General features: G+C 73.5%; 52 protein-coding genes and 3 tRNA genes (1 of these 55 only partly in view). 28 read left to right on the forward strand and 27 right to left on the reverse strand.

What is annotated here, in order from left to right; all coding sequences use genetic code 11:
* The 4 genes from ABD944_RS33615 to ABD944_RS33630 all read right to left on the reverse strand — a co-directional run.
* Positions 1 to 1,809, reverse strand: a 1,809-nt coding sequence (locus tag ABD944_RS33615; RefSeq protein WP_345183675.1) for a VWA domain-containing protein, incomplete at its 3' end; no start/stop codon positions are given.
* Complete coding sequence (locus ABD944_RS33620; protein WP_345183677.1) at positions 1,806 to 2,342, reverse strand: histidine phosphatase family protein; 537 nt, start codon at positions 2,340 to 2,342, stop codon at positions 1,806 to 1,808. The genes ABD944_RS33620 and ABD944_RS33615, both read right to left, overlap by 4 nt.
* A gap of 19 nt (positions 2,343 to 2,361) precedes the next feature.
* Positions 2,362 to 3,159 (reverse strand): CbtA family protein, encoded by a 798-nt coding sequence (locus ABD944_RS33625; protein WP_345183679.1) that lies wholly within the window; start codon positions 3,157 to 3,159, stop codon positions 2,362 to 2,364.
* Positions 3,160 to 3,167: 8 nt separating this feature from the next.
* Entirely contained in the window at positions 3,168 to 3,353 is a 186-nt protein-coding gene (locus ABD944_RS33630) for a CbtB domain-containing protein (protein ID WP_179835852.1), read from the reverse strand.
* Between the two features lie 352 nt (positions 3,354 to 3,705).
* Between ABD944_RS33630 and ABD944_RS33635 the strand changes: the two genes are divergently transcribed.
* Both ABD944_RS33635 and ABD944_RS33640 read left to right on the forward strand, forming a co-directional pair.
* Positions 3,706 to 4,617: a class I SAM-dependent methyltransferase gene (locus ABD944_RS33635; protein WP_345183682.1), complete on the forward strand. Its 912-nt coding sequence runs from the start codon at positions 3,706 to 3,708 to the stop codon at positions 4,615 to 4,617.
* Between the two features lie 45 nt (positions 4,618 to 4,662).
* Positions 4,663 to 5,508, forward strand: coding sequence for an LLM class F420-dependent oxidoreductase (locus tag ABD944_RS33640; protein WP_345183684.1), 846 nt, complete (start codon positions 4,663 to 4,665; stop codon positions 5,506 to 5,508).
* A gap of 93 nt (positions 5,509 to 5,601) precedes the next feature.
* Here the strand turns inward: ABD944_RS33640 and ABD944_RS33645 are convergent, their stop codons facing one another.
* Complete coding sequence (locus ABD944_RS33645) at positions 5,602 to 6,390, reverse strand: SAM-dependent methyltransferase (RefSeq protein ID WP_345183824.1); 789 nt, start codon at positions 6,388 to 6,390, stop codon at positions 5,602 to 5,604.
* 129 nt (positions 6,391 to 6,519) lie between these two features.
* Between ABD944_RS33645 and ABD944_RS33650 the strand changes: the two genes are divergently transcribed.
* Positions 6,520 to 7,851, forward strand: a complete 1,332-nt coding sequence (locus ABD944_RS33650; protein WP_345183686.1) for a cytochrome P450 — start codon at positions 6,520 to 6,522, stop codon at positions 7,849 to 7,851.
* 25 nt (positions 7,852 to 7,876) lie between these two features.
* Positions 7,877 to 8,416 (forward strand): YciI family protein, encoded by a 540-nt coding sequence (locus ABD944_RS33655; RefSeq protein WP_345183688.1) that lies wholly within the window; start codon positions 7,877 to 7,879, stop codon positions 8,414 to 8,416.
* A gap of 24 nt (positions 8,417 to 8,440) precedes the next feature.
* On the opposite strand, the gene lexA is transcribed toward ABD944_RS33655, so the two are convergent.
* The 3 genes from lexA to ABD944_RS33670 all read right to left on the reverse strand — a co-directional run bounded on the left by lexA (position 8,441) and on the right by ABD944_RS33670 (position 10,286).
* On the reverse strand, positions 8,441 to 9,103 hold the full coding sequence (lexA, locus tag ABD944_RS33660) for a transcriptional repressor LexA (RefSeq protein ID WP_345183690.1): 663 nt from the start codon (positions 9,101 to 9,103) through the stop codon (positions 8,441 to 8,443).
* Positions 9,104 to 9,185: 82 nt separating this feature from the next.
* Positions 9,186 to 9,851 (reverse strand): DJ-1/PfpI family protein, encoded by a 666-nt coding sequence (locus ABD944_RS33665; RefSeq protein WP_345183692.1) that lies wholly within the window; start codon positions 9,849 to 9,851, stop codon positions 9,186 to 9,188.
* Positions 9,852 to 9,860: 9 nt separating this feature from the next.
* Positions 9,861 to 10,286 carry an LPXTG cell wall anchor domain-containing protein gene (locus ABD944_RS33670; protein WP_345183694.1) on the reverse strand — a complete coding sequence of 142 codons (426 nt, stop codon included), beginning with the start codon at positions 10,284 to 10,286 and terminating at the stop codon, positions 9,861 to 9,863.
* Between the two features lie 123 nt (positions 10,287 to 10,409).
* Between ABD944_RS33670 and ABD944_RS33675 the strand changes: the two genes are divergently transcribed.
* Complete coding sequence (locus ABD944_RS33675; RefSeq protein WP_345183696.1) at positions 10,410 to 11,375, forward strand: GlxA family transcriptional regulator; 966 nt, start codon at positions 10,410 to 10,412, stop codon at positions 11,373 to 11,375.
* Positions 11,376 to 11,499: 124 nt separating this feature from the next.
* Complete coding sequence (locus ABD944_RS33680; RefSeq protein ID WP_345183698.1) at positions 11,500 to 11,673, forward strand: hypothetical protein; 174 nt, start codon at positions 11,500 to 11,502, stop codon at positions 11,671 to 11,673.
* A 47-nt stretch (positions 11,674 to 11,720) separates the two neighbouring features.
* Here ABD944_RS33680 and ABD944_RS33685 read toward each other — a convergent pair whose 3' ends face one another.
* Complete coding sequence (locus tag ABD944_RS33685; RefSeq protein ID WP_345183699.1) at positions 11,721 to 12,104, reverse strand: hypothetical protein; 384 nt, start codon at positions 12,102 to 12,104, stop codon at positions 11,721 to 11,723.
* A 215-nt stretch (positions 12,105 to 12,319) separates the two neighbouring features.
* On the opposite strand from ABD944_RS33685, the gene ABD944_RS33690 reads away from it, so the two are divergent.
* Together ABD944_RS33690 and ABD944_RS33695 are read left to right on the forward strand one after the other, a co-directional pair.
* On the forward strand, positions 12,320 to 12,949 hold the full coding sequence (locus ABD944_RS33690; protein WP_345183701.1) for a ClpP family protease: 630 nt from the start codon (positions 12,320 to 12,322) through the stop codon (positions 12,947 to 12,949).
* The gene (locus ABD944_RS33695; protein WP_345183703.1) at positions 12,946 to 13,548 is read left to right on the forward strand and encodes a ClpP family protease; all 603 of its coding nucleotides are present in this window, start codon (positions 12,946 to 12,948) and stop codon (positions 13,546 to 13,548) included. The genes ABD944_RS33690 and ABD944_RS33695 overlap by 4 nt, the downstream gene beginning before the upstream one ends.
* An 8-nt stretch (positions 13,549 to 13,556) precedes the next feature.
* On the opposite strand, the gene ABD944_RS33700 is transcribed toward ABD944_RS33695, so the two are convergent.
* Positions 13,557 to 13,964, reverse strand: coding sequence for a helix-turn-helix domain-containing protein (locus tag ABD944_RS33700; RefSeq protein WP_345183709.1), 408 nt, complete (start codon positions 13,962 to 13,964; stop codon positions 13,557 to 13,559).
* An 89-nt stretch (positions 13,965 to 14,053) separates the two neighbouring features.
* Between ABD944_RS33700 and ABD944_RS33705 the strand changes: the two genes are divergently transcribed.
* Complete coding sequence (locus ABD944_RS33705; RefSeq protein ID WP_345183711.1) at positions 14,054 to 15,178, forward strand: NAD(P)/FAD-dependent oxidoreductase; 1,125 nt, start codon at positions 14,054 to 14,056, stop codon at positions 15,176 to 15,178.
* Here the strand turns inward: ABD944_RS33705 and ABD944_RS33710 are convergent.
* From ABD944_RS33710 to ABD944_RS33725, 4 genes are read right to left on the reverse strand one after another with little or no spacing between them, the layout of a single operon-like run.
* Positions 15,175 to 18,741 (reverse strand): P-loop NTPase fold protein, encoded by a 3,567-nt coding sequence (locus tag ABD944_RS33710; protein WP_345183713.1) that lies wholly within the window; start codon positions 18,739 to 18,741, stop codon positions 15,175 to 15,177. The genes ABD944_RS33705 and ABD944_RS33710 overlap by 4 nt on opposite strands.
* Positions 18,738 to 21,536: an FxSxx-COOH system tetratricopeptide repeat protein gene (gene fxsT, locus ABD944_RS33715; RefSeq protein ID WP_345183715.1), complete on the reverse strand. Its 2,799-nt coding sequence runs from the start codon at positions 21,534 to 21,536 to the stop codon at positions 18,738 to 18,740. The genes ABD944_RS33710 and fxsT overlap by 4 nt, the downstream gene beginning before the upstream one ends.
* Positions 21,533 to 22,528, reverse strand: a complete 996-nt coding sequence (locus tag ABD944_RS33720) for an AAA family ATPase (protein WP_345183717.1) — start codon at positions 22,526 to 22,528, stop codon at positions 21,533 to 21,535. Before ABD944_RS33720 ends, fxsT begins: the two co-directional genes overlap by 4 nt.
* A complete protein-coding gene (locus ABD944_RS33725) occupies positions 22,528 to 24,516 on the reverse strand; it encodes a VMAP-C domain-containing protein (RefSeq protein ID WP_345183719.1) in 1,989 nt (662 codons plus the stop codon). Before ABD944_RS33725 ends, ABD944_RS33720 begins: the two co-directional genes overlap by 1 nt.
* A gap of 293 nt (positions 24,517 to 24,809) precedes the next feature.
* Here ABD944_RS33725 and ABD944_RS33730 point away from each other — a divergent pair, with 293 nt between their 5' ends.
* Both ABD944_RS33730 and ABD944_RS33735 read left to right on the forward strand, forming a co-directional pair.
* Entirely contained in the window at positions 24,810 to 25,520 is a 711-nt protein-coding gene (locus ABD944_RS33730; RefSeq protein ID WP_345183721.1) for a TetR/AcrR family transcriptional regulator C-terminal domain-containing protein, read from the forward strand.
* Between the two features lie 142 nt (positions 25,521 to 25,662).
* Entirely contained in the window at positions 25,663 to 26,643 is a 981-nt protein-coding gene (locus ABD944_RS33735) for an NAD(P)-dependent alcohol dehydrogenase (RefSeq protein ID WP_345183723.1), read from the forward strand.
* 15 nt (positions 26,644 to 26,658) lie between these two features.
* On the opposite strand, the gene ABD944_RS33740 is transcribed toward ABD944_RS33735, so the two are convergent.
* On the reverse strand, positions 26,659 to 27,531 hold the full coding sequence (locus ABD944_RS33740) for a DMT family transporter (protein ID WP_345183725.1): 873 nt from the start codon (positions 27,529 to 27,531) through the stop codon (positions 26,659 to 26,661).
* A gap of 193 nt (positions 27,532 to 27,724) precedes the next feature.
* On the opposite strand from ABD944_RS33740, the gene ABD944_RS33745 reads away from it, so the two are divergent.
* The gene (locus ABD944_RS33745; protein ID WP_345183727.1) at positions 27,725 to 29,770 is read left to right on the forward strand and encodes a right-handed parallel beta-helix repeat-containing protein; all 2,046 of its coding nucleotides are present in this window, start codon (positions 27,725 to 27,727) and stop codon (positions 29,768 to 29,770) included.
* Positions 29,771 to 29,912: 142 nt separating this feature from the next.
* Here ABD944_RS33745 and ABD944_RS33750 read toward each other — a convergent pair whose 3' ends face one another.
* Entirely contained in the window at positions 29,913 to 30,659 is a 747-nt protein-coding gene (locus ABD944_RS33750; protein WP_345183729.1) for a TetR/AcrR family transcriptional regulator, read from the reverse strand.
* 127 nt (positions 30,660 to 30,786) lie between these two features.
* Between ABD944_RS33750 and ABD944_RS33755 the strand changes: the two genes are divergently transcribed.
* Positions 30,787 to 31,350 carry a dihydrofolate reductase family protein gene (locus tag ABD944_RS33755; RefSeq protein ID WP_345183731.1) on the forward strand — a complete coding sequence of 188 codons (564 nt, stop codon included), beginning with the start codon at positions 30,787 to 30,789 and terminating at the stop codon, positions 31,348 to 31,350.
* A gap of 535 nt (positions 31,351 to 31,885) precedes the next feature.
* On the opposite strand, the gene ABD944_RS33760 is transcribed toward ABD944_RS33755, so the two are convergent.
* The 5 genes from ABD944_RS33760 to ABD944_RS33780 form a co-directional block, all read right to left on the reverse strand.
* A tRNA-Val gene (locus tag ABD944_RS33760) sits at positions 31,886 to 31,957 on the reverse strand.
* Positions 31,958 to 31,971: 14 nt separating this feature from the next.
* A tRNA-Cys gene (locus ABD944_RS33765) sits at positions 31,972 to 32,042 on the reverse strand.
* 32 nt (positions 32,043 to 32,074) lie between these two features.
* Positions 32,075 to 32,147 (reverse strand) — tRNA-Gly (locus tag ABD944_RS33770).
* A gap of 42 nt (positions 32,148 to 32,189) precedes the next feature.
* Complete coding sequence (locus ABD944_RS33775) at positions 32,190 to 33,161, reverse strand: CHAP domain-containing protein (protein WP_345183733.1); 972 nt, start codon at positions 33,159 to 33,161, stop codon at positions 32,190 to 32,192.
* 157 nt (positions 33,162 to 33,318) lie between these two features.
* Entirely contained in the window at positions 33,319 to 34,122 is an 804-nt protein-coding gene (locus ABD944_RS33780; RefSeq protein WP_345183735.1) for a universal stress protein, read from the reverse strand.
* Between the two features lie 86 nt (positions 34,123 to 34,208).
* Here ABD944_RS33780 and ABD944_RS33785 point away from each other — a divergent pair, with 86 nt between their 5' ends.
* A complete protein-coding gene (locus ABD944_RS33785; RefSeq protein ID WP_345183748.1) occupies positions 34,209 to 34,817 on the forward strand; it encodes a YceI family protein in 609 nt (202 codons plus the stop codon).
* Between the two features lie 78 nt (positions 34,818 to 34,895).
* On the opposite strand, the gene ABD944_RS33790 is transcribed toward ABD944_RS33785, so the two are convergent.
* Positions 34,896 to 35,810 carry a LysR family transcriptional regulator gene (locus ABD944_RS33790; protein ID WP_345183750.1) on the reverse strand — a complete coding sequence of 305 codons (915 nt, stop codon included), beginning with the start codon at positions 35,808 to 35,810 and terminating at the stop codon, positions 34,896 to 34,898.
* A 93-nt stretch (positions 35,811 to 35,903) separates the two neighbouring features.
* On the opposite strand from ABD944_RS33790, the gene ABD944_RS33795 reads away from it, so the two are divergent.
* The 7 genes from ABD944_RS33795 (at position 35,904) to ABD944_RS33825 (ending at position 43,438) form a co-directional block, all read left to right on the forward strand.
* Positions 35,904 to 37,049 (forward strand): TDT family transporter, encoded by a 1,146-nt coding sequence (locus ABD944_RS33795; protein WP_345183752.1) that lies wholly within the window; start codon positions 35,904 to 35,906, stop codon positions 37,047 to 37,049.
* Positions 37,050 to 37,149: 100 nt separating this feature from the next.
* A complete protein-coding gene (locus tag ABD944_RS33800; protein ID WP_345183754.1) occupies positions 37,150 to 38,229 on the forward strand; it encodes an LLM class flavin-dependent oxidoreductase in 1,080 nt (359 codons plus the stop codon).
* Positions 38,226 to 38,819, forward strand: coding sequence for an FMN reductase (locus ABD944_RS33805; RefSeq protein ID WP_345183756.1), 594 nt, complete (start codon positions 38,226 to 38,228; stop codon positions 38,817 to 38,819). The genes ABD944_RS33800 and ABD944_RS33805 overlap by 4 nt, the downstream gene beginning before the upstream one ends.
* Before the next feature lie 45 nt (positions 38,820 to 38,864).
* Positions 38,865 to 39,221: an ArsR/SmtB family transcription factor gene (locus ABD944_RS33810; RefSeq protein WP_345183758.1), complete on the forward strand. Its 357-nt coding sequence runs from the start codon at positions 38,865 to 38,867 to the stop codon at positions 39,219 to 39,221.
* A complete protein-coding gene (locus ABD944_RS33815; protein WP_345183760.1) occupies positions 39,218 to 39,847 on the forward strand; it encodes an SRPBCC family protein in 630 nt (209 codons plus the stop codon). The genes ABD944_RS33810 and ABD944_RS33815 overlap by 4 nt, the downstream gene beginning before the upstream one ends.
* Before the next feature lie 112 nt (positions 39,848 to 39,959).
* Positions 39,960 to 42,158 (forward strand): carbamoyltransferase HypF, encoded by a 2,199-nt coding sequence (hypF, locus tag ABD944_RS33820; protein WP_345183762.1) that lies wholly within the window; start codon positions 39,960 to 39,962, stop codon positions 42,156 to 42,158.
* Positions 42,159 to 42,337: 179 nt separating this feature from the next.
* Positions 42,338 to 43,438 carry a beta-propeller domain-containing protein gene (locus ABD944_RS33825; RefSeq protein ID WP_345183764.1) on the forward strand — a complete coding sequence of 367 codons (1,101 nt, stop codon included), beginning with the start codon at positions 42,338 to 42,340 and terminating at the stop codon, positions 43,436 to 43,438.
* Between the two features lie 34 nt (positions 43,439 to 43,472).
* Here ABD944_RS33825 and ABD944_RS33830 read toward each other — a convergent pair whose 3' ends face one another.
* Positions 43,473 to 43,874, reverse strand: coding sequence for a PPOX class F420-dependent oxidoreductase (locus ABD944_RS33830; protein WP_345183766.1), 402 nt, complete (start codon positions 43,872 to 43,874; stop codon positions 43,473 to 43,475).
* An 88-nt stretch (positions 43,875 to 43,962) separates the two neighbouring features.
* Between ABD944_RS33830 and ABD944_RS33835 the strand changes: the two genes are divergently transcribed.
* The gene (locus ABD944_RS33835; protein WP_345183768.1) at positions 43,963 to 45,675 is read left to right on the forward strand and encodes an MFS transporter; all 1,713 of its coding nucleotides are present in this window, start codon (positions 43,963 to 43,965) and stop codon (positions 45,673 to 45,675) included.
* Positions 45,676 to 45,760: 85 nt separating this feature from the next.
* Here the strand turns inward: ABD944_RS33835 and ABD944_RS33840 are convergent, their stop codons facing one another.
* Together ABD944_RS33840 and ABD944_RS33845 are read right to left on the reverse strand one after the other, a co-directional pair.
* Positions 45,761 to 46,879: a DUF2637 domain-containing protein gene (locus tag ABD944_RS33840; protein ID WP_345183770.1), complete on the reverse strand. Its 1,119-nt coding sequence runs from the start codon at positions 46,877 to 46,879 to the stop codon at positions 45,761 to 45,763.
* 333 nt (positions 46,880 to 47,212) lie between these two features.
* On the reverse strand, positions 47,213 to 47,899 hold the full coding sequence (locus tag ABD944_RS33845; RefSeq protein ID WP_345183772.1) for a dioxygenase family protein: 687 nt from the start codon (positions 47,897 to 47,899) through the stop codon (positions 47,213 to 47,215).
* A gap of 240 nt (positions 47,900 to 48,139) precedes the next feature.
* Here ABD944_RS33845 and ABD944_RS33850 point away from each other — a divergent pair, with 240 nt between their 5' ends.
* The 6 genes from ABD944_RS33850 to ABD944_RS33875 all read left to right on the forward strand — a co-directional run bounded on the left by ABD944_RS33850 (position 48,140) and on the right by ABD944_RS33875 (position 53,461).
* Complete coding sequence (locus tag ABD944_RS33850; protein WP_345183774.1) at positions 48,140 to 49,186, forward strand: AraC-like ligand-binding domain-containing protein; 1,047 nt, start codon at positions 48,140 to 48,142, stop codon at positions 49,184 to 49,186.
* 99 nt (positions 49,187 to 49,285) lie between these two features.
* Complete coding sequence (locus ABD944_RS33855; protein WP_345183776.1) at positions 49,286 to 50,590, forward strand: erythromycin esterase family protein; 1,305 nt, start codon at positions 49,286 to 49,288, stop codon at positions 50,588 to 50,590.
* A 27-nt stretch (positions 50,591 to 50,617) separates the two neighbouring features.
* Positions 50,618 to 51,406, forward strand: coding sequence for a DUF427 domain-containing protein (locus ABD944_RS33860; RefSeq protein WP_345183778.1), 789 nt, complete (start codon positions 50,618 to 50,620; stop codon positions 51,404 to 51,406).
* A gap of 69 nt (positions 51,407 to 51,475) precedes the next feature.
* On the forward strand, positions 51,476 to 52,105 hold the full coding sequence (locus ABD944_RS33865) for a LysE family translocator (protein ID WP_345183780.1): 630 nt from the start codon (positions 51,476 to 51,478) through the stop codon (positions 52,103 to 52,105).
* Positions 52,106 to 52,154: 49 nt separating this feature from the next.
* The gene (locus tag ABD944_RS33870; RefSeq protein ID WP_345183782.1) at positions 52,155 to 52,859 is read left to right on the forward strand and encodes a Crp/Fnr family transcriptional regulator; all 705 of its coding nucleotides are present in this window, start codon (positions 52,155 to 52,157) and stop codon (positions 52,857 to 52,859) included.
* 35 nt (positions 52,860 to 52,894) lie between these two features.
* Entirely contained in the window at positions 52,895 to 53,461 is a 567-nt protein-coding gene (locus ABD944_RS33875) for a TetR/AcrR family transcriptional regulator (protein ID WP_345183784.1), read from the forward strand.
* Here ABD944_RS33875 and qcrB read toward each other — a convergent pair.
* Together qcrB and ABD944_RS33885 are read right to left on the reverse strand one after the other, a co-directional pair.
* Positions 53,453 to 55,123, reverse strand: coding sequence for a cytochrome bc1 complex cytochrome b subunit (gene qcrB / locus ABD944_RS33880; RefSeq protein WP_345183786.1), 1,671 nt, complete (start codon positions 55,121 to 55,123; stop codon positions 53,453 to 53,455). The genes ABD944_RS33875 and qcrB overlap by 9 nt on opposite strands.
* 151 nt (positions 55,124 to 55,274) lie before the next feature.
* Positions 55,275 to 55,785 carry the 3' portion of a hypothetical protein gene (locus tag ABD944_RS33885; RefSeq protein WP_345183788.1) on the reverse strand. 131 nt of this gene lie beyond the right edge of the window, so 511 of the gene's 642 nt are visible here — the last part of the coding sequence; its start codon lies beyond the right edge, outside the window; its stop codon occupies positions 55,275 to 55,277.

A 55,785-nucleotide genomic window follows, 5' to 3' on the forward strand; every position in this document is an offset into this window, starting at 1 on the left:
GAGCCCGGCGGCCAGCGGCGTGCGGCCCCCGGTCGGCAGGGCCCGCAGCCGCGCCGCGCCCGCCTCGACCGACGACGTCGGCGGCAGCACGAGCTCGGCGGTGCGCCCCCGGAAGGTGACCAGGCCGACCTTGTCGCGGCGCTGGTAGGCGTCCAGCAGCAGGCTGAGGACGGCCGTCTTCACCGTCGTCATGCGGCGGCGGGCGGCCATCGAGCCGCTGGCGTCCACGACGAACAGCACCAGGTTCCCCTCGCGGCCCTCGCGGACCGCCTCCCGCAGATCGTCCGGGCGCAGCACGAGGCCGGCGCCGGACCGGCCGCGCGCCCGCTGCCGCGGCGCGGCGGCCAGCAGCGTCGCCACCACGTGGGGGTCGCGGACCTTCGCGGCCGGGCGCCGCGCCCCGGTGACCCGGCCCCGCACCGTCCGCGATCGCGACCGCCGTCCCGCGGTGCCCTCGCCGACGCCCGGAACCTCCAGCAGTGGCACGGCGTGCGGCGCGGCGACCGCCGCGACCCGCTCCCCGCCCCCGCCGGCGGACCGCTCGTCCTGGGACGAACCCGCGTCCTGCGCCGGGCCCGCGTTCTGCGACAGGCCCGCGTCCTCTGACGGGGCCGTGTTCTGCTCCGAACCCGTGTTCCGTTCGGGGGCCGCGTCCTGCGACGGACCCGCGTCGTGCGACGAGCCCGCGTTCCGCTCGGGGCTCGCGTCCTGGGACGTGGCAGGGTCCTGCGGCGCTCCGTCCTGCGGCGGGGACGGGGGCCGGCCGCCCCCTCCGCCGTCCGGGGGAGGATCGTCGGGGGACGTGCGGTCGAGCAGCTCGTCGAGCAGCGCCTCGTCCAGTCCGGGGGCGTCGAACGGGTCGCGGCGGCGCCGGTGCGGCAGCGACAGGCGGGCCGCCGCGCGCACGTCCTCGTCGGCCACCGCGCCTCGGCCGTGCCAGGCGGCGTGCGCGAGCGCGGCGTTGGCCGTGACCAGGTCGGCGCGCAGGCCGTCGACCTCGAAGCCCGCGCACACTGCCGCGATCTGCTCCAGCCGCTCGTCCGGCAGCCGGACCCCGGCGAGCCTGTCCCGCGCGGCCGAGATGCGCTCCGCCAGCTCCGCCTCGGCGTCCGCCCAGCGCGCGGCGAACGCGGCGGGGTCCGCCTCGAACGCCAGCCGCCGCCGCACGACCTCGGCCCGCTCCTTAGGATCCCGCGACGCCCGCACCTCGACCGTCAGCCCGAAGCGGTCGAGGAGCTGGGGACGCAGCTCGCCCTCCTCCGGGTTCATCGTCCCGACCAGCAGGAACCGGGCCGCGTGCCGCACCGACACCGACTCGCGCTCCACGTAGCAGGTGCCGAGCGCGGCGGCGTCCAGCAGGAGGTCGACCAGATGGTCGTGCAGGAGGTTCACCTCGTCCACGTACAGGACGCCGCGGTGCGCCGCCGCGAGCAGCCCCGGCTCGAAGGCCTTGACGCCCTCGGTCAGGGCCCGCTCGACGTCCAGCGACCCCGCGAGCCGGTCCTCCGAGGCGCCCACCGGCAGCTCCACCAGCGCGGACGGCCGCCGCTCGGACGGGCCGCCCGGCTCGTGGGGGCCGTCCGGGCAGGACGGGTCGGGCGCCGCCGGGTCGCAGGCGAACCGGCAGCCAGGCACCGTGTCCACGGCGGGGAGCTGCGCGGCCAGGGCCCGGACGATCGTCGACTTGGCGGTGCCCTTCTCACCGCGCACCAGCACGCCCCCGACCCGCGGCGAGACGGCGTTGAGCAGCAGCGCCAGCTTCAGATCGTCCAGCCCGACGACGGCGCTGAACGGGTAGGCGGTGTTCACACCTGGACCTTCCGGTTGACATGGGCGACCCGCCAGCCGCTCCCGGCGGCGGTGAGCCTCGTGGTGGACAGCGGCGCGAGGTCGATCCGGTCGGCCGCGAGGACGCCGGCGCCGAGCGCGTGGGCGAGGGCCGCCCGGATCACGCCCGCGTCGCAGACGGCGACGCCGGGCGGGCGGCCGCCGAGCCACGCCGCGACCCGCGCCGCGAGCGCGGACCGGCTCTCGCCGCCGTGGGGCGCGGCGTCCGGGCCGGTCAGCCAGGCGGGCAGCGCGTCCGGATCGGCGTCCGCGAGGCGGAGCCCCGCCCAGGAGCCGTGGTCGGCCTCGGCGAGCGCCGCGACGGGGCGGGCGTCGAGGCCGAGCGCGGCGCAGGTCTCCCGGGCGGCGCGGGCGGGCGACGTCCACACCGCCCCGTCCGGCAGCGCCCCGGCCAGGGCCCTCGCCCTCGCCAGGCCGGACGGGTCCGCGGCGGGGTCGGCGGGGAAGCGGGCCTGCCGCATCCCCGCCGACGTCGCGTGCCGGACGAACAGCACGCCGGTCAGGGCGGCCCGCTCACGCCGGCGCCGGGGCCCGGGCGGCCCGGTCGCAGAACCACCCGAACAGGGTCCCGAAGCACGCCCAGAACACCAGCTGCGTCCCGAGCGAGGTGATGCGGAACTGCCACAGCAGCGTGGCGGGGAACCCGTCCGGCACCTCGTCCACGGTCGGCAGCAGCACCGACGCCACCGCCACCGGGACGACGAACGCGAGGACGGCCGCCGGCCAGCGCGCCCACGGCCCGCCGCGCACGCCGCGCGCCGTGGTCACCGCGATGGCGGTGGAGAGCAGCCCGACCCCGATCATCGCCAGGTACAGCAGGGTGCGGGTGTTGATCGTCTCCGGGTCGCCCACCGCGGGCGGGTTCGCCGGATACTTCAGGAACGGCACGACGATGACGGCGGCGAAGGCCGTCCCGGCCGCGGCGAGCGCCAGCGCGGCGTCCGAGCGCGGCCCGACGCGCCCCCGCAGCCCCGCGAAGGCGAGCGCGAACACGCCGCCCACCGCGAGGCCGTAGAGACCCGTGGCGAGGAAGAGCCCGGCCTTCTGCGTGCCCCGGCCCACCTCCTCGCCGTGCTCGTGTGTTCCGGACTCCTGTTCGTGTGTTCCGGACTCGTGCCCGTGTGCTGCCACGTGCCCGCGTGGCGCGGACTCGGGCTCGGCGGCCGCGCCGTGCTCGTGCACGGCGGCGGCCTTCTCCAGGGCGATCGCTTCGTCGATGCGGGGTTCGCCGACCGCGAAGGCGAAGGCGCCCGCGACGAGACCGGCCAGCAGGCCCAGAAGAAGGCCCCTGACCAGCAGGGTGCGTACCACGCGGCGGTCTAGTGGCAGGGCACGCCGAGCAGGTGCCGCCCGTCGTGCATCAGCTCGTGGAGGTAGCCGCCGGTCTGCGACACGGCGCCGTTGTCCATCAGGACGAGGTAGCCGAGGAGCAGCAGCGCGGGCACCGCGAGCAGCCAGGGAACGAGGTGGGAAAGGGGGATGTGGCGAGCCGACAGCGTGCTCACGGAGCCTCCGTAGGGGATCTTGCGCGTCCCGGACAATGAGGTCGCGATCACCCGAGCGACCTGGCTCCCGGGATCGTCGTCCCGGATACAGTGGCGCGTCCGCACCGGCATCTCACCGGATTTCCCTCGGGCAACCGTGAATCAGCCGAACCGTACGGGCCCGCCGATCGCCCTGTCAACAGCGCGGCCCCGCCCCCGCCTCGCCCGTTGAACCGGATACACGGCCAGCAAGGGGCCGAAATCCGGCTTTGTTGCCATGAAGAGCGACTCACCTATCATGGCGATTTTCGTCCCCCGTCCCCCGTCCCCGTCCCCCGCCGCCCCGAGAACGACCGACGTTGGAGCTCCCCACGTGACCACCCAAGAGACCGGCCCGCCCTCCTCCCTCGACGACGTCAAGGGGTGGTTCCCGAAGATCGACCAGCTGCTCTTCACCTGGTTCCTGGAACGCCAGGAGAGGCTCGGCCAGCGCGGCGACCTGGTGGAGCTCGGCTCCTACCTCGGCAAGAGCGCCATCCTGATGGGCCGCCACCTGCGGGAGGGCGAGACCTTCACCGTGTGCGACCTGTTCGACACCGACGCCCCCGACGACTCCAACCAGGCGGAGATGCGGGGCTCCTACTCCACCCTGACCCGCCGGGCGTTCGAGTCGAACTACCGCGCCTTCCACGACCGGCTCCCGGAGATCGTCCAGGGCCCGACCTCGCTGATCCTGGACCACGTCCAGCCGGAGACCTGCCGCTTCGTGCACGTGGACGCGTCCCACCTGTACGAGCACGTGCAGGCCGACATCCGCGCCGCGCACGTGCTGCTCCCGGCCGGGGGCCTCATCGTCTGCGACGACTACCGGTCCGAGCACACTCCCGGGGTCTCCGCCGCGGTGTGGGAGTCGGTGGCCACCGACGGCCTGCGCCCGATCTGCGTCACCACGCAGAAGCTCTACGGCACCTGGGGCGACGCCGACGCGGTCCAGGATGACCTCCTGGACTGGCTGGCGGCGCGGGACGACGCCTGGCACGAGGTCCAGCAGGTCGCCGGGCGCCGGCTCGTCCGCGTCAAGGGCATGGGGGCGACGCGCCCGCCGAACGAGGCCGGCCGGCTGAAGGAGCGGCTCGCGCGGGCGGAGAAGCGGCTCGCCAAGGCGGAGGACAGGCTGGCCCGCGCGCGCGGCGAGCTGGAGGCCGTCCGCGGCTCGGTCAGCTTCAGGCTGGGGCGGGCGGCCACCGCCCTCCCGCGCGCCCTGCGCGGCGGCCGCCGGCCCTAGCCCCGCCCTCGGCACGTCGATAGAACGCGTTCTAGTATCGGCGCCATGCGACACGGCATCGTGCTCTTCACCAGTGACCGGGGCATCACGCCCGCCGCCGCCGCGCAGGCCGCCGAGGAGAACGGGTTCCACACCTTCTACGTGCCCGAGCACACCCACATCCCGGTCCGGCGCGACGCCGCGCACCCCGGGACGGGCGACGAGACACTGCCCGACGACCGCTACACGCGGACGCTCGACCCCTGGGTCGCGCTGGCGTCCGCGGTCACCGTCACCTCGCGGATCCGGCTCGCGACGGCCGTCGCGCTACCGGTGGAGTCGGACCCGATCACGCTCGCCAAGACCGTCGCCTCGCTCGACCACCTGTCGGGCGGCCGGGTCACCATCGGCGCGGGGTTCGGCTGGAACACCGACGAGCTCGCCGACCACAACGTGCCCGCCGACCGGCGGCGGACGGTGCTGCGCGAGTACGTGGAGGCGATGCGGGCGCTCTGGACGCAGGAGCAGGCCTCCTACGCGGGGGAGTTCGTCTCCTTCGGGCCGTCCTGGGCGTGGCCCAAGCCGGTCCAGCCGCACGTCCCGCTGCTGATCGGCGCGGGCGGCGGACCGAAGACGCTCGCGTGGATCGCCGCCCACGCCGACGGCTGGATGACCACCCCGACCGAGCGCGACATCCTCCCCAAGGTCGCCGCCCTGCACGCGGCCTGGGCGGACGCGGGGCGCGCGGGCCGGCCGGAGGTCTGCGTCCTGGCCGCGGCACGCCCCTCGCCCGAGGACGTCGCCGCCTGGGAGGAGGCCGGGGTCACCGAGATCATGTGGGGGCTGCCGGACCGGCCCGCCGACGAGGTGGTCGCCTTCCTGGCCCGCCACGCCGCCCGCCTCGGCCTGTGACGCGGCCGGGCCGCGCGGTGCATTCGCGAGGGCCTTTAATGTGTTTTGTCTGACTCGTCCGAAATGCCGGAGACAATGGCGCGACCGTGCCGTTCAGAGCTTTCGGCCGACTCCCGCATAGCACCATTGGCGGTCCGCGCGGGGCGGCACGACCGTGCCCGCGTCGGGGCGCCACATCGACAGGGTGGTGAGGCCGGGCTCCACGAGCTCGAAACCGTCGAACAGGCGCGTGACCTCCGCGTGGCTGCGCAGGGTGATCTGGTACGTGGCCCGCTCGTACACGGCGCCCGCGTGCCGGACCCTCCTGTCGGCGTCGAAGTCGCCGGTCACGTGCGACACCGCCAGGTGGCTGCCGGGTGCCATCGCCTCGCGGAGCCGCGCCACGATCCCGGGCGGGTCGTCGCCGTCGCCGATGAAGTGCAGTACGGCCAGCATCAGCACGGCGACCGGCTGGTCGAAGTCGATGAGCCCCTTCAGCGCGGGGTTCGCCAGGATCTCGTCCGGACGGCGGGCGTCGCCCTGGATGACGGTCACTCCGGGTGTACCCGCCAGCAGCGCCCGCCCGTGGACCAGCACGACCGGCTCGACGTCGACGTAGACGACGTGGGAGTCCGGCGCGACCTGGTGGGCGATCTCGTGCACGTTGCCCTGGGTGGGCAGACCCGAGCCGATGTCGATGAACTGCCGGATCCCGGACTCGGCGAGGAAGCGGACCGCGCGCCGCAGGAACGCGCGGTTCTGGCGCGCCATGAAGGGGGTGTCGGGAGCGTGCTTGACGACCTCCTCCACGGCCTCCCGGTCCGCGGCGTAGTTGTCCTTTCCGCCCAGAAGGTAGTCGTACATCCGCGGGACGTTCGGCGTGTGCGGATCGACGGTGTCCAGCGTCCTCTCCCCGGTTCGCGGCGACGCGACCTCCGGTCTGGGAAATGTCGCGAAGTTACCCGGGACATGTAAGCATTGCGATCAACTCGGAAACAACCGAAACGACGATGCCGACGCGGAGGACGCGAAATGCGAAGCGACGCCGGAACCCCATCGCCGATCCCCGGTCCCCCCGCGCGGGACGACGGCGCGGCGGCCATCGCGGAAGCCGGCGGGCTGCACGAGTACCAGCTGAGGCTGCACGCCGAGTACGGGCCGGTGGTGCGGTTCCCCCTGCCCGGCGCGGGGATGGCGGTGTCGGTGGCCGACCCGGTGCTGCTGGAGGCCACCGCGAAGATCAACAAGCGGCCGGAGAAGCTGTTCGAGTTCCTGGCGCCCCTCCAGGAGTCGGGCAACCTGCAGACGATCCCGGCCGACGAGCACGGCCCCTGGCGCCGGGTCATGCTGTCGGTGCTGGCCGGGCGCCCCTCCCACGAGGCGCACTTCGCCCGCTTCACCGCGCTCGCCGCCGAGCTGGCCGACCGGTGGGAGGCGCACGACGGCCCCGTCGCGCTCCAGCGGGACCTGAGCGAGCTGTCGCTGCGCATGATCTGCCAGTACGCGCTCGGCAGCGGCCTGGAGTCCCCGGACTCGGCCGCGCGGGTCGTCTCGGCGTTCGAGACCGTCCTCACCGAGTACATGGGGCAGGCCGGGGACGGGCCGGGGAGCCGCGCCCAGGAGGCCCTGGCCTACCTGCGCGCCACCGTCGACCAGGTGCTCACCGCGCACCGCGAGCAGGGCGGGACGGCGCCGGCCGGGCGCAGCGACCTGATCGCCGCGCTGGCGGAGGCGGGCGAGTCCCCGGCGCGCATCCGCGACACGGTCCTGATGACGATGCTCGCCGCCCACCACACCACCGGCGTCGCCATCTCCTGGACGCTGTACCTGCTGGCCCGGCACCCGGACGCCGCCGAGCGCGTCGCCGAGGAGCTGGACCGCGTGCTCGGCGACCGGTCCGTCCCCGAGTACGGCGACCTCAGGCGGCTGACCTACCTGGACATGGTGCTCAGGGAGACCATGCGCCTGTACCCGCCGGGACCCTACGGCGCGCGGGAGGCCACCGAGGACATCGTGCTCGGCGAGTACACCGTCCCGGCGGGGACGACCGTCTTCTACCCGTTCTGGGCCGTGCACACGAACCCCGACTACTGGCCCGACCCGCAGCGGTTCGACCCCGGCCGGTTCGCTCCGGAGGCGTCGGCGGGCCGCCCGCGCCTGGCCTACATCCCCTTCGGGATCGGCCCGCGCAGCTGCGAGGGCGCCGCGCTCGCGACGGTCGAGGCCCAGCTCGTCCTGGCCGTCCTGCTCAAGCGCTTCGCCTTCCGCCTGGCGCCCGGCCAGACGGTGGAGCCCATCGAACGCTTCGTCCTCTGGGCCGCCGAGGACATCCACATGACCGTCACCCCGCGCGAGACCGCCTGAGCTCGGCGGGTGGTAGAACAGCCGGATGGAGTTCTTCTGCTACCACCGTGACCGTGCAGGCTCGATCGGGCTCCGCGAGGAACTGGGGGAGCAGCACTGGTCCTACATGGACCGGTACGACAAGGAGCTGATCGCCCGGGGCCCCACCTTCGTCGGCGAGGTCCCCACCGGCAGCGTCCACATCGTGGACCTGCCCGACCCCGCCGCCGCCCGCGCGTTCGCCTTCGACGAGCCGAACTACCAGGCGGGCGCGTACCGGGACGTCATGGTGCGCCGGTGGCGCAACGCGCTGGGCCGCACGATGTGGGACTTCCCGGGCGGCCGGACCGGCGGCGACCGCTTCCTCGTCATCGGCCTGGGCGAGGGGGAGGGCGCCGACCTCGACGTCCCGGCGGACGACGACCTGATCGCCTACGGCCCCCTGCTGTCCGACGACGGCGAGGCCTGGCTCGGCACGGTCGCCCTGGTCCGCGCCGCGGACGCGGACGCGGCCCGCGCCGTCCTCACCCCGGACCGCTACGCCGCCGTCGAGGTCCACCAGTGGGAGTTCGGCGGACGCCGCTGACCTCGCCCGCCCGCGGCCGCGGGGTCAGACGTTGCGCAGGACCGACACGACGACGCCGAGGACGGCGGCCTCGTCGCCGTCGATGGCGTCGTAGGCGGGGTTGCGGGGTTCGAGCAGGACGTGCCCGTCGCGGCGCCGGTAGACCTTCACGGTGGCCTCGCCGTCGATCATGGCGGCGACGATCTGGCCCGAGTGGGCCTCGGGCTGCCGGCGGACCACGACGATGTCGCCGTCGCAGATCGCCGCGTCGACCATGGAGTCGCCGCGCACGCGCAGGCCGAAGACGGTGCCGCGCCCGGTGAGCTCGCGGGGCAGCAGCAGGGTGTCGTCGGCGTGCTCCTCGGCCGGGATCGGCGTGCCGGCGGCGATGTCCCCGACCACGGGCACGGGCACCTGGCCGCCGCCGGGCTCCCGCGCCGGGCCCTCCCGCAGGAACGCGCGCACGTCGATCGGCCGGGCCACCGCGTCGCCGCGCCGCAGGAAGCCCTTGTCCTCCAGGCTCGCCAGGTGCCGCGACACCGACGACGGCGACCGCAGGCCCACGGCGTCGCCGATCTGGCGGGTGCTCGGCGCGTACCCGTACCTGACCGCCCAGTCGCGGATCATGGCCAGGATCCGCTGCTGGCGCGGGGGCAGCGCGGAGGCGTCCAGGTCCCCGAACGGGTCGAGATCACTGTAGGCGGTCACCCACGGAATTGTAGGGGCGCGGCGGCCGGCGGAGCGGCCGGACGCGCGGCGGCGGAGCGGCCGGGACGCGCGGCGGCGGCTCTCAGGAGCGCATCGCGGCCTCCAGCGCCGCCGTCTCGAACTCGGCGGCCAGTTCCACGACGTCCGCGGGCGCGCGCGACGGGGAGCCGGCGTCGAACGGAGGCCGCGGGTCGTACTCCGTCCAGAGTTGGACGGCCTGGGCGGTGCGCGTGTCGGTGAGGAAGTCCACCAGCCGCAGCGCCATGTCGATCCCGCTGGAGACGCCGGCTGCGGTCACGATGCGGGCCTCGCGCTCGACCACCACGCGCTCCTGGGCCGGGACGGCGCCGAACAGGGGGAGCTTGTCCAGGTGCCGGTAGTGGGTGGTCGCGCGCAGCCCGTCGATGAGGCCCGCCGCTCCGAGGACGAGGGAACCGGAGCACACCGAGGTCGTCCAGCGGGTGGTCGGATGGACCTCGCGCAACCAGGCGGGGAGGGCCCCATCGAGCACGTGCACGGTGCCGGGCCCGCCGGGGACGACCACCACGTCCGGGCGCGGCGCCTCGTCGAGCCCCACGGCGGTCAGCAGGAGGGTGCGGCAGTCGTCGAGCACCGGCCCGGCCTTCTCGGCGGCGAACACCACCCGCACGCCGGGGGTGAGGGCCAGCATCTGGTAAGGGCCGACGACGTCCAGGGCGGTGAAGCGGTCGTACAGCGGGACGACGACCGTGATCTCGGGAGTGGTCATGGCGGCGGCTCAGTGGCAGTACTCGCGGCGGCGCCGGAGCAGAACGGCGAGCATCGCGACCATCATCAGCACGTGCGCGGCCGTCATGAACGCCATCCCGCTCATGACGTCGGCCCACACGAGCGGGACCAGCACCGCCGGAACGTACATCGCGGCGCACATCTCCAGCGTGCAGGCCCGGCCGTGGCGGCGCAGCAGCATCCAGGCGGCCATGCCGACCGCCATGTCGGTGGCCATGAGCAGGTAGTGGGCGCCCGGATGCGCGTCGAACGCGACCGTGAGCCCGAGAAGCGCCCGGAGGCCGCCGAAGACGAGCATTCCGGCGAACATCGCGAGCACCATCTCGACGTAGTGCAGGGTGAGCCGCAGCCAGGCGGTGCGCGGGTGCGCGGCCGCCCCGGAATCGGGGTCCAGGGCGCGGGACGTGGTAGCCATGCCACCACTGTCGGCGCGCCGGGGCCCCTCCGCCAGTCCCGGACGCGGGCAGGTCCGAAAACTTGGGGTGGCCGTCTATCGGACATAGGTGATAGGTGTCGTCCCGCGCAATACCGTGGCGGCATGCACGAAATGCGTCGCGTCCTCGTGGTGGGCTACCCGGCGGCCGAACTGCTGGACATCGCCTGCGTCGTCTCGGCGCTCCAGGTGGCCAACTTCCTGAACGGGCGCGGCGTCTACGAGGTCTCCCTGGCCTCGCCGGGCGGCAGGCCGATCCACACCGGGACGGGTCTGACGCTTCAGGCGCAGCGGTCGCTGGAGCGCGCCGCCGGGCCGCTCGACACGCTGGTGGTGTCGGGGGGCATCGGCTTCGTCGACGCGATGGAGGACAGCCGGCTGGTCGCCCACGTGCGCAGGCTCGGCCTGGAGTCCCGCCGCGTGGCGTCGGTGTGCACCGGCGCCGGGGTCCTCGCCGCGGCCGGGCTCCTGGACGGACGGCGCGCGTCGACCCACTGGGAGCACGCCGACTTCCTGGCGCGCCGGTTCCCGGCCGTCGACTTCGACAGCGGGCCGATCTTCGTCTCCGACGGGAAGGTCTGCACGTCCGCCGGTGTGACCGCGGCCCTGGACCTCACCCTGTCGTTCATCGAGGCCGACGTGAGCCCCGACCTGGCCCGGAGCGTGTCGCGGCAGCTGGTGACGTACCTGCAGCGGCCCGGCAACCAGGCGCAGATGAGCATGTTCACCGCGCCCTCGGCGCGCAACTCGCTGGTCCAGGACGCCGTCGCGCACATCGCCGGGAACCCGGCCGCGGACCTGTCGACGGCGGCGCTGGCGGCCCGCGCGGGGGTGAGCCAGCGCCACCTGGCCCGCCTGTTCCTGGCCGAGCTCGGCATGACCCCGGGACGGTTCGTGCGCCGGGCGCGCGGCGAGGCGGCGGCGCACCTGCTGACCGGCACGGCGCTGACCGTGGAGACCATCGCGGCCCGCTGCGGCTTCGGCAGCGAGGAGGCGCTGCGCCAGGCGTTCCGCGGCCTGTACGGGGTCTCCCCGTCCCACTACCGCGCCACGCAGAGCACCACCCGGTGAGCCGGACGGGTTCGCTTCCGCGGTTTCGCGCGATCGAGCACCTCGGGCACCAGGGGAATGTTTAGATCGAGGTCGGGGCGGTAGCGAGCGGACCGATTGCTTCGGTCGCCTCGGGAGACGAGACATGCCACTTTCAGACCAGCCGCACCGCGACCAGTCATGCGCATCCGAGGACCCGGCCGGCGACCAGGCGGGCGGGCTCCCGGCCTCCACCGCCGCCCGCTACGCCTCCTTCACCGCGGCGACCTCGCCCACCCCGGCCGCCCGCTCCCCGCTCACCGCGTCCGACTCCTCCTGACCCCGGCGCGGCTCGCCCCGGCCGGACGCCCGGCGGCGGCGCCACGCTCACCGCTCGCTTCGGGTCGCGTCCCCGGCGGTGCCGCTCGCGCCCGTCCCGAGGTGCCGGACGCGGCGCTCGACGTCCCTGCGGGCGCCGCCGGTGTCGGGCGCCGGATCCGACCCGAGCGTCCCGGCGGCCTGGCTCGCGCCCGTCCCCACACCCCGGACGCGCCGCTCGACATCGGCTCGGGCCCGCTCGCCCGCCGCCTCCGGCGCGCGGTCGCCTGCGGCGCCGTGCCCGCCAGTCCCGAGGTGCCGGACGCGCTCCCGCACGTCGCTCTCGGCCTCGTCTCCGCCCGGCCCGGCCTCGGTCTCCAGCATCCCGGGCCGGTCGCTCGCGCCGGTGCCGATGCGCTGGACGCGCCGCTCGACGTCCGTTTCGGCGTCCAAGCCCCTGGTCTCCTCGCGCACCGCTTCCCCCCGGCGTCCGTCCCGGCCTCATGTCCCGAGGACTGCTGATACCCGCTCTGAGCTGGCGACACGCCCTCGCGGGCGCAAAGACGCCGCCCGGCGCGCGGACCCGGGCGGGCCGCGCTGCTCTGGGCGGATCCGCCCAGAGCAGCACAGGCTTCGACCGGTGCGCGGGCGGGCGCAGAGTGAAGGGCATGAGCGAGGAACAGGCAATCCCGTTGTTCAACGAACGAGTGCGGCGCGAGCTCTACCAGCAGCGCGTCCTCGTCCTCGACGGCCCGCTGGACGACGACAACGGCACGCTGCTGGCGACGCAGCTGATGATCCTGGCGAGGGAGGACGCCTCGACCGACATCGCGCTGTGGATCCATTCCCCCGGCGGGTCGGTGCCGTCGATGCTGGCGATCCGCGACGTCATGCGGCTCATCCCGTGCGACGTGTCCACACTGGTGCTCGGCATCGCCTACAGCGCCGGGCAGTTCCTGCTGTCGTCCGGCACGCCCGGGAAGCGCCGCGCCATGCCGCACGCCCGCGTGCTGATGCACCAGGGCTCCGCCGGGATCGCGGGCGCCGCCGTCGACATCGAGCTGCAGGCGAACGACCTGCGCCACACCCGCGACACGGTGCTCGGGCTCATCGCCGAGGACACCGGCCAGCCCATCGAGCGGGTCTTCGAGGACTCGCTGCACGACCGCTGGTACACGGCGGGCGAAGCGCTCGAATACGGCTTCGTCGACGCGATCGTCAGCACGTTCGACGAGGTCATGCCGACCCGACACCGACCCGTGGGGCTCGGCGCCCCGTCCGGAGGAGCCGCACGATGAGCACCTACACGATCCCGAACGTCATCGCGCAGCACCCCCGCGGCGAGCGCATCATGGACGTCTACTCGCACCTGCTGACGGAGCGGATCATCTACCTCGGCACCGCCATCGACGCGGGCGTCGCGAACGCGCTCGTCGCGCAGCTGCTGTACCTGGAGTCCGACAGCCCCGAGCGCGACATCCAGCTGTACATCAACTGCGAGGGGGGAGACCCGAGCGCGATGCTCGCCGTGTACGACACGCTGCGCTACATCCGCCCGCAGGTGGCGACGACGTGCGTGGGGCAGGCGGTCGCCGTCGGCGCCGTCCTCCTCGCCGCGGGCACTCCCGGCAAGCGCGCGGCGCTGCCCCACACCCGCGTCGTCCTGCACCAGCCGATGGGCCAGGGCCGCGGAGCGATCCCGGACCTCATCCTCCAGGCGGACGAGGTCGTCCGGGTGCGCGCCGACATCGAGAGCATCCTGTCCCGGCACACCGGGCAGGACATCGCGACGCTGCGCGCCGACACCGACCGCGACCGCGTGTTCACCGCGCACACGGCGCTGGACTACGGCCTCATCGACCACGTGATCGAGGAGCGGCAGCCGATGCCCGCGTAGCGGACCGCCTACGCCGCCAGGGCGTACGCGGCCTGGCAGGTCGGGCCGGCCGGAGCCCTTCCGGCCGGCACGGCCAGCAGGGTCGTCGCGATCGCGAGCGTCAGGTCGCCGAGCGTCACGTCCAGCGCGCCGGCGACGGCGGCGATCATCTCGCTGGACGGCTCCTTGACGCCGCGCTCCATCTCCGAGAGGTACTGCGGCGACACCCCGGCGCGGCGGGCGGTCTCCACGAGGATCTCGCCGCGTTCGAGGCGCAGGCGCCTCAGGCACTGGCCGAGCGCGTCGCGCCACAGCGGCTCCTCCGGACGGGGCGCGCTCGGCTCGCGAGGCGCCTCGTCGGCGGGCATGTCGTCGGCGGGCATGTCGTCGGCAGGCATGTCGTCGGCAGGCATGAGCGGTCGCACGGTCTCGGCCATGCGCACATCGTAGATCGGCCGTGCCGCGGGCCCCAGAGATTCCGCGCACCGCAGAACCGCCGGGCGGGGACGGGTGTCATCCTGGGGGCATGCGCGTCCTGGTCGTGGGAGCAGGGATCATCGGCGCCGCGCTGGCGGACCGGCTCACCCGCCCCGCGCCCGGCGCCCCCGCTCGCGTCACCGTGGTGGAGGCGGAGGGGCCCGGCGCCGGGACGTCCGGCACGAGCTACGCCTGGATCAACGCCAACGACCCCGCGGACCCGGCCTACCACCGGTTCCGGACGGCGGCGATGTCCGCCTGGCGCGACCTGGCGGCCGGGTTCGGCGCCCCGGCCTGGTACCGGCCGTCGGGCAACGTCACCTGGGCGGCCGCCGACGGCGCGAAGGAGCGGCTGGCCGACCGGGTCGCCCGCCTCTCCGGCCTCGGCTACGCCGCCGAACTGATCACTTCCCACCGCCTCCGCGAGCTGGAACCGCACGTCGCCGCTCCACCGGACGCGCTCATCGCGCACTACCCCGGCGAGGCCCACCTGCACGGAGGCCCCGCCGCGCGGGCCCTGGTCCGGCGCGCCCGCGACTCCGGCGCCGACCTGGTGGCGGCCCGCCGGACGGTCCGCCTCAACACGGACGGCGACCGCGTGACCGGCGTGCGGCTCGACGACGGCCGCGACCTGGACGCAGACCTCACGGTCTGCGCGGCGGGCCGGCACAGCCCCGCGCTGCTGGCCACCGCCGGGGCCGCCCTCCCGCTGGTCGACCCGTCCGAGCCCGGTTCGGCCGCCCCGTGCCTCGTCGCCACCACCTCGGCGGCAGAGGGCGTCCTCAACGGACTCGTCCACGCCCCCGGCCTGTCCGCCCGCCCCGCCGCCACCGGGGGACTGGTCCTGGAAGCCGACGACCTGGACGCCGGAACCGACGAGACGGCCTCCCCGGCGCACGTCCGGGCGGTCGGCGACGAGCTGCTCGCCCGCGCGCGTGCCCTCGTCCCCGCCCTCACCGCGCAGGTCGCCGAAGTGCGGCGCTGCGTCCGCCCGCTGCCGGTGGACGGCTACCCCCTCGTCGGCTTCCAGCGCCCCGGCCTGTACACCGCCGTCACCCACAGCGGCATCACCCTCGCCCCCCACCTCGCCGCCCTGATCGCCGAGGAGATCGCCGGCCGGCCGTCCGGAGCGCTCGCCCCCTACCGCCCGAACCGCGCGGCCCCTCACCCCTAGAGGTACCGGGCCGCGACCTCGCCGATCTGCTCGCCGGTCGTGAGGAAGGCGCGCAGGTCGTCGCCCCAGCCCGGCGGCGGCTCGGACGGGGCGGCGGGCGCCGGGCTCGGCGACTCCGGCGACGGCTCCTGCGCCTTGAAGACCGGGAACGCCTCGGCGAGCGCGGTCCGCCAGGCGTCGTCGTCGTCGCGGGCGGCCTTCTCCAGCTCCACCAGGGGGTGGCCGGGGCCGGCCGCGCCGAGCAGGCTCACGACATGGGGCCAGCGGATCGCGAACGCGGCCAGCTTGGCGATCTGGCTCTGGGACGGCACCGCGACGCCCAGCAGCCGCTGCCGCTCGGCGATGAAGCTGTAGAAGCGGAACAGGTTGACGAAGCGCTTGATCTCCCGCGGGTTGCGGGACGGCAGGACCGCCATCACGCCCGACAGCGCGGAGTAGGCGTCGGTGTCGCTGTAGAGGTCGGAGACGACGCGGCTCGCCGCGGTCAGGGCGGCCGGGCGCAGCGGCGCGGGCAGCCCGAGCACCTCCGCCTGGACCGCGAGCGCCGTCTCCCGGAGGGTCTGCGGCGTCGGGCGCCGGGCCCGTATCCCGGCCTCGATCTCGGCGACGACCCGCGGGTCCGGCCGTTCCCCGGCGTTGTCCCCGCCGTCGGGCGGCGGCGCGCCCTCGGGCATCCGCCGGGGTGGACCGGCGGCGGGCGGAGCGGGGGCGGGCGGAGCAGGGGCGGAGGGCGAGCGCCTGAGCGGGCCGCGGCGCCGCCGGGACACCGGCCGCTCCGGCGGGGGCGCGGCGGTCCGCGCTCCGCCCCGGGGCGCGGGCGGCTCGGTCAGGGAGCGCAGGTAGCCGTCGAACGCCTCGCCGGGCCCCGGGACGCTCAGCGGCAACTGGACGATCTTCTCCAGGAAGCGCCAGCCGAGCGTGGACCAGTCGCCCGCGAGCCTCCCGTCGCGCTGGGCCCTGGCCAGATCCTGGTAGGCCGCCTCCACATGGGCCGCCACCACGCCGGGCTCCATGCCGAGGACGAAGACGCAGTGCCGGAACTCCCCGGCGAGGAACAGGTTGATGGCCTCGATGACCTGGGTGACCGTGCCGGGGGAGCACCGGTCCAGGTCGTCCACGAACACCACCAGCGGCCGCTCCTCCGTGGCGATGAGGTCCAGCACCCGCTTCATGTCGGTCTGTATCAGGTGCAGGAAGCCCAGCCTTCCCGCGTAGCCGGGGTCGGGCACCAGCTTGTCGAAACCGGCCTTCATCTCACCGGCCAGAAGGCGGTGGCCGCCACCGAGGAGATCCGGCTTGCGCACCAGCGCGCTGAACGGGCCGGCGGCGGTCCCGCCGAGGAACGCCAGCGTCCGCCACACGCCGGCCCCGAGCAGCGCGAGCGTCCCGCCGCCGATCAGCGGGGCGACGGCGTCGTCGAGCAGGCCGCGCACCGGCCCGGCGAGCCGGCCGACGGCAAGCCCGGCCAGGATCACCACCACCGCGACCGCCCAGACCGCGAGGAGCGGCAGCAGCCGCTCGGCCACCAGCCGGTACGCGCGCCGCCGGACGACGCCGCGGTCGACGCGCGCGAGGTTGAGCCGCAGCCAGAACCGCTCCCGGTCGGCGGCGGGGAGCCGCTCGGTGACCTGCGTGATGATCTCGTGGGCGAGCCCCGCCCAGACCTGCTCCCCGTTCTGGTACATCCAGGGGTTGAACCAGACCGTGGGGCGCCAGGCGTCCCGGTCCAGCGGCGCGTCCTCGGCGAGCGTCACGTTCAGCGGCGCGGGCGCGGCGGGGGCGTTCGCCTGCCGCAGGACCTCCCGGTTGGTGACGCCGTCGTCCTCGGCGGCGCCGCGTCCCCGCGGCCACCGGCGCGGGCGGAACCGTCGCAGCCTCGCGCGGGACGGGCCGTCCAGCCTGACGCGGCACGGGCGGCCGCCGTCCCGCGGGTCCAGTTCGTTCTGGAGCATGCGCATCAGCGACGTCTTGCCCGCGCCCCAGGGGGCCTTCAGGCCGATGGTCAACGGGGGACCGGTCTGGGGATGGCGCAGGAACGCCGCGATCGCCTCGACGAGATGGGAGTGGTCGAGGCGGTCGCGCAGCGTCCAGAGGTCCGTGGCGATCAGCGGCTCGGGCCGGGACTGGTAGCCGCGGTCCAGCAGGAAGAAGCGGCGCGCGCGCTCGCGGATCGCCGCGACCTCCACGGGCGGGTCCTCGGCCTCCGCCCGCTCACGGGCGTACGCGCGCACGAGGCGGTGGACGCGGACCTTCTCCCCGTCCGGGGAGGTCTCGGCCAGTGCGGACCGCGTGAGCCGCTGGACGGCCTGGGAGATCTCGCCGGGGTCCATTTCTGCGGCGAGAAAGGAGATCAACCGCAGCGGAACCTCCTCCGGCTCGTGGTCGTCCACGAGCCCCAGCGTGCGGAGCACCCGCGCGGCCGTTTCCCCCAGATCCTGGTAGGCGCCGTCGAAGGCGGCCCTGCCGGCCGTGCCCGCGTCGGCCCTGGCGGTGCGCAGCCGGACCGCGAGGTCTGCCACGGACCAGTCCGGGTGGGTGCTGAGACGGCCCGCCACGATCATGAGCGCCAGTGGCAGCGCGTCGCAGAGTCTCACGATCTCCGCCGCCGCCTCCGGCTCGGCCGCGATCCGCTCCGTCCCCGCGACCATCCTCAGCAGTTCCAGCGCCGCGGGTTCGTCCAGCGTCGAGAGATCCAGCGTCTCTGCCCAGGAGCGCGCACGAACGGACTTCCGCGTGGTCGCGATCACCAGTGACCGTGCCGGGCCCTCGCCGTCGGTGAGCCGCTTGACGATCTCGGGATCCGGGACGTCGTCGAGAACGAGCAGCAGGCGCCGGGACTCCAGCTGGTCGCGAAGCAGGCGGTACTGCTCCGGGAGCGTGGAGGGGATGTCGCCTGCGGGCGTGCCTATTCTCGCCAGGAGGTCGTCCAAAGTTTCTGCGATCGAGTTCTGCTCACCGTCCTCCGCATGGAACGCGACGAAGTGGCTTCCGTCCGGGAAATAGGAGGTCAGGTAATGCGCCGCCCTGATGGCCAGCGCCGTCTTGCCGACACCGCCCATCCCGCCGATGAGGATGGGCGTTTGAGCGGCACCGTCAAGGAAGGCGGCCTCCACTCTGGACACCAGACGGTGGAGCTCATCTTCTCGGCCCGCCAGGTTCACGGGTTCCGGCGGCAGCGAGGAAGGGGCGGCGGGCTCCTCGCCCGGCTCGGTCGAGGAGGGCTCCGGCTGACTCGGCTCTTGTGTCAGGTTCCGGCGGAGGTCCTCGTAGCGGGCGCGCCACCGTTCGAGGTCGAACAGGTCGTCATCGGTGACGCCGATGCGTTCGGCGTAGACCTGGCAGGCGTTCACGAAGTTCGCCACGAACTCCCAGGAGGGGACCGACTTGCTCGTGAGCGTGTCGGCGATGGCACGCTCCGGGATCTCCACACCGCCATGCGAGAAGATGACCTCGCTCAGGCCCTGCCAGGAAGGATCACCGGCGGCCCTGCGCACGCGTTCCAGCTCGGCGGTGAACTCGGCGATGACGGCGGGCCGGTCCGAAGGGGACCCCGCCGCGCTCAACGCGCACCTTCCCGCATGGCGAGGTACTCCCGGACGGCTCGCTGGCCGGGGTCGTCGTCCCCGTACAGGCCGGTCCACCGCTGCCGGGCCAGCTCGGCGAGTTCCCGCGCGCTGCGCCGGTCGCCGCCGGCCGCCAGGTAACGCATCTGCAGGACGACCAGATGCCGGACCTCCGGCAGATGGCAGTCGTAGACCTCCGACGGCAGCAGATGCGGCTGGATGTCCTTGAAACGGCCCCAGCCCGCCGGATCGGCCGGGTCCTCCGGCGCGTACCGGTGCAGGAGCAGGTGTGCGGCGTGGCCGACGTTGACCCGGCGCAGCTCCGGCAGCGCCTCCTTGCGGCGCACGATCGTCTGGATCAGCCGGTGGACCTCCACGGTCTCGCGGTCGGTGTCGATCCGGACGAGCGCGAAGCGGCCGAGCCTCCGGAGGGCGACGTTGAAGGCCGCCGCGTCCCCGAGGAGCGGCGCGTACGGGCCGGGGAGGCCGCGGGCGCCGCCGCCGGACAGCAGGGCCAGCGGGATCGGCTCCGGGGCGAACATCGAGCACAGCTCCAGCAACGCCACCGCGGACGGGTCCTCCTCGCGGAGCCGGTCGATGGCCATCTGCCAGGTCGCGTACAGCCGGACCGGGTAGCCCGCCGGGAGGTCGTCGGACAGCATGGACGGCAGCAGGTCGTCGAAGCGCCGCAGATGCTCCTCGATCGGCATTCCCGTCATGGCCCGCCACCGGGCCGCCTGCACGAGGGCGATCGGCAGCCACCCGGCGGCCTCGGCCATCCGCTCCGCGTCGGCGTCCGAGAGCCGCCGGCGGCCCCGCAGGAGGCGGTGGAGCAGGGTGACGCTCTCCTCGACGGTGAGCGTGCCCACGTCCACCGCTCCGCTCTGCAGCGCCCAGACCGGGTTGCGCGAGGTGACGATCAGGTGCCCGGAGCCCTGCGGCATCAGCTCTCCCAGCTCGCCCGGCTGCCCGGCGTTGTCGAAGACCAGCAGCCAGCGCGCGTGAGGCTCGCCCCGGCGCAGGGCGGCGAGCGCCCGGGACCAGGGTTCCCCGGCGTCGTCCGGCCCGGCCAGTCCGAGGCGGTGGGCGAGCTCGGTCAGGGAGGCGCGCACGGTGGCGGGCTGTTGGGCGGGCACCCACCAGACCAGGTCGTAGTCGTGGGCGTGCCGGTGCGCGTACTCGATGGCGAGCTGCGTCTTGCCCACCCCGCCCATCCCGAACAGGGTGAAGGGGAGCGGCGAACCGCCGCCGCCGACGTGGAGTGCGCCGCGCAGTTCCTCCAGCGTGCTCCGGCGTCCGGTGAAGTCGGGGTTCCTGCCGGGGACGGCGCCCCACACGGCCGGCGACCGGGGCGGGCGATGGGGCAGGGGAGGCGGTCGTCCGGTCGATGGCGGCTCCGCCACGCGCGCCGTGTCCGGCGTGCGGACGGGGAGGGGGCGCACGACGCTTCGCAGCACCGTCTGGCTGACGCGCGCCCGGGATCCCGGCCCGGCCTCCTCGCCCGTCGGGCGGGCGGGGGCGAGGCCGGGCCGCTGCGAACTGAGCGCGTCCGAGACGACGCCGAGGACGCGCATGGCCTCGGTGCGCGTCAGGCGGGCGAGCAGGAGGTCGCGGACGCCGGGCCGGAAGTCGTACTCGGCACAGTCCGGAGTGTCCGAGACGCGAAGGATGAGCCCGCTCAGCAGGAACTCGGCGAGGTGCCCGGTCTGGGTGTGCGGCGCCATCTCGCGCTGGACGAGCCGCATGGTCGGAAGGGACAGGGGCGCGGCCGCGAGGTAGCCGGCAAGGCTCAGCGCTTCGGGGGACGCGGAGGCGAGGAAGGCCAGCACGCGCTCGGAGGCGGACGGCGCGTCGCGGGCGGGATCCGCTGGACCGTCCTCCGCGCCGGGCTCCTCACGCGCTTCCGCCAGGTCGTCGGAGCCGATCACGTAGGCCACGCCGTGCGCCCATCCGGTGCCCTCCCCGGAGACGACGGTCGCCCAGGACCCGAACCAGCGGGGCTGGAACTCCAGAACGGGGACCGGCACGCCGCCCGGCTGCCGGGCGTCGGCCCGGTCCTGCCAGACCAGCCGGTCGTTGGGCGTGCCCGGCGGGGACCCGCACCGCCAGCGGACCCGCGTGAGCCGCAGGGCCGTCCGCCGCCACAGCCGCTGCGGCAGCATCTGCACGATCGCGGTCGGCTGGCTGCGCCCCCACCGCGCCAGCAGCCGCGCCATCGCGCCCGAGCGCCAGGCGGCCCCCACGCAGTCGCTCAGCACGAGGACCAGCTGCCGTCCCGAGGGCGTGACGACCTCGCCGGGCCGCCGCCCCCGCGCCCCGGCCCCGGTGCCCAGGACCGGCGGGTCCCCGCCCGCCCTCTGATCGGAGTCGACCGTCCAGACGCGGACGGCGCCGAACGCCCCGAGCTGCCCCAGCATCGTCCGCAGCGCGCGGGCGACCGGGCGCCAGACGTCCATGGACTCGCCGGTGTCGACGACGAGGACGAGCTCGGTCCGGTGGTCCCGGCGGGGCGCGTCCACGGGCGGGAGCAGGCCGCGCCCGCCCGGCGCGAGGACCTCCCCGTCCCGCGGCGTCGCGGCCGTGGCCCGGCCGTCGCGCAGCGGCCTGAGCGCCCTCGCGAGATCGGCGGGGCGCGGCATCGTCGCCAGATCCGGCTCGTACACCCCGTACCGGACGGCGGGAGCCGGAGCGGGACGGTGATCGACCCGCATGTGCGCGGCCAGCCACAGCGCGTCGGCCACCTCCCGGCCCGTCAGGCCGAGGGCGCCGAGTTCGCCGAACAGCCGCTCGATCATGGGAGCTCGCCGGCCTCCGCGCTCCGCAGCAGGGTCTCGGCGAGCCGCTCGGCGTCCGGGGCCGCCCATGACGCGGTCAGGAAGATCGCGTTCAGCAGCTGGTCGACCCCGAGGTCGGCCCGGTCGCGGCCGTTGAGGAACTCCTCGATCAGCTTGATGCCGCGCGCCGTGAACTCGGTCCCGAGATGGGCCGTGACGATCGAGAGCAGCCGCTCGGCTTCGGGCCGGGCGACGTCCAGGCGCAGGCACCGCCGCAGGAAGCGGGGAGGGAACTCGCGCTCGCCGCTGCTCGTCACGACGATCATCGGGAGGTGGCGGCACCGGACGCGGCCGCCGCGCACCACGGCGGGCCGGCCGTCCTCGGTCACGACCTCCGCCTCCAGCCGGTCCGCCCCGGCCCCCCGCATCAGTTCCGGGATCATGAACTCGCCCTCTTCCAGCACCGCCAGCAGTTCGCTGGGGAGGTCGAAGTCGCTGTTGTCGAACTCGTCGATCAGCAGCACCCGGGGGCGCCGGGTCGGCAGCAGGGCGGTGCCCAGCGGGCCGAGGCGGATGAAGTCCCCGATCCTCTGGGACGGCGGACCGAGGCCGGCGGGCGTGGAGGCCTCCTGGAGGCGGCCGATGGCGTCGTAGGAGTAGAGCGCGGAGCGCAGGGTCGATCCGCGCGTGACCGGCCAGCGGATGACGGGGCCGAGCTTCAGCTCGTAGGCGATGCTGTAGGCGAGGCTCGACTTGCCGCTGCCCGGACTTCCGGTGACGAGGAGCGGGCGCCGCAGCAGGAGGGCGGCGTTCACCATCTGCACGGTCATGTCGTCCGCCCGGTACGACTGCGCCCGCTGCGCCCGGCGCACGCCCTCCGGCACCTCGTAGGTGACCGGACCGTCGTCGAACACCGACCAGGGCGGCGGCGCCGGCAGTCTGTCGATCCCGTCATGGGGTTCGCCGGTGCCCTGGTAGACGTACCCCCCGCCGTAGGGGTCGGGCTGGGCCATCAGGATGTCTCCTCTGCACGGTCGGGGACGTGTAAGGGGTCCGGCCGATCGCTCGGGAACCGTGCGGGGTCGTCCCAGATCAGCACTAATCGGTGGGGGAGGTCGCCGGACGCCTCGTAACCGTCCCGCTGGAGATCGCGGATCGCCTCGGGCAGGTCGGCGAGCCGCCTGCCCTCCAGCGACCTCTGGAGCTCGTCCGCCTCGTCGGACGCGGGGTCGCCGCTCGACCAGAAGACGACCGGCAGCCCCGCCGCGAGTGCCAGACGGAGTTGCCGGCGGCCGCCCGTGAGGAGGACGACCGGGTGCCCCGCCGCCTTCGGAAGATCTCGCTGGGCGGCCTCCAGGAGCACCGCCGCCACGACCGGGTCCGGGTCCGGCCGGCGCGGGCGGGACCCGCCCGGCCGGCCTCCGTGGGCGCGCATGCGGTCGAGGCTGCGGACCACGATCGGGAACCGCGCGCCGATGGGCGGCTCCGACGGGGTGCCGGGATCCAGCCGCCACTGGTCGACCGGGGCGCCGAGCAGGGCCGCCGGCAGGATGAACTCGATCACCAGTTCGTCGGAGGGGGGCGAGAGCCGGGCCCTGGCCTCGGGGAGCAGGGCGCGGATCTGCGCTTCGGTCTGCTCCAGCGTCCTCGGCTCGTCCGAGACGAGGAGCGGCACCGGCGGCCCTTCCTCCGGATGGAGCGACACGGTGGTCAGGAACCGGTGGGCGTCCAGGCCGTCCTCTTCGAGCTGGATCGTCAGGTAGGAGTGGCTCCTGCCGGCGGTGAGCTCCCGGGGCGCCGGTGCGGCCCGCACCTGCTCCAGGGGGAGGCCGATGCGCCGCGCGACCCGGACGGTCCAGTCGCGCAGTGCCGGGCCGAGGGCGGACGTCTCGTCCGCGGCCAGCCGGGACACGAAGTCCAGCAGCGGCGGCACTCCGTCCGGCGGCGCGGTGGCGTCCTCCAGCCGGTGCACCAGGTCGGCGAGGCCTTCCCCCGGGCCGAGCCGGGACGCGAACCGTCCGGCGCCCGAGGGCTGGAGCTCCTCCGCCCCGCGGACCAGCGGCACCAGTTCGAGAAGCTCCCGCCGTTCCGCGCCGGTGAGCAGGGGCGGCGGCACCAGGCGCTCGATCTGGCGGGTGAGCAGGTCGGCCTCCGCGCTCGCCGGGTGGAAGGTCCTGATCACCTCCAGCAGCGCGTGCAGCCCCCCGCCGAGCCCGGCGCACCATCGCGCCAGGCCCCACAGCTCCCTGCGGGTGGCGTCCGCCAGGCCGATCCGGGGACGCGAGCCCAGGCGCTCTTCCAGCATGTCGGCGTACACCGACCGGATGCGGGGCTCGGAGAGGCCGGGCACGGCCGCGAGCGCGTCGACCAGGACGCCGAGGTCGGCCAGTGACAGGGCCCCGTCGTCGTGACGGGGTCTCGCCGCCCCGTCCGCCAGCGGCGGCCACAGGTCCGCGATGTCCCGCACCGGGAGCATCCGCACCTCCCGCTCCGCCGCCATCGAGGCCGACGTCACCATGCCGAGGACTTCGCCGGCCTCGGCCGACAGGACGGGCGCCCCGCTGAACCCCGGCGCCACGGGCAGGTCGACGCCGAGCGTCCGGGAGCCCGTGGCCCGCGCCGAGACCCACATCATCTCGTCACCATCGGAAGGAAAGCCGCAGATCCGCACCGTGGCCCCGAAGTCGTCGGCGGTCCGCACGGCCGGCAGCGGGTCGCAGTTCACCGGAGGACCGAGCAGGCTGAGGACCACCACGTCGCCCCGCCCGTCGCCCGCCGGCGGGAACCAGCCGCCGGGCAGCACCTCGGCCGCGCGCTTCTGGCCGAGCGCCGGCAGCTCCAGCGGGACCACCGCCGCCCGGCCCGGCGAGCCGATCAGATGAGCGCAGGTCAACGCCAGGCGGTCGCTGATCAGGAACGCCGTCCCGGTGACGTTGTCCCGCGGGTCCAGCACGCGCGCGAGCCACGGCGCCCTGCTCCCGCCGAGGGCCGGTCCGCCCACCGCTCACCGCCTTGAGCCGTCAGGAACGCCATTATTTCGGACGGCTCCGCTTTCTCGCCATGGAGTTGGGCGAATGCTCAGAGCCTTTTCGGGAAGCGTTCGGGCAGGCGGGCACTTCAGAACCCACGGCAGCGAATAAAACGTCAACCTCCGACATTTGTCGACCCTTTTTCGGGGTGGCAAAGAATAGCCGATGGGTGCGACCGGAACGGGGGTGTCGGATGCCGGCCGGCACGGGACGCGCCTGCGGGAGACTTACCGTGTACGGGTAGGGTGCGTCGGGAGGAAGATCCATGAGTTCACGGACCGGCGCCGACGAGGCGGCCGAGCGGCCGCGCGTCCCGCTGAGCCGCGGGCGGGTGCTGCGGGCGGCCGTGCGCCTCGCCGACCGCGACGGCCTCGAGGCGCTCACCATGCGCCGGCTCGCGCAGGAGGTCGGGGTCGAGGCGATGTCGCTGTACCACCACGTCGCCAACAAGGAGGCCGTCCTCGACGGCGTGGTCGAGGTGGTCCTCGACGAGATCATGGAGGCGGTGGAGAAGGCCGACGCCCCGCCCCCCGAGCGGGACTGGCGGGCGGCGCTGCGCGCGCGGATCCTGGCCGCCCGGGCCGTCCTGCTCCGCCACCGCTGGGCCCCGGGGCTGCTCGGCGCCCGCAGCACCGTGAACCCGTTCGTCATCGCGTACTACGACCAGGTCGTCGGGCTCCTCCGGGCGGGCGGTCTCTCGTACGACCTGTCCCACCGCGCGCTGCACGTCCTGGGCAGCCGGGCCCTCGGGTTCGCTCAGGAGCTGTTCCAGCCCGGCGAGGCCCAGGCAGCCGGCGACCCCGCGGTGATGGAGCAGATGGCCGGCCGGTTCCCCCACCTCGCCGGGATGCTCGCGGACGCCGTCCACGACGATCCGGACGGCACCCTGGGCTTCTGCGACGACCAGTTCGAGTTCGAGTTCGCCCTCGACCTGATCCTCGAAGGGCTGGAGCGGCGCCGAGCCGCCGGCGCCTGACCCCTTACCGGACGCTGCCCGCCGGAAGTCCGCCACGCCGCGCCCCTTGACTGCCTTACGCCGTACGATTACCTTACGGCGTATGAGAACCTTACGGCGTACGACGGACGCTTCCCCCGCCCCCGCGCACCCCAGGGCCGCCATGAAGGCCTGGACCTGGGACCGCTACGGCCCGCCCGACGTGCTGGCCCTGAAGGACGTCGGCGAACCCGCCATCGGCCCCGACGAGGTGCTCGTGCGGGTGCGGGCGGCGGCCGTCAACCCCTACGACTGGCGCCACCTGCGGGCCGACCCGAAGCTGGTCCGGCTCAGCTGCGGCCTGCGGCGGCCGAGGCCGGGCCTCGTCCTCGGCGCCGACCTCGCCGGAGTCGTGGAGCGGACGGGCCCCGCGGTGACGGGGCTGCGCCCCGGTGACGAGGTCTTTGGAGAGGTCCGCCTCGGCTCGTTCGCCGAGGCCGCCGCCGTTCCGCGGGACCGGCTGGCGGTCAAGCCGGCCCGCCTCACCTTCGAGCAGGCGGCGTCGGTGTCGATGGCCGCGCACACCGCGTTGCAGGGACTGCGGGACACGGGCAGGATCTCCGCCGGGCAGCGGGTCCTCGTCAACGGCGCCTCCGGCGGCGTCGGGACGTTCGCCGTCCAGCTCGCCAAGGCGTTCGGAGCCGAGGTCACCGGCGTGTGCAGCACCCGCAACCTCGAACTGGTCCGCTCCCTGGGCGCGGACCATGTCGTGGACTACACCCGTGAGGACTTCACGCAGCGGAAAGGACGGTACGACCTGCTCATGGACATCGTAGGCGACCGGCCGTTCGCCGAACTGCGGCGCTGCCTGACGTCCCGCGGCACGCTGGTGATCGTGGGCGGCATCGCCTCGCCGCGCGGCGGGTTGCTCGGCCCCGCGGGGCAGATCGTCCGGGGCGCCCTGGCCTCTCCCTTCGTCCGCCAGCGCATCGACCACGTCGGCTGGCGGCCCAACGCCGCGGACCTGCGGTTCCTGGCCGAACTGATGGAGGAGGAGCGGGTCACGCCCGTCATCGACCGGACCTACCCGTTCGCGGAACTCCCCGAGGCCCTCCGCTACATCGAGCGCGGCCGCGCCCGGGGCAAGGTCGCCATCGCCTTCTGACCGCCGCCGCGGAGGTCAGGCCATCGCGATGGCGGCGATCCCGGCCAGCACCACGGCCGAGCCCGCCAGGCGGCGGACGGCGTTCGCCTCGCCCAGGACCCGCCACGCGGCCAGTCCGCCGAGCACGATGCTCAGTTCGCGGGCGGGAGCGACCAGGCTGACCGGCGCGATCCGGAGCGCGAAGAGCACGAGCAGGTACGCCACCGGCGACAGCAGGCCGATGATGAGCACTTCGCGCCGGTGGTCGCGCCACAGGCGGCCGACCCGCGCCCTGTCCCGCAACGCGTACGGCGCGAGGATCAGGCTCTGGGCGAGCGCGCCGGAGCCGAAGTAGACCAGCGGCGGGACCGCCAGCCCCGTGACCGAATGCGCGTCCCACAGCGTGTAGCCGGCGATCACGACACCGGTCAGCACGCCGTAGAGGACGCCCGCGCGCCGGCGCGCCGGCGAGGCGCCTCCCTCCGCCGGTGCGCCGCCGCTGACGACCAGGATGCCGACGATCACCAGGAGCGCGCCGACCAGCCCGGGCAGGCCGGGCTTCTCGCCGAGGAAGAGGACCGCCACCAGCACCGACAGCAGCGGCCCGGTGCCCCTGGCCAGGGGATAGACCACCGACAGGTCGCCGACGGCGTACCCGCGCTGCAGCACGATCCCGTACGCCACGTGCAGGATCGCGGTCACCAGCGCCGCGAGCAGCCATGTCCACTGCGGACGCTGCGGGGTCACCGCCAGGAAGACCAGCGCCGCCGGGGCGAACACGATGGCCGAAACGGTGTAGTAGAGGAAGACGAACGGCGCCCCTCCGTCGCCGACCCGCTTCGCGGAGAAGTTCCAGAACGCGTGCACGACGGCGGCGACGAGGACGAGCGAGAGGGCCCAGCCGTTCACGAGGAGACCTTCCCCCATCCTTCGCGCCGGTGGACCCTGGGCAGTGCGGCGCCATCGTACTCGCGCCGCCCCAGAGGCCGCGGTGACCGGTTGTGGACCTTGAAGCGGCCCGCATCGTCGCTAGATTGAACGTGAATTTCGTTCAAATTTCGTGGTCCGCAGGCCGAGCAGGCGTTCGGGACGAGGTTGGCTGATGGGCAGACGGTTTCTCGGCAGGCTCTGGTTGGTCGTCGCCACGGCGTCCGCGCTGGTCCTCGGGCTGATGGTGAGCGCGGACGCGCACATCGAGCGGCCCTCGTACTGGCCGCTGCCCGGCCCGGACTGCTCGGTCAGCCCGTGCGCGGGCGGCGCGGTGCCCAAGGCCAGGAGCCTGGCCTCGTCGCTCGCGACGACCAAGGGCAGCACGACCCGCGTGGTGTGCCGCCCCGACTCGCTCAAGCGGCTGGAGGCCTCGATCAGGCGGGCGCGGAAGTCGGGCTACGACATCCGGCCGCACGACCACCGGCGGTTCGGCGCCGCGGAGGCGCGGGAGCTCACGCGGATCAACCGGGCGCTGGCCGCGCGGTGCCGGTACGGCGAGATCCAGCCCGCGGTGACCGCCTCGGGCAACAACGACCGTGTCGTGGTCCTGCCGGGCGTCTACACCGAGCCCACCTCCCGCGCGAAGCCCACCCACGACAAGGCGTGCGACCCGTACAAGCTGACCACGGGGGCCTATTCCTACCTCGGCGAGTACATGTGCCAGAACGACGCCAACCTCATCGCCGTCCTGGGTCGCTCGCCCGGCTCAGGCAAGGACCCGGACCCGCCGCTGGTCGACCGGCACGGCATCCCCAACCGGGGCGCGTGCGTGCGCTGCAACCTCCAGCTCGAAGGGTCCGGCGTCAGCGCGGACGACGTGGTGGTGGAGGCCGGCGACCCCTCGTCGGGCAACGGCGGCCCGCGCCGCTCGGCGAAGGACGTGGGGATCCGCGCCGACCGGGCCGACGGCTTCGTCCTGCGGAACGTGACCGTCCGGCACGCCGAGGAGCACGACATCTATGTGCTGGAGAGCAACGGGTACCTGCTCGACCGCTTCAAGACCTTCTACGCGGGCGAGTACGGCGTGCTCACCTTCGTCGAGGACCACGGCGTGATGCAGAACTGCGAGGCGGCGGGCAACGGCGACTCCGGCCTCTACCCGGGGTCGGGCGCCAAGACCTCGGCCGGCCGCGACCCGAAGTTCTATCCGACGGCGCGCTACAGCCAGGAGATCCGCTACTGCGACTCCCACCACAACACCAGCGGCTACTCCGGCACCGACGGCAGCGGCACCTGGCTGCACCACAACAACTTCTACGGCAACGCCCTCGGCTTCACGACCGACGTGTTCACCGCGGCGGGACACCCCGGCTTCCCGCAGCAGGGCGACCTGATCGAGAAGAACGACTTCTTCTCCAACAACTTCAACCCCTACCTGCCCGGCAGCGACGTCGTGCCGACGGTGCCGGTCCCCGTCGGCACCGGCATGTGGATCGCGGGCGGCGACGACAACGTCGTCCGCGACAACCGCTTCCGCGACAACAAGAGGCGCGGCGCGATGCTGTTCGCCGTCCCCGACGCCTTCGTCTGCGGGCCCGGAAACGGCCCCATCACCGGCTGCGACCCGCTGAAGCTGTCCACGTCCCACCGCAACTCGTTCCACGGCAACACGATGTCCGGCAACGGCGTCGACTTCTGGTGGGACGCGTTCCCCGGCAACGTGGGGAACTGCTGGTACTCCAACGGCAACGCGACCGGCTCCCCGAAGAACCTGCCCGACTGCCTGAACGGCAAGGTCCCCTGGCTGAGCATCGGCCTCGGCAATCTCGAGAACGAGGCCGAGCTGATCGTCTGCATGTCCGACCTGAAGCCCGGCGGCCCGTGCCCCTGGTTCAAGTCCCCGGCCGCCGGGAAGGCCGCGCCCGCCGACGGCCACGACCACGGCGCGACGGGGGAGCTCAACGACGCGCTGCTCGCGGCGGTGACGTGCCACTCCTGGCAAGGGATGAACACCGACCAGCGCGACCACATGCTGACCAGGATGCAGGTGTTCATGGGCGGCCAGATCGACCATCCCGGGGCGCGGGGCACCACCCTCAGCAACGAGAAGGCGACCCGCGTCCTCGACAACGCCTGCGGCCTCTCCTTCGCCGGCCAGTTCAAGCTGTACAAGCTCTACGCCCGCGCGGCGGCCTTCACCCCGCATCCGCAGCGCTGAGCCGCACGCCCATGCCCCGCGCCGTCACGCCATGGGCGCACCGGGTAATCGGGTTCGGCATCCCCGCTCATCTGCTCGACTCCGGTTCACAGGGTCGCGGGAGTGGCACCAGCCGGAATCCGGCCGTCGGTGGGCAGATCGCTTACGGAGGATCTGGGCGCGAAGCCGTTTGTTCGTCGCCGTTGCTGTGAGTGCGTTGAGAGATGGTGCGTTCGAGACCGTCGAGGAGGGCGAGGAGGCCGAACTCCCGGGTCGTGGTGGTCGAGGGGATGGCCACGGTGGTGGCAAGCAGCGGGAAGCGGTCGGCGTTGAGGAGGAGCAGTTCGCGCATGATGGGGGCGGCGCTGCCGTCCGTCCAGGTCTGAGTGCCTTGGGTGGCGGCCGGGTGGGTGGCGCGGATGTGATGGGACACCGTCATGACCGCGTCGAGCCGTTCGCGTTCGGTCAGGGGGGTGTCGCTGAGGGCGCTGAGGGCTCTTTCGGACCATGCGGCCTCACGTGGGCCCATGACACGGTCGCCCACGGTGACCGACGGCAGCCAGGGGTGGCGCTGCCAGGCGGCGGACAGCCCGCGGGCGTACTCCTCCAGCTTGGCCCGCCAGCCGGCCGCCCCGCTCAGGTCGGGAGGTGTGCCGACCGCCGCCTCGACCATGATGGCCATCAGCTCTGTCTTGCCCTTGACGTAGCGGTACAGGGCCATCTTGGTGAGGCCGAGCTCGGCGGCGACGCGGTGCATGGAGACCGCCTCCAGGCCCTCGGCATCGGCGACCTTGACGGCGGTGTCGGCCAGCCGGGCGAGGTCGAAGGCGGGCCTGGGGCCTCTGGCGCGCGGCTTCCGCAGGCCCCACAACAGCTCCGCCAGGGTCCTCGGATCCTCGTTGACCGCCACGTCGCCTCCCGCTTGCCAACCGCCAAAACTGTCTCTACCGTACACAGTGTTCGGGGGACACAGTTTATCTCCGGACCCGGGAGCAGGCGGTGGCCGAGGGGCCACGCCGTGAAACGAGGAGTGGGCCGTGTCCACATCGGTGCTCGACATGTCGATGTCCCTCGACGGGTACATCGCCGATCCCAACGACTTCCTCGGCGGCGACGATGGCGAGCGGCTGCACAAGTGGGCTGACTCGGACCGGCATCCCGAGCCGGTCAAGCAGTTCCAGGACGAATGGAACGGGGCCGGCGCGATCCTCGCGGGACGGCGGACCGCTGAGCTCATGGACCACTGGGGCGGCTCCCACGGCGGTCTCCCGATCTTCGTCCCCAGCCACCGGCCGCCCGGCCCGGCCGCCAGGTGGGGCTATCCGCTGGTGACCTACGTGAACGACGGGATCGAAAGCGCGATGGCGCAGGCGAAGGCCGCCGCCGGGGAACGGGACGTCCAGATTCGTGGCGGCGCCTACACGGTGCAGCAGGCCCTCGAGGCCGGAGTGCTGGACGAAGTGCAGATCCACCACATTCCAGTGCTCCTGGGCGCGGGGCGCCGGTTGTTCGACGTCCTGCCGTCGGAGATCGAGTTGGAGATCATTCAGGTGATCGACACGCCCGAGGCCACCCACATCCGCTACCGCGTCCGCCGCTGACCCGATAGGCCACGCCCCGGGCTGGGCGTTACTGCTCAGGGGACGTTGAGGTCGGTTTCGGTCATGATGGAAGAGCGATTGCTTTGCCCGGTGATCGATTCCGTGATCCGAAGGTGTGAATCACGACATTCGCGGACGAAGTCTTCAAAGTAAGCGCGCAAGGAAAGCGGCTGGCAGTGAGGCTGAGGTGGTCACAAGGACTCGGGCCTAGCCAACATGGCCGACGCCACGAGATCTGCCAGGTGATCCCAGCGCTCTACAGCCAGCGGAGGAGAGGGAAAGATCAGGAAGCCCAGCTGAGTGACCCCCGAGGACGCGCCAGAAAGCTCAGCCCGCACGCAGGGGGCGTGGGGGACGGAGTCCCCCACATCGGGGGTCTGGGGGTCGCCCCCCAGAAAAGCATTGCGGGCCACCGGGAAGGCGCAAAGCGCCGACCAAGGTAGCCCGACTCGGGGGTCTGGGGGTCGCCCCCCAGAATAGCATTGCGGGCCACCGGGGAAGGCGCCAAAGGCGCCGACCACGATGACCCGACTCGTGGGCGATACTGGGATTGAACCAGTGGCCTCTACCGTGTCAAGGTAGCGCTCTCCCACTGAGCTAATCGCCCTTGCGTGTGCTGCGAGGTGGAGACGGGATTTGAACCCGTGTACACGGCTTTGCAGGCCGTTGCCTCGCCTCTCGGCCACTCCACCAGAGCGAGGCCTGCCTGACGGGGGCCTCTCAGAGCGGACGACGGGATTCGAACCCGCGACCCTCACCTTGGCAAGGTGATGCTCTACCAACTGAGCCACGTCCGCGTGCCGGTCCGGGGGTCGCCCCCCGGGCTCGCACGAACAACTCTAGCGGAATCCTGGAGTGCTTGCGTACCGGTCGGATGCGGAGTCGGTGAGCTCGGCGTGCAGGGTGTTCCAGAAGTCGAGCTCGCTGTCCTCTTCGAGGTGGGCGATGCGGCCCCAGAACTCGCGGTCCTCGGCCGCGTGGGCGGCGGCGAGGGAGATGGCGGGCATCACGGTGGTGCCGGCGTCCGCGGCGTCGAGGTCGGCGGGGGTGACGTCGGCGGGGAGGGCGACCGGGGTGGCGGGGCGGTGGTGCTTGCCGCGCTTGCGGACGCGGATGGGCGGCGACGTGGGGGCCTTCGCGGCGGCGGCGCGTCCGGCCGCGAGGGCCACGGTGCCGCAGAGGACGAAGGCGAGGATGCCGCCGAGGACGACCTCCTGGGCGGGGACGTGCTCGGGGGCGGGGGAGTGCTGCTGCTGCTCGTGGGTGCGCGTCGTGGCGGCGGGGGCGCCGACCTGGTCGACGGCGGGGGCGGGCGCGGCGTGCTTCGGGGTGTACTTGGCCTCGACCTTGATCTTGGACGGGTAGCCGAAGCCGACGACGGAGTCCATGTCGCGGGTCTTGCGCATGAGCTTGTAGCCGTCGGCGTTGCCCTCGATGGTGTGGAGGGTGTGGCCGTCGACCTTCTCGACGATGCCGACGTGGTCGATCTGGTCGATGTCGCCGGAGCCGTTCCAGTCGTAGAAGACGATGGCGCCGGGTTCGGGGTCGTGGCCCCAGGCGTCGTTCTTCTTGAACCACTTGGCGTGGTCGATGGTGGAGGCGAACTGCCCGGCCTGGCCGGCGACGTCTGCCTTGTCGGCGGCCCAGGCGAGGAACATGTCGCACCAGGGCGCCGTCGAGAAGTACTCGTCGTGGTCGCCGTCGAGGTTCTTGCGGTACCACTCGCCGAACTTGGTGTAGCCGTCGCCCTTCTCGGTGTACCCGAGCTCCTTCGTGGCGATGTCGAGCAGCTTCTTGCCGATCGGGTCCATCTCGCTCCTGACGCGCCTCGCTCGTTCGGGCGAGGTGGCGCCCGACCGGGGGACGGAACGCGCCCCGGTCCAAGGTCACGTTCCGATCTCGACGGAATGTAGCCGAGGTAAACGGTGGGCGGCAACCGCTTCCAGGGAAACGGTCATAAGGGACTACTCAGTAGTAGCCTCGCGGGAGGACGGCGACCGGACAGGGCGCCGCGCGCAGGACCTTGAGCGCCACCTCGCCCAGGAAGACGCGGTGGGCGGCGGCGTCCTCGCTGGACGCGCAGACCAGCAGCTCGCCCTCGGGCCAGTCCACGTCCTCGAGCGCGTCCGCGACGTCGTCGCCCTCGGCGACCTCGGCGGTGACGTCCTCGGGGACCAGTTCCGCGGAGTCCAGGGCGAGCCGGATGGCGAGGGCGAGGTCGTCGCGGAGGGGCTCGGGGTTGACGTCGCCGATGGCCAGGGTGACCAGCCGGAGCGGCACCTCCAGCCGCTCGGCGGCCTGGGCAGCGCGGATGACCGCCTCGTCGCACTGGGGCCGCCGCACGTACATGACCGTGATCCGGGCCAGCTCGTCGGGCGGCCGGTGGCCGGACGGGGCGAGCATCACGGCCTCGGTCGCCGAGTGGAGCAGGTGGTCGGCGGCTGCGCCGACGCCGATGCGGCCGCGGGCGCCGCCCTCGGGGGAGCCGACGACGATCAGGTCGGCGCCGATGCGGCTGGCGAGGACGGTCAGGCCGCGCCCGACACTGCGGCCCTCCTGGACGAGCAGGTCCGCGGGCTCGCCGTCCAGGAGGTCGGCCACCTGGTCCAGGAGCGCGCGGGCCTCGCCGGCCGCGGCGGGCAGGTCCGGCGGATGGACGGTCGCCACGCTCAGGCGGCCGCCGGTCAGCGCGACGATCCCGCGGGCGAGGTCGAGTGCCTCCCGGCCGCCCGCGTCGGGGACGTATCCGGCCAGCACGTGTTCACCGATCATGTACGAAGCATTCCCCCTCGGAGCCCGGACAGACCAGAGTGAGTTTTGGGGTACTTTTGCCGAGTTATCTGACTTTTGGGGGATTTATGGGTGGCGAGGTACCCGACCTCGAAGCCGGCCGCTGGGCCATCGACCCGGTCCACTCCGAGATCACTTTCTCGGTGCGGCACCTGATGACGACGGTGCGCGGCTCGTTCCCGGACTTCGAGGGCGAGATCGTGATCGGGGAGGACCCGATGGAGTCCACCGCCCGGGCGGAGATCCGGATGGGATCGATCGACACCCGCAGCGCCGAGCGGGACGAGCACGTCCGCTCCGCCGACTTCCTCGACGTGCGCCGCCATCCGGTGATGAGCTTCGCCGGCACCGGCGTGGAACGTGCCAAGACCGGCCGCCGCGCCCGCACCCCCCGCTACCACCTGCTCGGCGACCTGACGATCAAGAACGTGACCCGTCCGGTCCGGCTGCTGACCGAGTTCCACGGCGTGGGCCCCGACCCGTGGGGCGGCGTCCGCGCGGGATTCACCGCGACCGCCTCCATCAGCCGCCGCGACTTCGGCATCGAGTTCAACATCCCGCTGCAGGGCGACAGGGTCATGCTCGGCGACGAGATCGCGATCGCGCTGGAGATCCAGACCGTGTTCACCGCCGCCGACGCGCCCCGCCCGGGGGCCGAGGTCCCGCTCGACCGCTGACCGCGGGCCCGAGCGCCCAGGCCCGGTCGCGTCGCGAGCCGCCAGGCGAGCGAAGTGGGCCGGGACTTCGGAATACGGCTAGCCGCCGGCGCGGGAGGCGCGGGTCAGGCCCAGGAGGTCGCGGGCGGGACCGGCGGGGCGCCGGCCCGCCGGCCAGACCGCGCGCAGCGGGCGCGCGAGATCCAGTTCGGGGACGGGGACGCAGACCAGCCGCCCGGCGGCCACCTCGTCGGCGACGGCCAGATCGCTCACCACGACCGGCCCGGCTCCGGAGACGGCCGCCGCCTTCAGCGCGGTGGTGGACGCGAGCTGCAGCATCGGCGGCGCCGTCCCGCCGTGCGCGGCCAGGGCCCGGTCCAGGACCTCGCGCGTCCCCGAGCCCTCCTCGCGCAGGACGAGCGGCGTCCGCGCCAGCTCGGCGGCCGGGACCCCGGAGCGCCGCCGCGCCCAGGGGTGCCGCGGGCCGACCACGACGACGAGCCGGTCGGTGGCGACGACGGTGCCGTGCAGCCCGGCCGGCGTGCGTGCCCCCTCGACGAACCCGAGGTCGGCGCCGCCGCCGCGCACCTGCTCGGCGACCACGGTCGAGTTGGCGGTGCGCAGGGTCACCGCGACGCCCGGGCGGACGGTCCGGAGGGTCACCAGCCAGCCGGGCATCAGGTACTCGGCGACCGTGAGGCTCGCCACGACGCGCAGCCGCCCGTCGCGCCGCTCCCGCAGCGCGTCGAGCCCCGCGTCGAGCGCCTCCGCCGCCGCGACCACCTGCCGGGCCCACTCGGCGACCAGCGCGCCCTCCTCGGTGGGACGGGAGCCGCGCGGCGACCGTTCGAGCAGTGCCACGCCGAGTTGCCGCTCCATCGAGCGGATCCGGGCGCTGGCGGCGGGCTGGGTGACGCCGACCTCGGCCGCCGCGCGCCCGACGCTGCCGAGCCGGACGACGGCGAGCAGCAGTTCGAGGGCGCCGAGGTCGGGGACGCGGTGCGAGACGGCCATGACCCCGATTCTACGGACCCATAGCTTTGCTTTATGACCCCATAGAGCCATGACCTCTACTGATGGCCGCGAATGCGGTGGAACCTGGACGTCATGAGCCTTCCCACCCCGAACCGCGCCCTGCTGGGCGCGCTCGACCGCCCGACCGAGGCGTTCCGGCATCTCGGTCCCAACTGGTACGCGGCCGTGATGGGCACGTCGATCGTTGCGAACGGGGCGAACGCGCTGCCGGTCGACGTCCCCGGCCTGCACGCCTTCGCCGTGGTCGTGTGGGCGGGCTCGCTGCTGATGCTCGTCGCGCTCATGGCGGCGCGCGCCGTCCACTTCGCCCGGCACACGGACGTGGCCCGGTCCCAGCTCCTGGACAACCCGGCCACGGCGGTGTTCTACGGCTGCCCGCCGATGGCGATGCTCGCCGTCGGCTACGGGACGCTCATGCTCGGCCCCGAGGTGATCGGCGCCCGGGCGGCGATCGCCCTGGACGCCGTCCTCTGGACGCTCGGGACCCTCTACGCCGTGCTGGCCGCCGCCGGCGTCCCCTACCTCATGATCACCAGGCACCGGCCGGGGCCCGCGAACCCGACCTGGCTGCTGCCCGTCGTCGCCCCGATGGTCGCCGCGGCGCTCGGGCCCGCGCTCGTCCCGCACCTGCCGGAGGGGCAGGCCCGCGCCACGATGATGTTCGGCTGCTACGGCCTGTTCGGCGCGAGCCTGCTGGCCACGCTGGTCCTGCTGCCCGGCATCTGGTCGCGGCTCGCCGGCGGGCCGCCGTCACCGGTGGCCCTCACGCCGACGCTGTTCCTCGTGCTCGGGCCGCTCGGGCAGTCCACCACGGCCGTCGTGCAGATCGCGAACGCGGCGGGGCAGGCCGCTCCCGGATACGCGGCGGCGGCGCGCGCGTTCGCCGTCCTCTACGGCGCGCCGGTGATGGGCTTCGCGCTGCTCTGGCTGGGCATCGCGGCGACCGCCAACCTGCGGGCACTGCGCGGCGGCATGCCGTTCGCGATGACGTGGTGGGCGTTCACCTTCCCGGTCGGGACGTGCGTGACCGGCGCGTCCGGCCTGTCGCGGATCACGGGCCTGGACGCGCTGACCGGCGTGGCCGTGCTCCTCTACCTGCTTCTCGTCACGGCCTGGGCCGTGGCCGGCGTCCGGACGGTCCGGGGCGCGCTCAGCGGGCGCCTCTTCCTGCCCGCCGTCCCGCGCCCGGCGCCGCTGCTGCCGGCTCCGGCCGCCTAGCGGGGCGGTCACCGCGTCCTCCCGGCCGGCGGGGCAGGAATACCCGCCCGGGGGTCGCGGTTCGGTAGAATAATTGAAAGTTCTACTATTGGAGGCCGGCATGCAGTTCGGGATATTCACGGTCGGCGACGTCACCCCCGACCCGACCGACGGGCGCGTCCCGACCGAGGCCGAGCGGATCAAGGCCATGGTCGCGATCGCGCTCAAGGCCGAGGAGGCCGGCCTGGACGTCTTCGCGACCGGCGAGCACCACAACCCCCCGTTCGTGCCGTCCTCCCCGACCACGATGCTCGGCTACATCGCGGCGCGCACCGAGCGGCTGATCCTGTCCACCGCGACCACGCTGATCACCACCAACGACCCGGTGAAGATCGCGGAGGACTTCGCGATGCTCCAGCACCTCGCCGACGGCCGGGTGGACCTGATGATGGGCCGCGGCAACACCGGCCCCGTCTACCCCTGGTTCGGCAAGGACATCCGCGACGGCATCCCGCTCGCCATCGAGAACTACCACCTCCTGCACCGGCTGTGGCGCGAGGACGTCGTCGACTGGGAGGGGAAGCACCGCACGCCGCTCCAGTCGTTCACCTCGACCCCGCGTCCGCTGGACGGGGTCCCGCCGTTCGTCTGGCACGGCTCGATCCGCAGCCCGGAGATCGCCGAGCAGGCCGCCTTCTACGGCGACGGCTTCTTCGCCAACCACATCTTCTGGCCGACGGACCACTTCCAGCGCCTGATCGGCCTGTACCGGCGCCGCTACGAGCACTACGGGCACGGCTCCGCCGACCAGGCGATCGTCGGCCTCGGCGGCCAGGTCTTCATGCGCAGGAACTCCCAGGACGCCGTCCGCGAGTTCCGCCCGTACTTCGACAACGCGCCCGTCTACGGGCACGGGCCCTCCCTGGAGGAGTTCACCTCGGAGACGCCCCTCACGGTCGGCAGCCCCCAGCAGGTCATCGACAAGACGCTGACGTTCCGCGACCACTTCGGCGACTACCAGCGCCAGCTGTTCCTGATGGACCACGCGGGCCTGCCGTTGAAGACCGTCCTGGAGCAGATCGACATGCTGGGGGAGGAGGTCGTGCCCGTGCTGCGCAAGGAGTTCGAGTCGCTGCGTCCCGCGCACGTCCCGGCGACCGCCCCGACCCACGCGTCCCGTCTCACCGAGGAGGTGCGATGACCACGCTCGCCGTCGTCTCCGCCGGGCTCGGGCAGCCCTCGTCCACCCGGCTCCTGGCCGACCGCCTCGCCGAGGCGGCGGCCGGGGCCCTCCGGGAGGACGCGACCGTCGAGACGGTCGAGCTGCGCGACCACGCGCACGCCATGGTCGACGCGACCCTGACCGGCTTCCCGTCCGGGGCGTTCCGCACCGCCGTCGAGACGGTGGCGAACGCCGACGGCCTCATCGCCGTGACGCCCGTCTTCAACGCGTCCTACAGCGGGCTGTTCAAGACGTTCTTCGACGTCCTGGAGCGCGGTTCCCTGGAGGGCACGCCGGTGCTGCTCGGCGCGACCGGCGGCACCGCCCGGCACTCCCTGGCGATCGATTACGCGATGCGCCCCCTGTTCGCGTACCTGCGCGCTAGCGTCGTCCCGACCGGTGTCTTCGCGGCGTCCGCGGACTGGGGGAGCGCCGAGACCGCCCTGCCCGAACGCGTCGCCCGGGCAGGAGCGGAACTGGCCGCCCTGGTGGAGGCCCGTCCGGCCCCGCCGAAGGACGATCCGTACGAGGCGCCCGTCCCGTTCGAGCGGCTTCTCGCCGGACACTGAACTTGAGATTTGGCTTATATAAGCCGAGCCTGTAACTTGGGTCACGTGCACGCATTCGATGTGGTGGGCGACCCCGTCCGGCGCCGGATCCTCGAACTGCTCGCCGACGGCGAGCGCTCGTCCGGCGACCTCACGGCGGTCGTCCGGAAGGAGTTCGGGATCTCCCAGCCCGCCGTGTCCCAGCACCTGAAGGTGCTGCGCGACAACGGATTCGCCGTCGTGCGGGCGGAACGGACGCGCCGGCTCTACGCTGTCGACTCAGCACCGCTGCAGGAGTTGGACGCGTGGCTCGAACGCTTCCGCCGGTCCTGGACGCCGCGTCTGGACGCCCTGGCGACCGAGATCGCCCGCGGGAAGCGCGCACACCGCACGCATCAGGACGACCCAGGGAGCGAGACATGATCGAAGTCACCGGCCAGATCAACACGGTCACCCGCACGGTGGGCGAGAAGGCGCTGGAGTCCGGCACCGCGAGGACCGCGACGATCAGCAGGGTCTACGACACCGGCGTCGACGACCTGTGGAACGCCGTCACCGACCCCGAGCGGATCTCCCGCTGGTTCCTGCCCGTCTCCGGCGACCTGCGGCTCGGCGGCCGCTTCCATCTGGAGGGCAACGCCAGCGGGACGATCGAGCGCTGCGACCCGCCGAAGGGGTTCGCGGCGACGTGGGAGTACGGCGGCCAGACCACCTGGATCGAGGTCCGGCTGACCCCCGAGGCGGACGGCCGGACCCGGTTCGAACTGGAGCACACCGCCCTCGTCGACCCTTCGCAGAACCAGTTCGGCCCGGGCGTCGTCGGCATCGGCTGGGACATGGGGCTCCTCGGCCTCACCATCCACGTGGAGTCCGGCGAGGACGCCCGGGCCAAGCTCGGCGACTCCTGGGCCATGTCCGAGGAGGGCCGCGAGTTCGCGCGGCAGGCCGGCGAGGGCTGGTACGCCGCCGACGTCGCGGCCGGCGCCGACGAGGCCACCGCCCGCACCGCGGCGGACTTCACCATCGCCATGTACACCGGGGAGCAGTGACCTCCGGCGCCGAACACGCCCGGCGTCCGCCCCTCCTGCCGCGGAGTCGTCCGTCAGGACACGCCCGGTAGCCTTCGGTTACCGATGGTGACCGGCAGGGCACAATGGCGGGGTGGACGTCAGGGTCGGTGTCCGCGTCGAGGGGGTCGTGCAGGGCGTCGGTTTCCGGCCCTTCGTGCACGGCCTCGCGACCGGCCTCGGGCTGTCGGGGCTGGTCGGCAACGACGCGGGCGGCGTGTTCATCGAGGTCGAGGGCGCTCCCGACAAGGTCGGGCGGTTCCTGGACGGGCTGCGCACGCGCCCGCCCCGGCTCGCCCTCGTCGAGCGCGTCACCACGCGGGAGCTGGACGCCGTGGGGCGCGGCGGCTTCGCCATCGTGGGCAGCGACGCGTCGGGCGAGCGCCGGGCCCTCGTGTCCTGGGACGCGGCGACCTGCGACGACTGCCTGCGCGAGATGCGCGACCCGGGCGACCGGCGCCACCGGTACCCGTTCATCAACTGCACGGGCTGCGGGCCGCGTTTCACGATCGTCACGGGCGTGCCCTACGACCGTCCGAACACCACCATGGCGGGCTTCGCGATGTGCGGGCCGTGCGCCGCCGAGTACGAGGACCCGGCCGACCGCAGGTTCCACGCCCAGCCGGTGTGCTGCCCGGCCTGCGGCCCGTCCCTCGCCCTGCGCCCCCACGCCGACGAGCCCCTGGAGGCCGCGCGGGCGGTGCTGGCGCGGGGCGGGGTCCTCGCGGTCAAGGGCCTCGGCGGCTACCACCTCGCGGCGCGGGCGGCGGACCCGGGGGCGGTGGCCGCGCTGCGTTCCCGCAAGCACCGCGAGGACAAGCCGTTCGCCGTGATGGTCCCCGACCTGGAGGCGGCCCGGGCCCTGTGCGACCTCTCGGCCGCCGAGGAAGAGTTGCTCACCGGGCCGCGGCGCCCGATCGTGCTCGCGCGGCGCCGGCCGGGCGCCGCCCTGGCGGACGCGGTCGCACCCGGAAACCGGTCCGTCGGCCTCCTGCTGCCCTACACCCCGCTGCACCACCTGCTCGTCACCGAATCGGTCGTCCTGACCAGCGGCAACGTCTCGGACGAGCCGATCGCCTACCGTGACGAGGACGCCCTGGGGCGGCTCGCCGGCATCGCCGACGCCTTCCTCCTGCACGACCGTCCCATCCACACCCGCACCGACGACTCGGTGGTGCGGACGTTCCGCGGCCGCCCGCTCCCCGTCCGCCGCTCCCGCGGCTACGCGCCGGAGCCGATCCCCGTCCCCGCCGGTCGCCCGGTGCTGGCCTGCGGCGCGGAGCTGAAGAACACGTTCTGCCTGACCCGCGACGGCCGGGCGTTCGTCTCCCACCACATCGGCGACCTGGAGAACCACGAGACGCTCCGCGCCTTCGAGGAGGGCATCGGCCACTTCCGGCGGCTGTTCGACATCGCGCCCGAACTGATCGCCTACGACCCGCACCCGGAGTACCTGTCCACGAAGTACGCGCTCGACCAGGACCTGCCCGGGGTCGCCGTCCAGCACCACCACGCGCACATCGCCTCCTGCCTCGCCGACAACGGCGCGGACGGCCCGGTGATCGGCGTCGCGTTCGACGGCACCGGGTACGGGACCGACGGCACCCTGTGGGGAGGCGAGTTCCTGGTCGCCGACCTGCGTGGCTTCGAGCGCGCCGGGCATCTGGAACCGGTTCCGCTGCCCGGCGGCGCCGCCGCGATCCGCGAGCCGTGGCGCATGGCGGCGGCCTACGGGGTCCCGGGCGACCTGCCGGTGGCCCGCCGCCCCGACTGGGCCGCGGTGACCGCCCTGGCCCGGCGCGGCGTCAACGCGCCGCCGACCTCCAGCATGGGCCGCCTCTTCGACGCGGTCGCCGCCGTCCTCGGCGTCCGCGACCGCGTCAACTACGAGGGGCAGGCCGCCGTCGAACTGGAGCAGTGCGCCGACCCCGCCGAGACCGGCGCCTACCCGGCGACGCTGAACGGCACGACCGGCTTCACGGTCGCGGGCGGCGAGTTCGTGGACGCGGTGGTGAGCGACCTCAGGGCCGGCGTCCCCGTCCCTGCGATCGCCGCGCGGTTCCACAACGGCGTCGCGGCGCTCGTCGTCGCCGCGGCCTCCCGCATCAGGTCGGAGACGGGCCTCGGCACGGTCGCGCTCTCCGGCGGGGTGTTCCAGAACATGCTCCTGCTCGGCCGCGCCGTCTCCGGCCTGGCCGACGCGGGCTTCGACGTGCTGACCCACCACCGCGTCCCTCCCAACGACGGCGGCATCAGCCTCGGTCAGGCGGCCGTCGCCACCGCCCGCGGCTGACCCGAGGACCGCCCTGGCCGGATCCGGACGCGCCGCCGTGGGCACTGGCGATCCCTCACCGATGGACCGTGCCCACCAGGCGCGCGGCACCGGAGGCGCACCCTGGCGCGCGCCCGCGGGACGCCGCGCTCGAAGCGAAACGGCGACGCGGCGCCCCGCCCGGAGGGCATGATCATCAGATGGCGGACGAAGGGGACGAGCGGCAAGAAGCCCGGCCGAAATCGTGGGCCGTCCGGCGATGGGCGGCCCCGCTGGCGCTGGCCGTGTCCGTCGCCACCTCCATCGGCGCCGTGAACCTGCTGGTGGACGGGTCGGCGGCCACCACCGCGCTTCCCGGTGAGCAGCGCAGGCCGCGCTTCATCGTCGCGGTGGGCAGGTTCGGAAGTGCCTCCCAGGGGCGCGGCCCGGAGCCGTGGTTCGAGGTCAGGGCGGTTCAGTCGGGCGGGGGGCGGCCCCTGGACTCGGTGCCCGCGCCCCGATCGGCCGGAGCGGCGCGGTCGCTCATCGAGGGGCCGGGGGGCGTGTTCGTGTTCTCCGCCTTCAAGGAGAAGACGTGCACGACCCGGTTCCATCGGTTCCGCCTCACCGGCGGCGGCCGGGTGAAGGATCTCGGGCCGCTCGTGGAAGACACCGTTCCGGCGCGCGTGGCCGGGCTGGCCATGAGCCCGGACGGTGAACGGCTCGCCTACGCGACGGCTCCTTGCGCGAATGGCGCGCAGCCCCAGGCGGCGGTGAGCGTCCTCGACCTCGGCTCGGGCCGGACGCGAGCCTGGAGCACGGCCGCCCCCTCACTCGTCGGTGAGATCGTTTGGGCGGGCGACAGCCGCACGCTCGGCTACGCCGTCAGCGACGTGCGGCTGGATGCCGCGCACAGTCCTTTCCTCGAGGGCAGGGTCGGGAACGTCACCGTGTACGCCCTCGACACGAACGGGCGGAGCGCCGATCTGCGGGACGGCCGCGTCCTGTTCCGGCAGCCCGACGACTCCGCCGCGGTCACCACGGCCGTGATGAACCCGGGCGGGCGTGCGGGCTACGGCGCGATGAGGAAGGCGCGCCCGCCGAGCTTCGTCCTGTTCTCGTTCGCCGCCGGCAAGCCGATGAAGGTCACCCGGACCATCAGGCTGGATCCCGGCGGCGGGATGGTTCTCGGCTTGGCCACCGACGACGGCCCCCGGTACGCCTGCCTCGGAGGAGTCGACTCCTTCGGCAAGGTGACCGAAGGCGACTTCAGGGACACCGTGGACGGTGGCCAGAGCTGCGCGGTCGCCTACGGCTACTGACCGCCGTCCCGGCGCCCGCCGCCGGAAGGCGGTGTCAGAGGTTGCCCAGCACCCGGGTCGGGGTGATCTCGATGACGACGCGGTTCGGGTTCGGGCGCGGGGGCTTGTAGCGGGCGGTGTAGAGATCCTCCGCGTGGGCCACCGAGTCCGGGTCGGTCCGCAGGACGGCGCGGCCCTCGACGGTCGACCAGCGGCGGCCGTCCACCTGCGTGACGGCCGCGGGCAGGCCGGCCGCGCCCGCGTCGCGGACATGGCGGGCCTTCGCCGAGGAGGCCGAAGTGATCACGCGGACGGTGCCGGCGTCCAGCGTCGCGCCGACGGGGACCGAGTGCGGGGTCCCGTCCGGGCGGAGGGTGACGAGCGTGCACAGGTGGCGCTCCCGCCAGAAGGCGAGGAGGTCCTCGTCGCTCAGGTCCAGCCGGTGTCGTCCGTCCACCGGAGTAAGCCTATCCGGACTGGCCGGTTTCGACGGGTTTATGATTAGTTAGCGTAAGAAAGTATCTCCGACCGGGGGAGGGCGCGGCGTGCCGTCCAAGCACTATCCGTGGATCGCGCTGAGCAACACGACGCTCGGCATGCTGCTGGCCACGGTCAACTCCTCGATCGTGATCATCTCGCTGCCGGCGATCTTCCGCGGCATCCATCTGAACCCCCTCGAACCCGGCAACGTCAGCTACCTGCTCTGGATGCTGATGGGCTACATGCTCGTCTCGGCGGTGCTGGTGGTGACGCTCGGGCGGCTCGGGGACATGTTCGGGCGCGTCCGGATGTACAACGCCGGGTTCGCGGTCTTCACGGTCGGGACGCTCGTACTGGCGCTCGACCCGCTGCACGGGGGCGCCGGGGCACTCTGGCTCATCGGCTGGCGGGTCTTCCAGGGGATCGGCGGCGCCATGCTGATGGCGAACTCGGCCGCGATCCTCACCGACGCGTTCCCCGCCCACCGGCGCGGCATGGCGATGGGCGTCAACCAGGTCGCGGGCATCGCCGGGACGTTCATCGGCCTGGTCGCCGGCGGGCTGCTGAGCGAGATCAACTGGCGGCTGGTGTTCTTCGCCTCGGCGCCCATCGGGATCGTCGGGACGCTCTGGGCGTACCGGAGCCTGGTCGAGACCGCCAAGCGGGCGGTCGGCGCGAGGATCGACTGGCTCGGCAACGTGACGTTCGCGGTCGGGCTGACCGCGCTGCTCGCCGCGATCACCTACGGGATCCAGCCCTACGGCGGGCACGACATGGGCTGGACGAACCCCTGGGTGCTCGCCGGGATGATCGGCGGCGTCGCCGTCCTGGCGCTGTTCTGCTGGATCGAGACCCGGGTCGAGCAGCCGATGTTCCACCTGAGCCTGTTCCGGATCCGGGCGTTCGCCGCCGGCAACCTGGCCGGGCTGCTCGCCGCGATCTCGCGCGGCGGGATGCAGTTCATGCTGATCATCTGGCTGCAGGGCATCTGGCTGCCGCTGCACGGCTACGACTACGAGGCCACCCCGCTGTGGGCCGGCATCTACCTGCTGCCGCTCACCGCCGGCTTCCTGGTCGCCGGGCCGATCTCGGGGCACCTGTCCGACCGGCACGGCGCCCGCGCGTTCGCCTCCGGCGGCCTCGTGCTGTCGGCGCTGGCGTTCGCCGGGCTGCTGGTGATCCCGACCGACTTCGGGTACGCCACCTTCGCGCTGCTGATCTTCCTCAACGGGATCGGCTCCGGGCTGTTCGCCGCCCCCAACACCACCGCGATCATGAACTCGGTCCCGGCGGACCAGCGCGGCGTGGCCTCCGGGATGCGCGCCACCTTCATGAACGCCGGCATGGTGCTGTCGATCGGCGTGTTCTTCTCCCTGATGATCGCGGGACTGTCCGACACGCTGCCGAGGACGCTGACGCGGGGCCTGACCGAGCACGGCGTCCCGCCAGGGCCCGCCGCCCAGGTGGGCGAACTGCCGCCGGTCGGCACGCTCTTCGCCGCGTTCCTCGGCTACAACCCCATCCAGAACCTGCTCGCGCAGTTCCACGTGCTCGGCGGCCTCGCGCCGGACGACGTGGCCACCCTCACCGGCCGCTCGTACTTCCCGCACCTGATCTCCGAGCCGTTCCACCACGGCCTGGTCATCGTGTTCGGCATGGCGATCGCGATGTCGCTGGTCGCGGCGCTGGTGTCGCTGCTGCGCGGGCGCCGCTACGTGCACGACGACGACGCCGCGGGCGAGCCCGCGCTGCAGAAGGCGGGCCGCGGCGCCCGCTGACCGGCGCGCGGCCGGTGGCGAGAACGCGGACCGGCCGCCCGCGGTGGCGGGCGGCCGGTCCGGAACGCGCGGAAAGAGCGCGGGGTCAGACGCGCCAGGACTGGACGAGCGCGTCCAGCGTCACCTGGTCGTAGACGATGCCCTGGGCCTTCAGCTCCTGGGCGACCAGCTCGCCGTCGCCGTGGTGCTTGGCCAGCAGCCGGTACACCGCGTACGGGAACCAGTGGTTGTCGCTGATCCGCTGGATCTCGGCCTCGTCGCAGCGGTAGCCCTCGGCCCTGACCTCGGCGAGCGTCGCGGCGACGTCGCCGTGGCGGCGTTCGAGGATGTCGATGACGAGGGACCGCAGGTTCTCCGGCGCGGGCCCGACGGGCGCCTCCTCCTCGGCGACGGTGCCGTAGGAGCTGCGGCCGTTGAGGCTGCCGCGCGACGCGGCGCTGACCACGGCCAGCTCCGGCTCCGGCTCCGGCTCCGGGACCGGCGCGGGCGCGGGCGCCTCGGTCGCGGCGGGTGCCGCGGCCGGAGCGGAGGCGGCCGGTGCGGCCGGGGCCGGAGCGGCCTCGCCCGCTGGCGCGCCCTTGGCCTCGGCCCTGCCCGCGGTCCCGGACTCGATCGCCTTGCCGGAGTACCCGGGCACCTGGATCTGCGCGAACGGGCCGGTGTTGCGCAGCGGCATCAGGGTGATCTGGTTCAGCGTGACCGGCCCGGCGATCGCGCGCGTCTGCGGCTCGGGCTGCTTGGCCTCCTCCTCCTCGGTCCTCTGCGACACGTACCGGTGCAGCGTCCGCAGCAGGACGAACAGGCCGAGCATCGACACGATCGGCGGGACCGCGGCCGTCGCCTGGAAGGAGAAGGTCTTGTGGCCGACATGGCCGACGTTGAAGATGAGGCTGGCCGTCCACCCGGCGAGGGCGATGGTCAGCGGCAGGCAGAAGTCGAGCCAGCTCATCAGGGCCCGGCGCTTGATGACGAAGGCGTCGATGGCCAGCAGGAACAGCCCGAGTTCACCGACGATGATGAACAGGTCGACCAGCAGGGGGAAGGACTCGGCCTTCCATCCCCGCAGGCCGTGCTCCAGGGCCCAGTGGTAGAGACCGGCATAGGACTGGGCGAAGCCACCGGCGGTGGCGGTCAGGACCGCGGCCGCCATGAAGGCGATGGCCCCCCACCGTGTGATGACCTGTGCCCGGTTGGCAGCGCTCATGTGGCGTGTGCTCCCAGATTCCTTACACAACCAAAAGTGATCGGTGGGAGACTATCCATTCCTTTGCCGTTTCGTGGCCGATTCGCATCACGTCTCGGTCCCGTTCCCCGCGAAACGGCGCGGCGCGCCGGGGGAACCTCGCGAAAAGCCGCAGGCGGGAGCCCCCGTAGCCACACAGCGGGAGCCCCCGCAGTCACACAGCGGGAGCCCCCGCAGTCACACAGCGGGAGCCCCCGCAGTCACACAGCGGGAGCCCCCGCCAAGGCGCGCCGGTGCCTTGGCGGGGGCGGGATTCCGCGGGAGCGGTGACGGAATCCGGCCGCGGAACCCCGGTCAGGGAACCTGCAGGACGAAGTCGAACTTCGCGGTGCGGCCCGTGGGAGTGGTCTGGACCTTCATGAGCAGCGCCGGGTCGTAGAGCGAGTCGGAGCTGTTGCGGGGCTCGTTCGGGAAGTACAGCTGCGTCGTCAGGATCTGCCGGTAGGGGGCCTGTGCCTTGACGTGGATGTGCCGGGTGCGGCCGGGGTAGAGGCCCGGCACGATCGTCGTGAGGGTGAATCGTCCCGAAGCGTCCGTGTATTGATGTCCACGAAGCTTGTAGCCGTAGTTGTCGTAATTGCCGTAATAGTCCGCCTGCCAGAAGTCGAGCAGGGCGTGGGCCACCGGCGTGCACGACATCGAGTAGACGATCCCGGAGACCGTGAGGGGGGTCCCCGGCATGCCGGGCGTCACGATCGACGCGCGCTCGGGGGACCCGGGCTTGAAGTAGGGGCCCTCCATCTGCGAGTGCGTCGGGGTGTCGTCCCCGTCGTCGCACTTGGGCGTCGGGGTGAGCGGCCGCTGCTCGGTGCGGGCCTGCGCGGGCGCGGTCACCGCGGACACGGCGGTGGGCAGCGCGAGCGCGCCGATGCCCGCCGCGCCCGCGGCGACGATGAAGTTCTTGCGGCTGATGCCGTTGTCCTGGCCGTCGCCGGTGCCGGGCTCGTGGCCGGTGCCGGTCTCCTGCTCGTCGGCTGGCATGGGGGTTCCTCTCGGGGGTCGTCCGGGATCTTCCGGTTGGCGGGGCTCCCTGGGAGTCGGTCCGCGACATGTATAAGCCGCCGGGGAAGGGGCGGTCTTGCCGCTGCGTGCCGTGACTTTGGCGGCGAGTGCCAAAGCCCGCCGGAAGCGTCGTGCTGACTCGCTCATTGACCTTCCTGACGCGCCGTAGAAGCCTTGCGGTTGGCGTCCGAGACCCCGCCCGCCGACCGGAGGAGCGTCATGCCCACGCTCGTTGACACCTCGGACCACCCTGCCCGCGACCAGGCGGACTACTGGCGCCACCTGATCAGCTCGGCCTTCGGGCCGTTCCACGTGCAGCCGTGCCTGCCCGGAGGGTTCGCCGCCCGGTTGAGCGGCCGGGTGCTGGGCCCGGTGGAGGCCGGCGACGTGCACGCGCCCGCGCACGCGGTGCGGCGCAGCGCCCTGCAGATCGCCCGCGACACCCGCGAGTGCTACAAGCTCGGCCTGGTGCTGCGCGGCTCGTGCGTGCTGCGGCAGAACGGCCGCCGGGCCGTGGTCGGCGCGGGGGACGTGGTGTTCTACGACCTGACCCGTCCCGTGGAGATCTCCTTCGACGCCCACCACATCTTCACCGTGGTGATCCCGCACAGCGCCGTGCCGCTGCCGCGGGAGCGCCTCGCCGCGTTCGGCGGCACGCTGCTCGGCGGGCGGGCCCGGACCGGGCGGCTCGTCTCGTCCTTCCTCGGCGCCCTGGCCGAGAGCGGCGCCGAGGACGGCGAGCGGGGAGCCGCCCCGAACGGCGCCGGGCCCGCCACGGGGAGCGGGGCCGCGGCGGGCGACCCGTTCGGCGGGGCGTCCGACGAGATCTACGCCCACCACCTCGGCGGGGCCCTCGTCGAGCTGGTCACCGGCGCGGCCAGCGAGTGGCTGGGCGCGCCCGCGTCCCCGTCGCCGGAGGGAGCGGAGATGCTGCGGGCGATCGAGGAGTGGATCGAGGCGCGCCTGCACGACCCGTCGCTGAGCCCCGCCGCGATCGCCGCCGCGCACCACATCTCCGTCCGCCAGCTCTACCGGGTGTTCGCGCCGACCGGGACGACCGTCGCCCGGTACGTCCGGACCCGCCGCCTGGAGCACTGCCGCCGCGAACTCGGCGACCCGTTCCTCGGCACGCAGCGGATCGGCGCGATCGCCAACCGCTGGGGCCTGCCGGACGCCGCCGCCTTCAGCCGCGCGTTCCGCGCCGCCTACGGCCAGACCCCCAGCGACTACCGCGCCCGCACGACGGGCATCCGGCGGGACCCCTGACACGCCCCGATCCCGGCCGGCGCGCTTCGCCTTCCCGAATCCCGGGAAGGCGAAGAGTAAGGACCTGGACGCGACGGAGGACGCGAGGGGGACGTCGCCATGCGAGGCCGGGAAGGGCGCGCCGCCGCCGACGTGCGCGGAGCCGCGCTGCCGCTGGAGTACGCGGAGGATCTGGACCCGCTCCTCGACCGCATCGGGGACGGCCGGTGCGTGCTGATCGGCGAGGCCAGCCACGGGACCCACGAGTACTACGCGTGGCGGGCCGCGCTGACCAGGCGGCTGATCGCCGAGCGCGGGTTCGGGTTCGTCGCCGTCGAGGGCGACTGGCCCGACTGCCGCCGGGTCGACCGCTGCGTGACGCTCGCGCCGGGGGCGCACCAGGATCCGAGGGCCGCCCTGAACGCCTACGAGCGCTGGCCGACGTGGATGTGGGCCAACGAGGAGACCGTCCGGTTCTGCCGGTGGCTGCGCGACCGCAACGCGGGCCTTCCGCTGGCCGAGCGGGCCGGCTTCCACGGCCTGGACGTCTACAGCCTCTGGGACTCGCTGCGGGCGGTCGTCGACTACCTGGCGGCGCACCGCCCCGAGTACCTGGACACGGCGCTGGAGGCGTACCGCTGCTTCGAGCCGCACGGCCACGACCCCCGCTCCTACGGGTGGAACGCCGCCCTGGTCCCGGGCGGCTGCGCGGCGGAGGTGCTGGAACTGCTGGCCGCGCTGCGCCGCCCGGCGCCGCCGGGGGAGGCCGGCGACCCGGAGGAGGAGTTCGACGCCCGGCAGAACGCCGAGGTGGCGGCGGGCGCCGAGCACTACTACCGCACCATGCTGGGCGGCGGGCCGGAGTCGTGGAACGTCCGGGACGTCCACATGGCCGACACGCTGGACCGGCTGATGGACTTCCACGGCGCCAAGGCCGTCGTGTGGGCGCACAACACCCATGTGGGCGACGCGCGGGCGACCGACATGGCGGGCGCCGGGATGGTCAACCTCGGCCAGCTCGCCAGGGAGCGGCACGGAGCCGACGGCGTCGTGCTGGTCGGCTTCGCGGCCGGCCCCGGCGAGGTCGTCGCGGCGCCGGCCTGGGGCGCCCCGATGGAGGTCATGCAGGTCCCGCCGCCGGCGCACGGCTCGCTGGAGCAGGTGCTGGCGGAGTCGGAGCTGCACCGGGCGATGTTCGTCGTGCCTCCGGAGCGGGAGAAGCCCGACTTCTTCACCGGCACGCTCGGGCACCGCGCGATCGGCGTCGTGTACGACCCGGACCGGGATTCGCGCCAGTACGTCCCGACACGGCTCGCCGATCGCTACGACGCGCTGGGCTGGTTCCGCGCCACCTCGGCGCTCCAGCCGCTGCACCTGGAGGCGGCGCGCCGTGGTGAACTGGAGACGATGCCGACCGGTGTCTAGCAGTCAGGCAGTCTGAGGAGCCGCGCCATGTCCCTGACCATGCAGCCGGGCCCGCTCGCCGGTTCGCCCGGCGACGAGGTCAACTTCACGATCGACGGACCGGCGCACCGGTTGTTCTTGCACGACTTCCCGCGCCGGGTCCGCGCCCGCTTCGCGGGGGAGACGGTGCTGGACACCGAGCGCGGGAAGCTGCTCCACGAGACGGGGCTGCTGCCCGTCCTGTACGTCCCCGAGGAGGACGTGCGCACCGACCTGCTGGAGAAGACCGTCCACACGACGCACTGCCCGTTCAAGGGCGACGCCGCGTACTGGACGGTGCGGGTGGGCGACCGGGCGGCCGACAACGCGGTGTGGGGGTATCCGGACCCGAAGCCGGAGGCGGCGTGGCTGCGCGGGCACATGGCCTTCTACTGGAACCGGATGGACGCCTGGTTCGACGAGGACGAGGAGGTCCACGGCCACCTGCGCGACCCGTACCACCGGGTCGACGCCCGCGCCACGTCCCGGCGCGTGCGGGTGCTGCTCGGCGACGAGGTCGTCGCCGAGACCGGGCGGGCGAAGCTGCTCTCGGAGACCGGGTTGCCCAACCGCTACTACATCCCGGCCGAGGACGTCCGCCGCGACCTGCTGACCCGCAGCGAGAAGCGGACGTTCTGCCCCTACAAGGGCGAGGCTGCGTACTGGTCGCTGGCCGGCGCCGAGGACGCCGCCTGGTCGTACGAGGAGCCCCTGGAGGACGCCGCGAAGATCGGCGGGTACCTGTCCTTCGACCACGAGGCCCTGACGATCGAGACGCGGCCGTCTCCGGCCGCCTGACGCCCGCCCGGGGCCGGGGACGCCGTATTGCGCTCGCGGAGCGGCGGCCTCCTGCCGCATGATTTCGGCATGGTAGATACCTCCCTTTATGCGGCGTTCGTTGTCGCCGCGTTCGCGCTCTGCGTCACCCCCGGCCCCGACATGATGTTCATCGTCGCGATGGGCGGGCGCGGCGGCCCGGTCACGGGCCTCATGGCGGCGGCGGGCGTCGCCACCGGCGCCCTGACGCACGCCGTCGCCGCGACGCTCGGCCTCTCCGCCCTGTTCACCGCGCTGCCGGCGCTGTACCACGTGCTGCGCTGGGCGGGCGCCGCCTACCTCCTCTTCCTCGCCGTCAGGTCGTTCCGGGACCGCGGCGAGCCGGGGGAGGAGGGCGCGGCCCCGGTCGGCCCGGGACGGCTCCGCGCGTTCTGGCAGGGCGTCGTCACGAACCTGCTGAACCCCAAGGTGATCCTCTTCAACATCGCCTTCCTGCCGCAGTTCGTGAACCCCTCCGTGGGGCATCCGATGGTGCAACTGCTCGTCCTCGGCGTCACGCTCGTCCTGCTCGGCCTCGTCGTGGACGCCTGCGTCGGCCTCCTCTCCGGCCGCCTCGCGAACCTCCTGCGGCGCAGCCGCCGCGTCGCCCGCGGCCTGAACATCTTCAGCGGAACCGTCTTCACGGGGCTCGCCGTGCGCCTCATGGCCGTCCCCAAGTGAGGGCCTGCGGGTTTACAGTTCTGGTAACCCTGAGCAAAGGAGGCGGCTGTTGGTTCCGTACGCGGCGTCCTCTCCGCCTTCCGCGTTCTGGTCGGCGCTCGAACCCGCGCAGCGGACCGCGCTGCGCGACGCCGCGCGTCCCCGCACGTTCCCGGTCAAGGCGCCGCTGGTGTACCAGGGCGACGAGTCCGACCATGTGATCATCATCGAGCGGGGCTGGGCGAAGGTGACCTCCGCGACCGAGGACGGCCACGACGTGGTGCTGGCCGTCCGCGGCCCCGGCGACCTGCTCGCCGAGAGCGCGGTGCTCGGCGGGCGGCCGCGCGCCGCGACCGTCACCGCGCTGTCCCCGATCCGCGCCCTGGTCGTGCCCGCGGCCCGCTTCACCGGGTTCCTGGACGCGCACCCGGACGTGTGGATGCTCGTCACCGGCACCTTCGTGCAGCGCATGGACGACTCCGACCGGCGGCTGACCGCCCACATCACGAGCCGGGGTCCGGAGCGCCTGGCGGCCCTGCTCGCCGAGCTGGCGGAGCGCTCGGCCCAGCACGCCCCGCCCGCGCCCGACGGGTCGATCGAGATCGGGCCGCCGCTGTCGCAGGAGGAGCTCGGCAGCTGGATGGACGCCTCCCGGGAGACCGTCGCCCGCGCGCTCAGCGGGCTGCGCCGCGAGGGCCTGATCCGCACCGGCTGGCGCAGGATCACCGTGGTGGACCTGGCCCGCCTCCGCGCGTTCGCCAAGGAGCAGGACTGACGGACCGTCCGTCCTCCCGCCCTAGGATTCCGGGCATGAGCGGCGACGGCTACCACCACGGCAACCTGAGGCGGGCCGTGCTCGACGCCGCGATCGAGGTGATCGCGGAGGCGGGCCCGGCCACGTGGAGCCTGCGGGAGCTGGCGCGCCGCGCCGGGGTGTCGCACGCCGCGCCCGCGCACCACTTCGGCGACAAGGCCGGCGTGCTGACGGCCGTCGCCGCCGAGGGGTACGCGCTGTTCGCCGACGCCCTGGAGGCCGCCGGGAACGACCTGCACGGCGTCGGGCTCGCCTACGTGCGGTTCGCCGTCGAGCACCGGGTCCACTTCGAGGTCATGTTCGCGCCCGCGCTCTACCGCCCGGACGACCCGGAGGTGGCCGCCGCGCGCGACCGCGCCGGGCGCGTGCTCGCCGAGGGCGTCCGCGGCGCCGTGCCCGGCCGCCCCGCGGAGGACCGGACGGCCGGGATCGCCGCCTGGTCGATCGTGCACGGTTTCGCCCACCTGTGGCTGAGCGGCGCCCTGCGCGACCTCGGCGACGACCCCGTGCGGGCCGCCGGCCCGGTCATCCGCCTCCTGTTCGAGCGCCCCGGGTCACCGTGACGCGGCCTCCTCCTCGATCGCCGGCCGCTCGCCGTCCGCTTCGACCGGGGCGCGTTCGGGGACGACGGCCAGGTCAGCGCGGAAGCGGCGGTTGAGGGCGGCCCGCACGCGCCCCCGGGCGGTGCGGCCGCGGGGGCTTTCGACGTCGTCGACGGGCGGCGGGACGTCCAGGTCGGCGGCGGGCGCGGGGCGCGGATCGGTGATCGCGGCGATCGCCTCGTCCGGGAGCGGGCGCTCGACCTCGCTGAACCCCCCGTCCGGCGACTGGCGGACGATGCCGGTCTCCAGCCCGTGGTGGGCCAGGCCGAGGTCGCGGCGCTGCAGGCCGACGCAGAGCCGGTAGGTGACGGCGTAGGCAAGCACCGGTCCGAGGACGATGAGGAACCGGAAGAACCACGTCGTCCAGAACAGCGGGACGTCGAACTTGTCGGAGAGGACGTCGTTGCCGCCCGCGAGCCACAGCCCCCCGTAGAAGACCACGCCGCCGACGCCGATGCCGGTCCGCGCCGGGACGTCGCGCGGCCGGTCCAGCAGGTGGTGGATCTGCGAGTCGCCGGTCACCCAGCGTTCCAGGAACGGGTAGACGGCCAGCCCGGTGAACAGCAGCCCGGGCACCACGAGTGCGGGGACGACCACGCTCATCGCGACGGTGTGGCCCCAGACGTTGATCTCCCAGGACGGCATGACCCGCAGCGCGCCCTCCAGCCAGCCCATGTACCAGTCCGGCTGCGACCCGGAACTGATCGCGCCGGGGTCGTAGGGCCCGAACAGCCAGATCGGGTTGATCTGGAAGAACGCGGCCAGCAGCGTCGTCACGCCCAGCACCCACAGGAAGAACGCCGTGGTCTTGGCGATGAAGACGGGGAAGAACGGGTAGCCGCGGACGGTCGTGTTCGAGCTGCCCTTGCCCGGGAACTGCGTGTGCGTCTGCCGCCAGGTCAGCACGACGGCGTGCAGCGGGATCAGCGCCGCCAGGATGCCGGGGATCAGCAGCACGTGGATGACGTACAGGCGCGGGATGATGTCGGTGCCCGGGTACTCGCCGCCGAACAGGAACATCACCGCGTACGAGCCCACCAGCGGGATCGACGCGAGCACGCCCTCCAGGATGCGCAGGCCCGTCCCGGACAGCAGGTCGTCCGGCAGCGAGTAGCCGAACAGGCCGTTCAGCATCACGAGCATGAACATGGCGATGCCGATCAGCCAGTTCAGCTCGCGGGGCTTGCGGAACGCTCCGCTGAAGAAGTTGCGGAGCATGTGCACGAGGATCGCGCCCATGAAGATGAGCGTGGACCAGTGGTGGATCTGCCGGACGAGCAGCCCGCCCCGCACGTCGAAGCTGATCTTGAGGGCGGAGGCGTACGCCTCGCTCATCTCGACGCCCTTCAGCTTCGTGTACGAGCCGTTGTAGACGACCTCGTGCATGCTCGGCTTGAAGAACAGCGTCAGGTACACCCCGGTCAGCAGAATGATCACGAAGGAGTACATCGCGATCTCGCCGAGCAGGAAGGTCCACTGGTCCGGGAACGCCTTGCGCAGCGCCTTGCGCGCGAATCCGGTGGTGCCGAACCGCTCGTCGAGCGCCCTCGTCGTGACGTCCAGTGCCCTGGGCGGCCTCCGCGTGCCGGCCCGCGCCCCGCCGGGCGCCCTCGTTCCCGCCATCGTCCGCATCCCTCCGTCGCGCTGTGGCAGTCGCGCTTCTGGGCATGAGACCGACGCAGACACCGCGAATGTGACATGTCGGAATGTGGACCGCGTCACATGGCGCGGTCCACCGTGCGGGGTCCCGGCAGGGCGGGACCGGCGGGCGGGATCAGCGCGCCCGGACGGCGAGGCCGCCGCGGCGCAGGTAGCGCGGACGCCAGCGCGCCCGGTAGCAGAGCCGGATCGGCGGCGGGAGCAGCCCCAGCACGGCGCGGCGGGTGCCGTCCGGGGCGCCGTCGAGAAGCCAGGGCAGGAACACTCCGAGCCCGCGCAGCCCCAGCTCGCGGCGGAGCTCCACGTCGAAGGTGCCCCATTCGAACGGGGTGAGGGTCTCCTGGATGAGGGGCAGGACGTTGGACTCCTTGAAGTCCAGCAGCGCGTCCACCGAGGCCCGCATATCGCGCGCGTACGCGGCGAACGCGTCGCGGTCGCGGTGCTCCAGCGCCGCCTCCACGCCGTCGATCGGCGGGACGGCCTTCAGGGCCAGCGACGCCATGGCGTCGAGGACCACGCCGACCCGCCCGGGCCCGTCGGCGTCCTTGGCGTACATGACGTTCCAGAGGGCGTTCTTCTCGGCGCGGTCCTGCAGGCTCCAGTGGGCGGTGAACAGGGCCCAGCGG

The organism is Actinomadura verrucosospora (assembly GCF_039540335.1).
In the GTDB taxonomy this organism is placed as follows: domain Bacteria; phylum Actinomycetota; class Actinomycetes; order Streptosporangiales; family Streptosporangiaceae; genus Spirillospora; species Spirillospora verrucosospora.

Bases quoted from the DNA above. Each gene is read 5' to 3' on its own strand.
- ABD944_RS33640 (WP_345183684.1), top strand. From the start codon at position 4,663: ATGCGACACGGCATCGTGCTCTTCACCAGTGACCGGGGCATCACGCCC.
- ABD944_RS33650 (WP_345183686.1), top strand. From the start codon at position 6,520: ATGCGAAGCGACGCCGGAACCCCATCGCCGATCCCCGGTCCCCCCGCG.
- ABD944_RS33655 (WP_345183688.1), top strand. From the start codon at position 7,877: ATGGAGTTCTTCTGCTACCACCGTGACCGTGCAGGCTCGATCGGGCTC.
- ABD944_RS33665 (WP_345183692.1), bottom strand. From the start codon at position 9,851: ATGACCACTCCCGAGATCACGGTCGTCGTCCCGCTGTACGACCGCTTC.
- ABD944_RS33670 (WP_345183694.1), bottom strand. From the start codon at position 10,286: ATGGCTACCACGTCCCGCGCCCTGGACCCCGATTCCGGGGCGGCCGCG.
- ABD944_RS33675 (WP_345183696.1), top strand. From the start codon at position 10,410: ATGCACGAAATGCGTCGCGTCCTCGTGGTGGGCTACCCGGCGGCCGAA.
- ABD944_RS33680 (WP_345183698.1), top strand. From the start codon at position 11,500: ATGCCACTTTCAGACCAGCCGCACCGCGACCAGTCATGCGCATCCGAG.
- ABD944_RS33690 (WP_345183701.1), top strand. From the start codon at position 12,320: ATGAGCGAGGAACAGGCAATCCCGTTGTTCAACGAACGAGTGCGGCGC.
- ABD944_RS33695 (WP_345183703.1), top strand. From the start codon at position 12,946: ATGAGCACCTACACGATCCCGAACGTCATCGCGCAGCACCCCCGCGGC.
- ABD944_RS33700 (WP_345183709.1), bottom strand. From the start codon at position 13,964: ATGGCCGAGACCGTGCGACCGCTCATGCCTGCCGACGACATGCCTGCC.
- ABD944_RS33705 (WP_345183711.1), top strand. From the start codon at position 14,054: ATGCGCGTCCTGGTCGTGGGAGCAGGGATCATCGGCGCCGCGCTGGCG.
- fxsT (WP_345183715.1), bottom strand. From the start codon at position 21,536: ATGATCGAGCGGCTGTTCGGCGAACTCGGCGCCCTCGGCCTGACGGGC.
- ABD944_RS33720 (WP_345183717.1), bottom strand. From the start codon at position 22,528: ATGGCCCAGCCCGACCCCTACGGCGGGGGGTACGTCTACCAGGGCACC.
- ABD944_RS33730 (WP_345183721.1), top strand. From the start codon at position 24,810: ATGAGTTCACGGACCGGCGCCGACGAGGCGGCCGAGCGGCCGCGCGTC.
- ABD944_RS33735 (WP_345183723.1), top strand. From the start codon at position 25,663: ATGAAGGCCTGGACCTGGGACCGCTACGGCCCGCCCGACGTGCTGGCC.
- ABD944_RS33745 (WP_345183727.1), top strand. From the start codon at position 27,725: ATGGGCAGACGGTTTCTCGGCAGGCTCTGGTTGGTCGTCGCCACGGCG.
- ABD944_RS33775 (WP_345183733.1), bottom strand. From the start codon at position 33,161: ATGGACCCGATCGGCAAGAAGCTGCTCGACATCGCCACGAAGGAGCTC.
- ABD944_RS33780 (WP_345183735.1), bottom strand. From the start codon at position 34,122: ATGATCGGTGAACACGTGCTGGCCGGATACGTCCCCGACGCGGGCGGC.
- ABD944_RS33785 (WP_345183748.1), top strand. From the start codon at position 34,209: ATGGGTGGCGAGGTACCCGACCTCGAAGCCGGCCGCTGGGCCATCGAC.
- ABD944_RS33790 (WP_345183750.1), bottom strand. From the start codon at position 35,810: ATGGCCGTCTCGCACCGCGTCCCCGACCTCGGCGCCCTCGAACTGCTG.
- ABD944_RS33795 (WP_345183752.1), top strand. From the start codon at position 35,904: ATGAGCCTTCCCACCCCGAACCGCGCCCTGCTGGGCGCGCTCGACCGC.
- ABD944_RS33800 (WP_345183754.1), top strand. From the start codon at position 37,150: ATGCAGTTCGGGATATTCACGGTCGGCGACGTCACCCCCGACCCGACC.
- ABD944_RS33805 (WP_345183756.1), top strand. From the start codon at position 38,226: ATGACCACGCTCGCCGTCGTCTCCGCCGGGCTCGGGCAGCCCTCGTCC.
- ABD944_RS33815 (WP_345183760.1), top strand. From the start codon at position 39,218: ATGATCGAAGTCACCGGCCAGATCAACACGGTCACCCGCACGGTGGGC.
- ABD944_RS33825 (WP_345183764.1), top strand. From the start codon at position 42,338: ATGGCGGACGAAGGGGACGAGCGGCAAGAAGCCCGGCCGAAATCGTGG.
- ABD944_RS33840 (WP_345183770.1), bottom strand. From the start codon at position 46,879: ATGAGCGCTGCCAACCGGGCACAGGTCATCACACGGTGGGGGGCCATC.
- ABD944_RS33845 (WP_345183772.1), bottom strand. From the start codon at position 47,899: ATGCCAGCCGACGAGCAGGAGACCGGCACCGGCCACGAGCCCGGCACC.
- ABD944_RS33850 (WP_345183774.1), top strand. From the start codon at position 48,140: ATGCCCACGCTCGTTGACACCTCGGACCACCCTGCCCGCGACCAGGCG.
- ABD944_RS33855 (WP_345183776.1), top strand. From the start codon at position 49,286: ATGCGAGGCCGGGAAGGGCGCGCCGCCGCCGACGTGCGCGGAGCCGCG.
- ABD944_RS33860 (WP_345183778.1), top strand. From the start codon at position 50,618: ATGTCCCTGACCATGCAGCCGGGCCCGCTCGCCGGTTCGCCCGGCGAC.
- ABD944_RS33865 (WP_345183780.1), top strand. From the start codon at position 51,476: ATGGTAGATACCTCCCTTTATGCGGCGTTCGTTGTCGCCGCGTTCGCG.
- ABD944_RS33875 (WP_345183784.1), top strand. From the start codon at position 52,895: ATGAGCGGCGACGGCTACCACCACGGCAACCTGAGGCGGGCCGTGCTC.
- qcrB (WP_345183786.1), bottom strand. From the start codon at position 55,123: ATGGCGGGAACGAGGGCGCCCGGCGGGGCGCGGGCCGGCACGCGGAGG.